The following is a 57,671-nucleotide window of genomic DNA, read 5'->3' on the forward strand; positions in this document are numbered from 1 at the left end:
CGTCGCGGTGCCGGGGGGGGGGATTTGTGTATCTGGGGGGTTACTTGTCAATAAACCTCGTCCAACCTTCCGTCCCGGGGGCTATCTGGGGCCCTGGGCTGGTCACCCCCCGCGTCGGAGGGTAGGGTCCCGGCTTCGCCCGGTCACGGCGTCGGCTGTGGCCGGTAGTCGCTCGCGGTTACGCAGCAGACCGGCGAAGTTTGGTCTCCGGATGGGGTAGACAGGCGCGGCGGTTGTCACCGCGTCGGCGCGGTTCGTGTCACCAGCCGCGCGCGAAGCAGATCCCTGTCACCGGCTCCGGCGCTGCCTCGGTCGCCTGAGCTCAAGCAGCAGCCCAGGCATCCCAGCCCTGGAGCGCGGTCTGTTCCTCGGTCAATCCGCGGGCCGGTGTGCCTGGTTCGCCTCGCGGAGGGCCTGCCAGGCGTCCGCCACAGGGCCGACGTGCCCGAGCTTGTCGGGGTTGTTCACCGTGCAGATCGTCTGGATCTGCCCATCGAGTACGTCAAGTGCCCAGGTGCTGAGGACTTGGCCATCTCGGTCGCGGAAGATCGAGCCCGGCTGGCCGTTCACCTGCTGCGGCTCGACAACGCCACCGCTCCTGATCACCAGCCGGACAAACGACGCCAGCGCCCGGAGGACGTTCTCGGCGCCAAGGATGACGGGCTTGAACTGCGGGGCCTTGCCGCCGCTGTCGCCGATCATGTGAACGTCGGCGGCCAGCAGCTCGGTCAGCCCGTCGACGTCTCCTTCGCGGAAGGCGTCGAAGAAGCGTTCGGCGAGTTTCTCGCGTTCCTTCCGGTCCGCCTCGAACCGGACCCGGCCCGCATCCATGTGACGGCGTGCCCGCACCGCGAGCTGGTGGCATGCCGCTTCCGACCGTCCCACGGCCGATGCGATCTCCGGGAAGCCGAAGGCGAACACCTCCCTCAGCACGAAGACCGCGCGCTCCAGCGGGGTGAGCCGCTCCAGCAGGAGCAGGGCCGCCATCGACACGGAGTCCGCCAGCTCCGCCGACCGCACCGGATCCTCGTACGGGTCGGTCAGCAGCGGTTCAGGGAGCCACGGTCCGACATATTCCTCCCGCCGGACACGGGCCGAGCGCAGCACGTCGATCGAGATCCGGGTGACCACGGTCGACAGGAACGCCCTGGCCGACACGGGCCGGGTGGAGGCGGCCTGGTAGCGCAGCCATGTCTCCTGGACCGCGTCCTCTGCCTCGCTCACACTGCCCAGGATCCGGTAGGCGATCGAGAACAGCAGCGGCCGCAACTCCTGGAACTCTTCTGTCTTCGTCACGCCGGATACTCCTTGTTTGTACGTACCTTGATCGGCCCTGGTGTACGGACCTGTTCCGGCTCCACTCGCACGTTCGACCGTCGAGCCCACACCCCCTGCAGATGCGTCCTTTCGCTGAAGCAGGACCGAACAAGGGGCCCCGCTTCCGATCGTGCGGAGGGGAAGCCGGACCGATACAGCGCAGCTGTCCGGGGCCACCATCACCAGGGCACTTGACCCTCCTCGCTGAAGAACCCTCCGGTCGGTCCGTCCGTGCCGAGCATGGCCAGGCGCACCACGGATGTGGCGCCCTGCGCGACCGTGAGGAACCCGGTGTGGTTGTTGCTGTCCGTGTCGACGAAGCCGGGGGCGACCGCGTTGACCAGGATGCCGTCCCTCCGTAGCTCATTGGCGTACTGCACGGTCAAGGCTGTCAGCGCGGTCTTGGACGGCGAATACGCGGCGGACGGCAGCAGTGCCGTGAAGGGGCCGCCCGGATCGCTGGTGAGAGTCAGCGACGCGGCGTGACTGCTGACGTTGACGACGCGGGGCGCTGGTGACCGCCGCAACAGCGGCAGCATGGCATTGGTCACTTGGATCACCCCGAAGACGTTGGTCTCGAACACCGCCCGGACCATGTCCAGGTCGACGGAGCTGGGGACCTGATCGTGGGCGTCTTCGGGCGACACCTGTCCGGAGCCGGTGATTCCGGCGTTGTTGATCAGTACGTCGAGATGACCGAAGCGCTCCTCGAGCTGCTTCGCGGCCTCTTGGACGGTGGCCTGGTCAGTGACGTCCAAGGTGACCGCGCGTGCATTGCCGCCGGCCGCGCGCACCGCCGCAGCGGCCTCCTCGCCGCGCAGCGGGTCTCTGGCCCCGATCACGACCGCCATGCCCAGCGCGGCGAGTTGCTCGGCAACGCCACGGCCGATCCCCTTGTTCGCCCCGGTGATCAGCGCGACCTCCTGGTGCGTGCTCTCCTCACTCATCATCTGCTCCTTGTTGTCGAGGCGGGTTCTTCTCAGAACCTGCATTCACAGCCTGAGACGAGACAGCCAGGCCATCTCTGACATGCGGGCACAAGGAGTTCTTCACCCAGGAGTGGTCCGGCCGAGGTCACGCAAGACCCGACTCCGCCGCGAGTGGTCACGCGCACCGAGGTGAGCGGGGTCCTCGGCCGGGTGCAGCTTGATCGTCGAGCAGAATCCGACCGGCCTCTTCACGTACCTCGTGCAACGCGGTGGCGAGCAGAGTGCGGTCGCCGGGCTCGACGTGGCCGCCAGGGGCAAGGACCAGACCGGTGGCCTTGGGGTATGTGCAGGACGCGCAGCTCCTGGTCGATGACGACCGCGCTGCACGTGATGTGCCCGGGCAGGGTGGCTCGGCTCGTGAGATCGGCTGCCGTCTCCTCCAGCAACGTCAACAGGCCCTGAGGCTGCGGGCGTTCCTCGGGATGGCGTGCGAGGTAGGTGTGGACGAGGTTGTTGACCTAGCTCAGGGCGGGCGGCACGGCGGGGGTCCTTCTGCGGGGGCTGGGGTCGGCCGGGCGAGCGCGGGCGGCCGTCACGTGCCGACCTCCTCGGTGACGGTGCGGGGCTGGTAGCCGGCGGCTTGGAGGGTGAACATGGCCGCGTAGGCGCCGCCTTGGGCCATGAGTTCGTCGTGGGTGCCGGATTCGGTGATACGGCCCTCGTCGAAGACATGGATCTGGTCGCAGTCGACGACGCTCGCCAGCCGGTGGGAGATCATGATGGTGATCTGGTCGTCGCGCAGCCGACCCCGGAGCACGGCCTCGTAGACGGCGTGTTCGGAGGGCGGGTCCATGCTGGCCGTGGGCTCGTCCAGGATCAGCAGCGGCGCCTTCTTGTACAGGCCCCGGCCCACGGCGAGTTTCGCCCACTGCCCGCCTGAGGGCTGGTGGCCTCCCTTGAACCGCTTCGACAGCAGTGTCTGCCACTGTTCAGGCAGGGCGGCGATGACCTGGTCGGCGCCGGACGCCCGCGCGGCGTCCATCGCCCGCTGAGGGTCGGCCCGGTCCAGGGTGCCGGTGGCGATGGTGATGTTGGACAGGGCGCTGAATGGGAAACGCACCGGTTCCTGGAGCACGCAGGCGACCTGCCGGTGCAGCGATGCCGCGTCCATCTCCCGCACGTCGACGCCGTCCCAGCACACGCTGCCCTGCCCCGTTTCGTACAGGCCGGCCAGGAGTTTGGCGAAGGTGCTCTTGCCGGAGCCGTTGAGACCGACGAACGCCGCCGTCTGCCCGGCATGCAGGGTCAGGGAGATTCCGTTCAGCGCCACTTCGCTCTTGCCCGGGTAGGTGAAATGCACGTCCCTGGCGGTGATCGTCTTCACCTGCTGGGGTGCCGACTGTCCGGTTTCGCGCTGGAGCAGTTTGCGGGAGTGCTCCTGCACGGCGAGGAGGTCGTCGACCCACAGGGCGTGCTCGTAGACGAGATGGGCGACGTCGACGAGCCGCGTCAGCGCGGACTGCCCGGCCTGGATCGCCAGAACGGCACCGGCCCCGGCCTGCAGAGGCAGCCATCCGGCGATCAGCATCGATCCCAGCACGGTGTAGGTGATGCCGGTGCCGATGCCGCCCACCGCCCGCCCGGCCAGGTTGATCAGCGCTGCGTGCACACCCAACCGCGTGTCCTCCTCCGCGATCTTCGTTGTCAGCCGATGGTGCTCGTCCAGCAGCGCGCCCTGGGCGGTGTCCACGCGCAGTTCCGGAGCCGCGTCCACGTCGATCAGCAGCCAGGAGAACACCCGCACCCGTCGCTGCAGCGCGTTCCACCGTTTGAAGGAGTGGAAGCGGGCCCGGGCGCTGCGGATGGCCGCCACGCCCACGGGAAACACGGACAGCAAGAGCAGCGGCAACAAGGCCGGGTGCAGGATGCTGAGAACTCCGGCGGTGCCGATGAGCGCGAGGGCGGCCGAGGCGAGAGAGATGACCTGCCCGACGATCTGGCGTGCGTAGAACAGGCCGCGGTCATTCGCCGGGTAGACCTCGTCATGCCACGTCGAGTCCTCGACGGCTTCCAGGCGGACGTGAGCGGTGAGCCGGAGGAACTCGCATTCGAGCGCGGTACGAATCTTGGGGGTGATCCGTGCCTGAGCGACCGCCACGGCGGTGTCCAGCAGCGTACGGGCGGCCAGGAACCCGACCACGACCAGGATCTGCGGGACGGCGGCGCGCACGCGGTCGGGGGTCGGGCCCTGGGAGAACAGGTGCTGCAGGACAGCGACCGAGGCGAGCAGACCGAACGCACTCATGGCGGCTGAGGTGAGCTGGCAGGCGATGACCACCGTGGTCGCCGCACGGTCGGCCTGCCAGGCGAGCCGCCCGATCAGCCGGGTGATCTTGGGCAGGCGGGCGAGGACCTGGTACACGGTGGCATTGGCAGAAGCGCCGTCGTGGACCGACCAGTACGTCTCCTCCAAATCGTCGGCCACATCACCGTCCTGCGGGCCGGCCGGCACCTCGGCCGGTGGCAGTGGAAGCGGGGCGGACCTCGGCGCCGGAACGTCGCTTCCCGCCTGGGCTCCATCCGTGGGCTCGCTCATGCCACCCACCTCGTATCCGGTTGTGCCCCGCGGCGAGCGAGGTCGCCGGCACACCGCACGGCAACGACGGAAAGACCAGTGGTGGGCTGCTGCTGTTCGAATCCGAGAGTCCGGCGCACAGGGGCGGGAACGGGATACACGGTGTCCTCCGTCTGGGGGTCGCAGTGGCACTGGTGCTCTAAAAAACGCGCCGGATTCGAAGGCGTCACGGCTATTTCGAGGCAATCCGCGAACTGACGTTCCGATACGGCCGGTTGCATGCGACGGACAGCTGGCGGCGGATTTCAAACTCGTTCGATCGGGGACGAGTCACTCCATTGGAGGCTTGCCGGCACGGGGGTCGGAGCTGGGTCCCTGCCCCAGATCAACTCTGGTGACGAGGGATGCGCGGCCTGCCGCCGTCCGAGTCCTCGGAGCGGCCCTCCGCGGCCAGACCCTCGCCCGGGTGCCGACTGAGGTCGGGAACCCAGCGCAAGGCCGGGGGAATCAAGCGAAATCCAGAGGAATCCCTCGGACGGGCTCCTCCGGATCTGCCCAGGAAAGCACGGCCGCTGGGGACCGATCCCGATCTGCGCCCTGCACGGTGTCCACCGCACCAGTGCGGGAGCAGGGTGACGGCGGTGCGTCTGCCCGGTGGCGGCGAACTGACGCTGTACGAACCTCGCCACCCCGTGGCCCACAGTCTGTGACACTCGAGCGGCCCAGCCCGGGTCCACCGGATGTGCTGACGGCACCGCCCCGTCATGGTGAACCAGATCGCCGGTGGCAGCCGTCGTGGTGCCTGGTTGCGAGGGGTGGTGAAATCATCCGCCGGGACACCCGCGTTCTCCGCGCGGGAACCCGGGCGGAGGCGGCCCGACTGGTGAGAAAGGTGACGACATGCTGGAGACGGTGGGGCTGACGGCCGACGAGAGCGAGGTGTACCGCCTTCTGGTCGCCACCGGGACGGCGTCCGCTCAGGACATCTCCGGCCGCTCGGACCTCGACGTCGTGACCGCGCGGCTGCTGCTGTGCGCGCTGGAGGACAAGGGCCTGGCGTCGGCGGTCGAGGACAGTCCCGAATGGTTCACGGCCGTGCCGCCGCAGATGGCCCTCATGCCCCGGCTCCAACGCCACTTCGACGCCCTGGAGCAGACCCGGGCCGCCGTCTACGAACTGGCGGAGACACATCGCCGCAGCGCATGGGCCCGGAGCACGGGCGAGGCCGTCGAGATCATCATCGGCGCGGCGGCACTGCGCCAGCATCTGCGCCAGCTCCAGCACGGCGCCGGCCGCGAGATGATGTGGTTCGTGAAGGCCCAGTACGTGGCCATGTCCCCGGAGAGCAATCAGGAGGAGTTCGACGCGCTGGACCGGGGCGTGCTCTACCGGGCCCTGTACGAGCAGGCGTACTTCGACGACCCCGACTCGGTGGACTACGTCGTCAAGGGCGTGTGCGCCGGAGAGGTCGCCCGGGCGGTGCCTCTGCTGCCGCTGCGGATGGCGATCGCCGACCGCTCGGTGGCCATCCTGCCGCTGGCCCCCTCGGGCACGTCCGGCAACCCCCGGGAACTCCGGGCCGCGGTGGTACGGGAGAGCAGCCTGCTGGACGCGCTCATCGCCCTGTTCGAACACCACTGGGAGATCGGTGCCCCGCTCCGGGTGACCGAGGAGGGCCAGATCGGCGGCGCCGGCACCACGGATGCCGCCTCGCCGGTCGGGGAGGACCGGCACCTGCTCTCCCTGATGGTCGCCGGCATGACGGACGAGGCGATAGCCGGGCAGTTGCGGGTCAGCAAGCGCACCGTCCAGCGACGCATCCAGGGCTTGATGAGCCTGGCGGGCGTCGCGACCCGTATGCAGCTGGGCTGGCACGCGGCGCGCCGCGACTGGCTCTGAGCACCGCGGACGCCGAAACGCACAGGTACAGGGCCCGCCGGACGTGTCCGGCGGGCCCTGACCCCGTTCGTCCGGCCGCTGCGGCCGGGCTGCGCCACTCGCGGAAGCAGTCACTCGAGGACGCGGCTGCTCCGCGAAGACGGCTACTTGAGCAGGTAGCCCTTGATGACGGTCTCCTTGAAGGAGTTGCCCGCCGCGTCCTCGACGTGGACGCGCAGGCTGACCGAGCCGCCCGCGGCGCGGCGCGGGTGCTCCACGGTCACGGTGCGCTCCATGCCGGAGCCCTTGACCCGCACCGACTGCCAGGTCTTCCCCTCGTCGAAGGAGACCTCGGTGGTGAAGACGCGGACGGGCGACACCGGGGCGCCGGGCGTCCGCTGGATCAGGACCGGGATGTCGAGCCCCCGGCCGGCCTCGGCCCGGTTCCACTCGTCCAGCTTCGGCGACATACGGACCGCGTACAGCGGCAGCGCCTTCCGGGTCGCCGTGGTCCCCGACCGGAACCGCCATTCCGCCCGCACACTCGTGGAGACGGAGCTGGGGGCCATGTCACGGTTGTGCTCGACCGTCAGACGGTAGTCGGCGGGGGTGGCGTCGGCCGGGACGTCGCTCATGCTCCAGTCCTGGGAGACCAGCTCGCCGTTGCGCCACAGCTTCACCTCGGGCAGGCCGGTCGTGGTGTCGGCCACCAGGTCGAGGTTGCCGTTCGCGGCCGACAGGAAGGGCCGGTACATCGTGTCGCCCTCGCGGAAGGCGGCCATCTGGGACGAGAGGCCCACGGCCTGAATAGCGCCGTTCCAGCGCTCCTCGACCCGGGAGCCGGCCCGGTAGCCGTGCAGGTCGCTCAGGTAACTCTGCCCGCGCGCGTCCGGGTCGAAGATGTTGTTCTGGTCGAAGGCCGCCTGCCAGCGCAGGCCGTCGGCCGCCGAGAAGTAGTCGACGCGCCGGGTCGGGACCGGAATTCCCTCCATCGCCCGGCCGCTGAAGCGGATGTTGTCGACGTACGTCCACACGATGCGGGTGGCCGTGGTTCCCGGCGTGGTGGCGGCGAACGTGGTGTTCACCCTGGCCAGCTCCGACTTGCGGGGGTGGTAGGCGGGATCCGCCGGAATGGCACCGTGCACCGGTCGCGTGAGGTAGTAGACCGAGGCGGGATTCCCGTCGGGGCCGGCCGGGTCGCCCCAGACGCTGGTGACGAGGTAGGTGAACTTCGAGTCCTTGTCCCGGGCCGTCGGCACCGCGTACACGCCATCGATGTGGTCGGTGCCGATCGCGTTGTACATGGTGACCGAGAGCAGCTGGTCGGCCATGCTGATCGTGCCGATCTCGGCCGACATGATGCGCGCGGAGCGGCTCGGTGCCGACACCGTGACGGGCTTCGCCTTCCGGGCGTCGATGGTCACCTGCCGGTCGGCGCTCATCACGACCTTCGGCACGCCGACGATGGTGCCCTCGGTGAAGGAGGCGTCGAAGTAGAAGCCGCTCACCGAGTAGGTGTCCTTCGGCAGCCGCACCACCGTGCTGCTCCTGCCGAGTGCCTCGACCTCGTACGCCTTGCCGTCGGCCGAGTTGACCAGCAGGTAGGCGTTGTCGGGGGCGGCGCCCGTGCGGCTCTTCATGCCGATGCGCAGGTCGTACGACGGCTGCTCGACGTCCATGCCGAACGGGACGCGCACCGACACCTGGTCGTCCGCGGTGCTCGCGGTCACCACACCGCTGTACGCGGTGTACGTCGTGGCGGCTTCCGGGGTCGCGGTGAGGGTGACGTCTGCCGTTCCGTGCGCGGGCACGGTGACCCTGTCGGCGCTGAGCCGGAACAGGCCGGCGGGGGCGGGCACGTCCTTCTTCCCGCTGCTCGGGTCGTCCTTCAGCTGCAGGGTGACCGGCGCGGCGCCCGGGTTGCGGTAGGTGAGGGTCTTGGTCACCGGGGGCCGATTGCCGTCCGTCCAGCGGATCAGCCCGAAGTCCAGTGCGGTGGTGTCGGCGGTGACGTCCTGGTCGACCGCCCGGGCGACGTCAACGCGTCCGGCGCCCTGGAAGTAGGCGCCGTGCTCCTTGGCGCCGGTCGCCGACTGCATCAGCTGGCGCTTGACCTGCTCCGCCGTCCAGTCGGGGTGCTCCTGGAACAGGAGGGCGGCGGCTCCGGTCACATGGGGCGTGGCCATGGACGTGCCGCTCATCGCGACATAGCCGTCGTCGGCGGTGGTGCCACCCGCCCTCGCGGCGACGACGTTGACGCCGGGGGCGATGATGTCCGGCTTGAGGCCGGAGTCGCCCACCCGCGGGCCGACCGAGCTGAAGACGGCGAGGTCGTCGTCCTCCTCGGCCGCGCCGACGGCCAGCGCCCGGTCGTCGGAGGCGGGCGAGGAGACCTTGCCGGGACCGCTGTTGCCGGCCGCGGCCACGACCAGCGTGCCGTAGTCGCGGGTCACGGTGTCGACCATGGCCTCGAGGGCGTCGGTCTCCGGTGTGTCCGTGTCGCCCAAGCTGAGGTTGATCACCTTGGCGCCGTGCTGGGCGGCCCAGGCCAGTCCCTCGACGATGTCGGAGTTGTCGCAGTTTCCGTCCGCGGTGCACACCTTGCCGGACAGGATCCGCACACCGGGTGCCACACCCTTGTACGTGCCGTCCGAGGCCGCGCCGGAACCGGCGACCGTGGAAGTCACGTGGGTTCCGTGGCCGTTCAGGTCGTCGGTGTTCGGCTCGGTGGTGAAGTTCGCGGACTCGGTGACGAGGCCCTTGAGGTCCGGGTGGTCGGGGTCGTAACCGGTGTCGAGCACGGCGACCTTGACGCCGGTGCCGGTGTAGCCCTTCTCCCAGGCGTGCGGGGCGCCGATGCGCGGCACCGTGCTGTCGAGCTGGATCCTTGAGTGACCGTCCAGCCAGACCCGGCGCACACCCGCCCCGAAGGAGGTGGCGTCCGCGCGGCCGGGGGCGATGCCCTTCCAGAACCCGGCCGCGTCCGCGCGGTGTTCGCCGAGGGTCGCGAAGGGGGTCCCGTCGATGGGGCGGACGGTGTCGGCACCGGCGGCGGTCAACTGTCGCCGGGCGGTGCCCGCGTCCCCGGCGTACTCGACGATCAGCGGCAGGCTCGACCGCTGCGCGTACTTGCCCCGGACCAGGGCGGAGACGTTGAACAGCGCCTTGTCGATGCGGCCCGTCGCGAGCAGCGGGAGCGTGTCGGCGGGTATGACCGTCCAGTCGCGACCGGCCTGGCGCTTGATGAACGCGACTCGTTCGCGGCCCTCGGCGGGCTCGACCGACACGCTCTCCTTGCCCGAGGTGTCCGTCTCCAGCGTGACGCGGTCGCCGGTGATCAGGGTGAGCTGATGCCGGGAGATGATCGGCGACCGGGCCGCTCCGGCCTGCGCGGCGGATTCCGTGCGCGCGGTGTGCGGGCCGAGGTCCTGAGCGGCGCCGGGGGCGGCGGTCAGACCGGCCACGAGCGCCACGAGGGCGGCGGCCGCCGCCGGATGCCGAAGCCGGGGAGGACGGATCCCGCGGCGCCACCTGTTGTTCATGTCTCTCATGGGAGGACAGCGTGGTGCCGTCAAGTGCCGAGGTCAGCAGTTTGCCCTGTCCACTGGGCGTCAAGTCACCTTTACGCCAACCCCCATACCCCGCAAAAAGGTCAGACGTGGCCAGCCTGGCGTCTATTGGATGAACCGCCCATGCTGCTCCCCCTGTGGTGTCAAGCCGGCGCGGAACCTGACCGAGCAGGCGGTGGCCACGGCCATCGACTCCGCCGGCCGACTGCCGCAACTGCCGTTGATCCGGAACGAGTTCGCCGCGATCGCCGACCGGGCGGCGAAGGACCAGATGACCTACCGGGGTTCCTCGCCGAGCTGCTGATGACCGGGTGCGACGACCGATTGCGACACCGCGCGGAACGGTGGATCAAGGCCGCCGGGTTCCCCCGGGGCACGGACCGAAGCGTCCGCCAAGGCTGGCTGACCGCGACGGAATCAGGGCCGACAGCCCACCCCCGCCCAGGCGACGGGCCGTCGGCCCGAGACGCTCCAGTAGGCTGCGCCGGCCATGGACACGCGCCCCGAACCCGAGGAGACCCGGCACAGCACAGACGCTTCCGGTCCGCCGATCCGGCAGCTCTTCCGGGACGTCATCGCCGATCGCTCAACGGCTTCGAGACGAGCACCGGGGCCGTCATCCGCTTCTTCGGCACCCACCTGCGCCGGGCCTGAGCCGCCGCCGACTCCGTACCCTGGCGGCATGCGCATGCGCCCCACCCTGAGCTGGACCCCCGCCGCGGATCTGCCGCCGGGCACCACCGACCTGCAACCGGTCGTCGACGCGCTGAGCACCGGCGGTGTGCTGGTGCTCAGCGGCGCGGGCATCTCCACGGAATCAGGCATCCCGGACTACCGGGGCAAGGACGGGAGCCTGAGCCGGCACACCCCGATGACCTACCAGGACTTCACCGGCAGTGCCCACGCGCGGCGCCGCTACTGGGCGCGCAGCCACCTCGGCTGGCGCACCTTCGGCCGCGCCCTCCCCAACGCTGGACACCGGGCCGTGGCCGCTTACGCACGGCACGCCCACGTCTCGGGTGTGATCACCCAGAACGTCGACGGCCTGCACCAGGCCGCCGGCAGCGAGGGCGTCGTGGAACTCCACGGCAGCCTCGACCGGGTCGTCTGTCTCTCCTGCGGCGCCTTCAGCCCGCGCCGCGAACTCGCCCGGCGGCTGGAGGCCGAGAACCCCGGCTTCGACCCGGTGGCCGCCGGGATCAACCCGGATGGGGACGCCGACCTCACCGACGCGCAGGTCGGGGATTTCCGCATCGTGCCCTGCGCCGACTGCGGCGGCGTACTCAAACCAGACGTGGTGTTCTTCGGCGAGGCGGTTCCGCCACAGCGCGTCGAGCACTGCCGCCGGCTGGTCCGTGAAGCGTCCTCGCTGCTGGTCCTGGGCTCGTCACTTACGGTGATGTCCGGGCTCCGGTTCGTCCGCCAGGCGCACCAGGAGGGAAAGCCGGTGTTGATCGTCAACCAGGACCCGACTCGGGGCGACCCGCACGCCCTCACCCGGGTCGCGCTCCCCCTGGGATCGGCCCTGACCACCGTGGCCCACCGGTTGGGCATCCCGGTCGGCGGCGGGTCTGCGGAGTGAGGCGCCCTCCGGCGAGTATCCGCAGCCGATACCGCGGGATCACCTCGAGGGCGGCGCCGGCACCGTTGACTTTGGTGAAGGAAGACATGGCACTTGGCAGCCGATCTGAACTGGCCGGGGGAAGCGTGCAGACCACGAGTACGCACGTGACTTCGTCAGCGGGAACGGGCTGTTGAAGGAAGCGTCGTACGAGCACACCGAGGACTGTCCGGCGCGCGTCATCCCTGTCCGACGACTGATCGACACGGGACAAGAGCGAGCCCTTGAGGAGATCGTTCGCGTCAACGGCACGCCGGGAGACGGGATGCAGCAGGTCACGCAACCGTCAGGCGAGACCTCCAGGTGAGCGGTCACAGCCGTTTCCCCTGATTGGGAGGGCAAAGATCAGCAGGCCACGACTGCCCTGTCCATTCCACACCAGTACGGGTGCTACAGCTTCCAGCTCCGCAGCTGGTCGGCGACGTCCTGGACGCTGATACGGGTGTCGCGGACCTTGCGGACCAGGTCGGACAGGGCGCCGTAGGGAGAGTCGATGCCTTCGCCGGCCTGCGCCATGTACTGGGCGGCGATGAACGCGGCGTACAGGCTGTTGCGGTGCGGGAGCGGCTCCAGGCGCACGATGGTGTGCAGCAGGGCCGCGGCGCGCCAGGCCGTGTCCGGGTCGGCTGTCGCGAGGGTGGGCATCCGGGTCTTGTGGCGGGCGACGGCGGCGACCAGCGCGGAGTAGTCCGCCACGGTCAGGTCGTCGTGGCCGAGCGCGTTCTCCTGGACGTCCAGCAGCCAGGAGACGTCGATGTAGAGGGGCGGCATCAGGCGGCAGCAGCCCCGTTGCCGCGTTCGGCGGGCGGCACTTCGTCGGGGAAGGCCTCGTCGAACTCGCCGCGCAGACGCTCGGCCCATTCGGTGGCGCCCGCGACGAACTGTTTGCGCTGCATCTCGCGGATTCCGAGGTCGTGCAGGTACTGCTTGAGGCTCTTGCCCTCTGCGGCGGCCGCAGCCCGCACACCTTCGAGTTCCTCTTCGGTGAAGGACACGTTCAGGGATGGCATACCCGTGATGGTACCTAGTTGGTGCCGGTCCGTGAAGCGGGATACCGGACCTGCCCTCCGGCACCAATTGCGGACGACCGGCCGCGGCTTCCACGGGCCACCATCATCACGGTGCGTGCGTCTCACAAAGATGGCCTTCGGCCTGCAGTTCAAACCACATGGTCTTGCCGGTGGCCGTCCGGATACTGCCCCAGACGTCCGCGAGCAGGTCGAGGAGCTCGATGCCCCGGCCGTTCTCCGCATCTGGGTCGGCGACGCCGCGTGCGGGGCTGGAGGACTCCGTGTCCTCGACCTCGCGCCAGCCGCGGGCCGGGCCGCCCTTAAGTCCGGCAGTGGTGGAAGGCAGCGTATGCGGACAGAATTGTGATCAGTAGGACCGCAATCTCACAGCTAAGCGCCGCAAGGCCGGTGTCCCGCCCACGGAAGGTGGAAGACATGCGGCACTACGATCTCGTCATCCTGGGAGCAGGCAGCGGCAACATGCTGCTGTCCGAGGAATTCGGTCGCCTGCGGACCGCCATCGTCGAACCGGACCGATTCGGCGGCACGTGTCTGAACCGGGGGTGCATACCGAGCAAGATGTTCGTCGTCGCCGCGGACGCCGCCGAGGGCGCGCGGGCGGCGCGGCGCCTCGGCGTCCACGCGAGCGTCTCGCACGTCGACTGGAAGTCCGTCCGGGACCGCGTGTTCGACCGCATCGATCCGCTGCACGAGAGTGCGGTGGAGTACCGCAGAGGCCAGGGCGTCGACGTGTTCACCGAGGCGGCCCGATTCGTCGCCCCGAAGGTGCTGGAGGTCGGGACGGAGCGGATCACCGCCGAGACGTTCGTCGTCGCGATCGGGTCGCGACCGGTGGTGCCGGACATCCCCGGCCTCGACACCGTCGCCTTCCACACCTCCGACACGATCATGCGGATCGACGCCCTGCCCGCGTCCATGCTGGTGCTCGGCGGCGGCTTCATCGCGGCCGAGTTCGGCCACGTGTTCGCGTCGTTCGGCGTGGACATCACGATCGTGCAGCGCGGTCCACGCCTGCTCATGGCGGAGGACGAGCAGGTGTCGCAGCGCTTCACCGAGCTCGCCTCACAGCGGCACCGTGTGATGCTCGGCGCCAAGGTCACCTCGCTCGGACCGAAGGGGGACGGCGTGGCGGCGCTGGTGGCGTGTCCGGACGGTGAGCACGCCGTCGAGGCCGACATGCTGCTGGTGTGCGTCGGCCGCAGACCCAACACCGACCGGCTGCGGGCCGTCGACGGCGGGCTGGAGCTGGACGAACACGGTCACATCGTCACCGACGACGCCTACCGCACGTCCGTGCCCGGGGTGTGGGCACTCGGCGACGTGGTGAACCACTTCCAGCTCAAGCACGTGGCGAACGCCGAGTCGCGGGTGGTGCGGCACAACATCCTCCATCCGCAGGACGTGCGGACGCTGCCGAACCGGGTGGCGCCGCACGCGGTGTTCACCAGCCCGCAGATCGCCAGTGTCGGTCTCACGGAACAGGAGGCGCGGCGGCGCGGCATCGAATGCCTGGTGAGTGTTCGCGACTACGCCCAGACCGCCTACGGATGGGCCCTGGAGGACACCACCAGTTTCGTCAAAGTCCTCGCGAGTCCGGCCGATCGCATGCTCCTGGGCGCGCACATCATCGGGCCCCAGGCCGCGACGCTCATCCAGCCCCTGATCCAGGCCATGTCCCTGGGACTGACGGTGGACCGGATCGGGCACGACGTCCTGTACATCCACCCGGCTCTGACAGAGGCCGTCGAGCAGGCGCTGCTGGACCTGTAGTCAGGCGTTGCGGACGGGATACACCGAGGGAAGGGGACGCCCAGCCCGCGGACGGTCTCTGTGCCGGGCCGGCGTGCCGCGGGCGGGCGGGAGCGGCACGCTCGTGCGAGGCAAGGCCACCGGCGGGACCCGCGGGTGGTCGCCGGGTGAGGTTGAAGGTGATGTGGCGTTCGGTGGTGCCCGCGGGGACGGTGCGGGCCCGGTGCCGAGACCCGCCGTCACCGGCGACGTGTCCCGAGAACCGCACGGCACGAGACCCGTACGTCCGGGACCCGCGCGGCCCTCGGCACGGTATGGCCGACGGCCTCGGCGACCGCTCGCGGAGCCGGACCGCCGGGACCGTGCGGCCCACGCAGGAGGGGTGCGCCGGGTCCGGCAGCGACAACGAGGACGATCAGGCAGCGACGTCGAGGACGACGCGGAACCGCGCCTTGCCGGAGAGCATCCGCTCGTAGGCGTCCATGGCCCGCTCGAAGGGCATCGTCTCGATGGCGGGCCGGATGCCGTGGGCCAGGGTGAAGGCGAGGTTGTCCTCGTTCTCGATCGATGAGCCGGTCAGGCTGCCGACGATGCTCCGGGTACCGAAGATCAGGTCGGCGGTGGCCACCGACAGCGGGTCGGGCGCGGCACCCACGACGACGAGCTTCCCACCGGGGGCCAGACCGCGCAGCAGCGGGTTCATGGACGCGCCGCTCGACGCCGTGGCGACGACGAGCGAGGCGCCGCCCAGGTCGGCCAGCGCCGCGCCGGGGTCGGTCTCCGAGCTGTCGATGTACTCCTGAGCGCCCAGCTCACGGGCGAGCGGCTCCTTGTCCTTGCCGCGAGCGACGGCGGCGACCCGGTATCCGAGGCTGCGCGCGTACTGGAGGGCGAGGTGTCCCAGCCCGCCGATGCCCTGCACTGCCACCAGACTGCCCGCCCGGACGGAGTCCTGCTGGAGCGCGGAGAAGGTGGTCAGTCCGGCGCACAGCAGCGGGGCGGCCTCGGCCGCGGGCATGCCGTCGGGGATGCGGACCAGTCCGCTGGCGCGCGCGTAGGTCACCTCGGCGTAGCCGCCGTCGACGTTCGTGCCGGTCTGCCCCTGGTCGAGGCAGTTGACGAAGTCGCCCCGGCGGCACGGCTCGCACTCCCCGCAGTGCCCGTTCAGGAAGCCGACCCCGACGCGGTCGCCGGGGTGCCAGGCGGTGACGCCGGGCCCTACGGCGTCGATCACGCCGACGATCTCATGGCCGGGCACGATCGGACTCGACGGGTCGGCGCGCAGGCCCTCCACGGCGAGGACGTCGGAGTGGCAGACCCCGCAGGTCTCCACTCGGAGGCGGACGTGCCCGGGCGCCGGGTCGGCCAGCTCGCGCTCGACCAGCCGCAGGTTGTGGACACCGGTGGCCTCGAAGGCTCGGTAGGTCGTGGACATGGAGGCTCCTTCGTATCGCCCGACCGGCAGGGACCGGCGGGGCTCAGTGTGACGACGTTCCATTCAATATGACCAGTCGTCTTAAGCGGCGTCAAGCCCAGCCACCCAAGGGTGCGCGGGCCCGCACAACCCGGGCTTGACAGCGACCAAGACGACCGGACATATTGAGAGGGAGGTGATCAGAATGGCACGCGCATCCAAGCGCGAGGAGATCGCGCAGGCGGCACTGGAGCAGTTCCGTACCAGGGGCTTCAACGCCACCGGCATCAGCGACATCACCTCGGCCGCCGGCGCACCGAAGGGTTCTTTCTACAACCACTTCGCCAGCAAGGAGGACTGCGCCCTGGAAGCGCTCAACCGCTATGCCGCCGGTCTGCGCTTCGACATGCTCGACACGGCCGAGCGTCCTCCGCTGGAACGGCTCCGGACGCACTTCGAGTTCATGGGCTCGGACACGGTGGGCAGCGGCTTCGTCCGCGGATGCCTGGTCGGCAATTTCGGCGCCGAGGTGGCCGACCACTCCGAGGAGATCCGCTCGGCGGTCCAGCGCGGCTTGCAGCAGTGGGCCTCGCTCATCGCGCGCGTGCTTGCCGAGGCCCAGGAATCGGGCGAGGTCAGCGCCTCGCTCGACGTGTCGGCGACCGCGCTCTTCGTCCTCAGCGCCTGGGAAGGTGCCCTGATCGCGGCCCGCGCCGACAAGTCCTCCGCCCCCATCGACGCGTTCTTCCACATGGTGTTCGACGTCGTGCTGCGCTGAGCCTGCCTGTCACCGTCGCGGCTGCTCTTCGAGAGGGTCGAGAGGGTTGTCATCCCTGGGGTGCGTGTTCGTCCCGGACGTGTCATGGCTGACCCTCCGGGAGTCTGCAGCCTGTCTCGGGCCGGCGGAAGAGTGAGTGTCGCCCCGACGCCTGTACTTTAGTTTGCGGGTTGACTCCCCCTCCCCCCCCCCCGGGCCGGGCGGGGCCCCTCTCCCTCCACGCACGGCAGATGGAACGCTGGTGCACCGGTCAATGTCCTCGAAGCCGCCGTCCCCCACGTACTCCGTCCGGATCAACGTCGGTGACAGGACTTCGAAGCGGACGTCCTGCACGGTCACGCCAGAGGGGGGTCCGGCCGGCTCCCGGTGTCCGCTGCCCCCACGCCCGGGTGACCAGGCAGAGTCCCAGTGCCGCTATGGCCACCGTCCCGACGACGGGGCGACCCAGCCGGCGGCGGGTTCTCGGCAAGGAAGGCTTCACAGGACTCTCCGTCTGCGGCCCAGCCACGTCTGGGCAACCACCACCACGGCCAGGAAGGCTCCGCTGACGACCTGCTGGTAGGCCGAGTCGAGCGACCCGATCTGGTTGATCACGTTCTGGATGACCTTCAGCAGCAGCACCCCGACGAGGGAACCGCTGATGAAGCCGAAACCTCCGCTGAGCAGCGTGCCGCCGATGACCACGGCCGAGATGGCCTCCAGTTCCATGCCGCTGCCGAGAATGGTCACGCCGGACAGCAGCCAGGCCGCGTTGAGTGCGCCGGCGAGCCCGGCGCACAGGCCCGAGAGCGTGTAGACGGAGATCTTCGTACGGGCCACCGGTGCGCCCATCAGGGCTCCCGCGTCCTCGTTGCCGCCGACCGCGTAGACGTACTGCCCGAATCTGGTCCGGCGCAGGACGACGGCGCCGAGCACGAACAGTGCCACGGTGATCCACACGGGCACTCCGACGCCACCCAAGGAGCCCTGTCCGAGGGTGGCGAAGAAGGAGTCCTTGTCGACGAGATACGTCTTCGAGCCCTCGTCGGTGATGGCCAGGAGGATGCCCCGGGCGCCCAGCATCGCCGCCAGGGTGACGATGAACGGCGCCAGCCGGACGCGCGCGATCAGTACTCCGTTGACCAGGCCGATCAGTCCGCAGACGGCGAGCGGCAGCAGCAGGGCCACCGCCGTGCCGTACTGCGAGCCCCAGGCGGCGAGGACGCCGCCGAGGGCGAACAGCGAGCCCACTGACAGGTCGATGCCGCCGGTGACGATCACGAACGTCATGCCGAGGGCGACCACGGCGAGGAACGCCGAGGACAGCGCCATGTTCTCCAGGTTGTCGCCCGTCAGGAAGGTGCCGAAGCTCAGCGATGCCACGGCCATGGCGATCACGAGGGTGACCAGGGCGCCGTGTTGCTGCGCGAGCCCGCTCAGCCGCTCGGAGCGGTTCGTGCGCTCGGGACCGGCGCCCTTGCGGCTCACGGTGTCGGTCGGCATTCCGGCCTCTTCGGTCTGCGTGGTCATCGCCTGCCTCGTTCCCGGGCCGCGTAGACGGCGAGGACGATCACCACGGCCTGGGCGATCTGGGTCCACGACGGCGGCAGATCGTGCTTGATGAGGGTGGTGGTGAGCAGCTGGATGAGCGCGGCACCCGCGACGGTTCCGCCGATACGCACCCGTCCGCCGCTGAGCGGGGTGCCGCCGACGACCACGGCGGTGATGGCGGACAGTTCCATCAAGGTGCCGAGGGAGGTGGGATCGCTCGCGGAGAGGCGGGCGGTGGCGAGCACGCCCGCGATCGCGGCGAGGGCGCCGGAGCAGACGTAGACCACGACCAGGACCCGGCGTACCGGGAGTCCGGCGAGCCGGGCCGCCGGGCGGCTGTCGCCGATCGCCAGGACCTGCCGCCCGAAGGTGGTGCGGCGCATCACGAACGCGACCAGCACCGCGAGCGCCGCGGCGATGAGGACCAGGTAGGGCATGCCCAGGACGGCGCCGGAGCCGAGTGCCGCCAGGCCGGGGTCGTGTACGTCCTTGAGCTGGGGCAGCAGGACCAGGGCCAGTCCGCGGCCGGCGACCATCAGGGCGAGGGTGGCGACGATGGGCTGGACGCCGACGAACGCGATCAGCGCGCCGTTCGCGACGCCGACCACGGCTCCCGCGATCACCGCGATCAGCGTGGCGATCCAGGGACCGTAGCCGAGGTAGAGCGAGAGCAGGGAGGTGGCCAGGGCCATCACCGAGCCCACCGACAGATCGACGCCCTCCGTGCCGATCGCCAGCGCCATGCCGAGCGCGACGATCACGACGGGGGCGACCTGGACGGCTTGGGTGCGGAAGTTCTCCGAGGAGGCGAAGTGGGGGGTGAAGGCGAAGTTGAACAGCAGGAGTACCAGGACGCCGGTGTACACGCCGTAGTCCTGGAGCAGGCGCAGCAGCCGGGTACGGTCCAGCGCGCCGCGCCCGAGGGTGAGTTCAGTCATCGCTTTCTCCAGCGGGTACGGCGGCGATGGCGCGCATCAGCTCGCCCTCGGTGACCGCGTCACCGGTCAACTCATGGACCACGACGCCGTCCTTGAGGACCACCACGCGGTCGCTGCCCTCGATCAGTTCCTCGGTGTCGGAGGAGATCAGCAGCACGGCGAGGCCGTCGTCGGCGAGTTCGTCGATGAGTGCCTGCACCTCGGCCTTGGCGCCGACGTCGATGCCGCGGGTCGGCTCGTCCAGGAGCAGGACCTTGGGGTGCAGGGCGAGCCAGCGGGCCAGCAGGACCTTCTGCTGGTTGCCGCCGGAGAGTTCGCCGACCTTCTGGTGCGCTCCCGCGGCCTTGATCCGGAGCCGTTTCATGAACGTCTCCACGATCCGGTCGACGCGGGCGTCGTCGACGAGGCCGAAGCGGGACAGCCCGGGCAGCGCGGCGAGCGCGATGTTCTCGCGGACCGACAGGCCCGGCAGGATGCCCTCGCTCTTGCGGTCCTCCGGCAGCAGGCTGATGCCGGCGCGGATGGCGGCGGCGGTGGAGCCCGCCCGTACCGGGACGCCGGCGACGACGACCCGGCCGGTGTCGGTGGGCAAGGCCCCGGCGATGGCCTTCGCGGTCTCGCTGCGGCCGGAGCCGAGCAGCCCGCCCAGGCCCACGACCTCGCCGGGCCGGACCGCCAGCGACACGTTGTGCAGACTGTGACGTACCGTCAACTCGATTGCGGTCAGCACTGGTTCGGCGTCTGTGTCGTGCGAGCCGGTGAACTTGGTCATGCCCTCCGCGCGCACCTCGCCGATCTCCCGGCCGAGCATCATGGCCACCAGCCGCAGCCGGTCGAGGTCGGCGAGCGGGCCGGTGTGCACGACGCGGCCGTCGCGCAGGACGGTGATCGTGTCGCAGAGTTCGTACAGCTCGTCCATGCGGTGGCTGACGTAGACGACCGCGACGCCGCGCTCGCGCAGCATGCGGATCACCTCGAACAGGGTCTGCACCTCGCGTGGTTCGAGGGAGGAGGTCGGCTCGTCCATGATGACGACGCGGGCCTCGACGGCGACGGCACGGGCGAGCGCGACCATCTGCTGGGTGCCGACGCCGAGTTCGCGCAGCGGCCGGTGTACGTCGACCCGGATGCCGAGTCCGCGCAGTGCCTCGTCGGCCTCGCGGTGCATGCGCCGGAAGTCGATCAGGCCCAGCCGCCCCAGCGGTTCGCGGCCGAGGAACAGGTTGCGGGCCACGCTCATCAGCGGGACGAGGTTGACCTCCTGGTAGATGGTGGAGATACCGGCCTGCTGGGCCTGCAGCGGTGTGGTGAAGCGGACCGGTTCTCCGTCGTACCTCACCTCGCCGTGGTCGGGCCGGTACACCCCGGTGAGCACCTTGATGAGCGTCGACTTGCCCGCGCCGTTCTCGCCGACGAGCGCGTGCACCTCCCCGGCGCGCGCGGTGAAGTCCACGTCGGACAGCGCGCGCACGCCGGGGAAGGTCTTGGACAGCTGGGTGACCGAGAGCACGTCAGTAGGCCTTGCCGAGGTCCGACCGGGCGTTGCTCTTGTCGTACGCGCTGTCCTTGATAACGATGTCCTGCCCGACCTTCTCGCCCTTGGTGAAGGTGTCGAGGGTCTGGAAGGCGAGCGGCCCGAAGCGCGGGTTGGACTCGATCACCGCGTAGATCCAGCCGTCCACGATGCTCTGTACGGCGTTGCGGGTCCCGTCGATGGTCACGATCTTGACGTCGCCGGCCTTCTTGCCCGCGCCCTTGAGGGCGTTGACGGCGCCAAGACCCATCTCGTCGTTCTCGGCGTAGATCCCGGTGATGCCGGGCTTGGACTGGATGAGGTTCTCGGTGACCGACTGGCCCTTCTCGCGGGCGAATTCGCCGGTCTGACGGAACACGACCTTCAGGCCGGGTGCCTTCTCCTTGATGCGGTCCTCGAAGCCCTTGGTGCGTTCGGTGGTCACGTTGTTGCCGGCCGCGCCGAGGAGGATGGCGATCTCGCCCTTGCCGCCGGTCGCTTCGATCATCCGGTCCGCGGCCCGTTGGCCCTGCTCGACGAAGTCGGAGCCGATGAAGCTCACATAGTCTTTGCAGGCCGCTGCGTTGATCTTGCGGTCGATGGTGACGATCGGGATGTGCCTGGCGCCCGCGGCGCGCAGCACCGGCTCCCAGCCGTCGGAGTTGAGCGGGGCGATGACCAGCAGGTTCGCGCCCTTGGCGATGAGGTCCTGGACGTCGCTGATCTGCTTGGAGAACTGCGACTGGGCGTTGGCGGTGAGCAGTTTGACGCCCTGCGCCTTGGCTTCGGCCTTGATGGAGGCGGTCTCCGCGATCCGGAAGGGGTTGGCCTCCTTCTCGGACTGGGAGAAGCCGACGGTGGCGCTTTTCAGGTCGAGTTTCTGTCCGCCGTAGGCGTCGATGGTGCAGGTCGGGCCGGAGGCGGTGCCGGGCGAGGCGACCACCTGGCCGGCGTCGTCCTGCTGCGAGGCGGAGGGCTTCGTGTCCGAGTCGTCCTCGGACTTGGTGCATCCGGTCGCGAGCGCGAGGCTCGCGACGAGGCCGGCGGCGAGAAGTGTTCGAGCGGAGGTGCGACGGGCAAGTGCGGTGGGCTTCATGAGTGTCCCCAAACGGCACGGCCCCGGAGCTGAGAGCGCTCTCGGGGAGGCTTGCTCTTGCGTCAACTCGGCGTGCTCGTCGTTCAGGGGAGGTTTTTACATCGTTGGAAGAGGCGTGTAAAGCCTTCCGTCCGAAATCTCGTCACCGTCGGCCCAGGGTGCTCTCCCGCTCGACGAGCTCGAACTTCGCGGTCAGTTCGCGCCCGCCGGGCTCCTCGCGGCCCGAAAGACTGCGCAGCAGCGAGGCGACGGCCATCCTCGCGATGGCCTGCTTGTCCGGCGACACCGTCGTCAGGGTGACGGCGCCGAAACGCCCCTCCGCGATGTCGTCGAAACCCACCACCGCCACGTCCCAGGGCACCCGCAGACCCCGCTCGTGCAGCACCCGCATCGCCCCGATCGCGATCAGGTCGTTGAAGGCGAAGACGGCGTCCGGACGCACGCCGGAATCCAGCAACTCGGCCATCGCACGCGCCCCGTCGTCCCGGTCCCAGCCGCCGACCGGCACCACCAGGCCGTCCGGCGCGGGCACCCCGGCCGCCGCCAACTCCGCGCGCCAGCCGTCCAGTCGCAGGTGGGCGGGCTGGTTCACGGAGTCGGTGCGCACGCCGAGGTAGGCGATCCGGGTCCGGCCCCGGCCCAGCAGATGACGCACCGCGCACCGGGCCGCCGCCACGTTGTCGATCGCGATGTGGTCGAAGGGCAGGCCGTACTCGCGCTCGCCGAGCAGCACCAGCGGTACGTCGCCGGACCGGCCCCGCAGATCCTCGGCCTCCAGGGTCAGTGGGCTGAGGATCAGCCCGTCGATCACACCGCCCCGGAATCCCTGGCTGACCAGGATCTCCTGTTCGCGCTCGCCGCGCGTGTGGTCGAGCAGGACGGTGAACTCGTGCTCCGTGGCCGCGTCGATCACGGCGCCGGCCAGCTCCGCGAAGTACGGGTTGCCGAGCTCGGGAACGGCGAGCGCGATGATCCCCGTCCGGCCCTTGCGCAGATGTCGCGCGGTCAGATTGGGCCGGTAGCCCAGCTCGTCGATCGCCGCCTGCACCCTGGCGCGCGTGGCCGGGGTGACGTGCGGATAGTTGTTCACCACGTTGGACACGGTCTTGATCGAAACGCCCGCGCGTTCCGCCACGTCCCTCAGGCTGACCCGCAAGGGATCTCCTCAGCATCGATAAAAGGCCTCGTACCCCGGGGATTGTCATGCCCCTGGACAGAGGCCGAGAGCCGTGCTCTCATGCCAACTGCCGTTCCTTCCAACGTTGTACAGACAGAAGCAACGAGCCGCCACCCTTCCTCACCCAAGGAGGATTCGTGCGCATCAAACCTCTCGGACAACGCCTCGCCCTGCTGCTCGCCGCGGCACTGGGCCTTGCCGGCCTCACCGCGGCACCCGCCGCCACCGCGGCCGACGATCCCGTCGAAGTCCACGGCCTCAAGGGCGAGTACTACACCCAGTCCGCCCCCGGCGCCTTCGACTTCCACGAGCTCAAAGCCACCGGGTTCGACCCGAACCTCGACTTCGACACCCTGGAGCCGCGTCTGAACTTCGCCACCGGTCAGTCGGACGACGTCAGCGTCCGCTGGACCGGGAAGATCGTCCCGGAGAAGACCGGCCCCACCACCTTCTCGATCATCGGCGACAACGGCTTCCGGCTGTGGGTCGACGGGAAGACGGTCATCGACCACTGGGTGGACGACTGGGACCGCGAACAGACGGGCCAGCCCGTCGAGTTGACGGCGGGCAAGGCCTACGACATCAAGGTCGAGTACTTCGAGCACTACGGTGGCTCCAACCTCCACCTGCGCTGGACCCCGCCCGGCGGCACCAAGACCGCCGTACCTCAGTCCGCGTTCCGCCTGCCCGACGGCTTCGACTACGACGGAGCCGTCTCCACCGACGTCCTGGCGAGCGGCCGTACCCTCGCCCTCGGGTTCGCGCAGCCGCTCAGCGCGCCGCCGGCCGGTCTCAGCGAGCACCTCGACGCCGTGATCGGGGGCGCCGCCTGGCCTCTGGGGGATGCCCGGCTGGACTCCACCGACCCCCGGAAGCTGCTGATCAGGCTGAAGGAGCCCGTCGTCGGCAACAAGACCGGCACCGCGTCCGGTGTCGCCGACGTGCGCTACGACGGTCAAGGCGGCCTGACCGGCACGGGTGGCAACGTTGTCAGCTCCTTCTGGAGCAGCGGTGCCAACAGGTCGACGTACGAGTTGCGCACCGAGTGGGCCGACAAGGTCGGGCCGGGCAACGCCCACCCGGAGTACCCGAGGCCCCAACTCACGCGTGACGCCTGGCAGAACCTCAACGGCACCTGGCAGTTCGCGGCGGCCACGGCGGGAGAACAGCCGCCGGTGGGCAGGAAGCTCGGCGAGAAGATCCTCGTCCCGTACCCCGTCGAGTCGCAGCTGTCCGGGCTCGAACGGCACGAGGACCGCATGTGGTACCGGCGTACCTTCACGGTCCCCGCCGGCTGGAAGATCGGCTCCGGCAAGAGGCTGCAGCTGAACTTCGGCGCGGTCGACTGGCGAGCGGAGGTGTATGTCAACGGCACCAAGGTGGCCGAACACCAGGGCGGGTACGACAAGTTCAGCGCCGACGTCACCGACGCCCTCAAGCCCGGCCGCACCCAGGAGCTGATCGTCGGCGTCTACGACCCCACCGACGCGGCCGACGGCGAGAACCCGCCGGTGGGCAAGCAGCGCCTGGATCCCAGCGGCATCTGGTACACGCCGACCTCCGGTATCTGGCAGACGGTGTGGATGGAACCGGTGGCCGCCGACCACGTCGACCAGCTCAAGCTCACCCCCAACGTCGACGCCGGCACTCTCACCGTCGAGCCGCAGGGCGTCCGCGACGGCCTGCCGGTCACGGCGACGGCCTACGAGGGCAAGCGCGAGGTGGCCACCGCCACCGGCCGCAGCGGCGAACCCCTGACCCTGCGCATCCGGAACCCGCGTCTGTGGTCCCCCGACGACCCGTTCCTCTACGACCTGAAGGTGAGCGTCGGGGCCGATCGTGTCGGCAGTTACTTCGGGATGCGGTCGGTCAAGGTCGAGAAGGTGAACGGTGTCCCGCGCACCCTCCTCAACGGCAAGCCGGTCTTCATGATGGCCACTCTGGACCAGGGCTTCTGGCCGGACGGCCTGTACACCGCCCCGACGGACGAGGCTCTCGCCTACGACCTGAAGATGCACAAGAACATGGGCTTCAACGCGGTGCGCAAGCACATCAAGGTCGAGCCCGACCGCTGGTTCTACTGGGCCGACCGGCTCGGTTTGATGGTGTGGCAGGACATGCCCGCGACGACGGCCGGAGTGAACCCGTCCGCCCAGGCGCGCGCCGAGTACGAGCGCGAGATGAAGCAGATGATCGACGAGCACTACAGCAGCCCGTCGGTCGTCATGTGGGTCACCTTCAACGAGGGCTGGGGCCAGTACGACATGGCCCGCATCGCCGACCAGGCCAAGTCCTGGGACCCGACCCGGCTGGTCAACTCCATGTCCGGGCTGAACCTCGGCGGCGACGGCGGCACCGGCGACATCATGGACGAGCACGGCTATCCCAGTCCGGCCCTGCCGCCCCATCCCGACGGTCAACGTGCCCTGGTCAGCGGTGAGTACGGCGGCCTCGGCCTTGCCGTACCGGGACACGCCTGGTCCGTGCAGCAGTCGTACGTCGACGTCGACCCGGCGGCCTACACCGACGACTATCTGGCCAAGCTCGCCGAGGTCCACGCGCTGGCCTGCAAGGGCGGCAACGGCGCGGTGTACACCCAGATCTCGGACGTCGAGGGTGAGCTCAACGGCCTGCTGACGTACGACCGCAGGGTCGTCAAGCCCGACGTCCAGCGGCTCAGGACGGCCCAACAGGCGCTGATCTCCGACGCGTCACGGGCCACCCCGGCCGGGTGCGCCTGACGGCCGCCCGGAGCCGGCGAACGCCTCCCCGCGCTGCGCCGAGTGACCTGCGCCGTCCGTGAAAGGGGTGCGGTCCGTCGTCGTCCGGACGACGGCGGACCGCACTCCCGCCACTGTCACCGGGTTCATCACCGCACTACTTCGGGCGGACTCCGTCCAGCAGGTTGTTCACGAGTCCGATGATGAAGTCGTCGGTGACGGGTTCGTCGGGGATGAGCAGTCGGTGGTAGACGGCGCCCCAGAGCTGGTCGACGAGGATCTGCACGTCGATGTCGGTGCGGATCTGGCCGAGCTCCTGGGCTCGGTGGAGGCGTTCTCCCGCCAGCCGGCGCCGCTGCGACGAGTACAGCTTCCGGTAGGCGGTGGCCAGGTCCTGGTCCGTCTGTGACTCGCCGATGAGCTCGGCCAGAATGCGACCGCCCGGGGTCTGGGTCATGACCTGGGCGAAGGCGCGGAGCTGGGCGAGCAGGTCGGCGCGGATGTCCCCGGTGTCGGGGAAGGCGAGCGTGTCCTGGACGGCGTGGAAGTAGCCGTCCAGGGCGAGCGCGCCTCTGGAGGGCCACCATTTGTAGAGGGTGGTCTTGCTGACGCCCGATGCCCGGGCTACACGTTCGAAGGTGAGGTCGCCGACGCCTTCGCTGAGCAGCAGTTCCCCGACGGTGCGCAGAACGTCTGCCCGGACCTCGTCCGCGGGCCGGCGCCCCCGTCCGCGAGCGTTGCCCTCCCCGGCAGCGGGTCGGTTCGCATCGTTCGCCATGTGTGCTCCTGCTCGGTTGCCGGGGTCGTGTCGTGTCGGTTTCCAGGTGGGCGCTGCCCGCGTCGAGTCTGCGCGTGTCATGTCGCGCGCGGTGTCACGGAGCGATCCGCAGGCTCGCGATCAGCCCGTCGCGCAGGCGGAAGGTCATGGGGCCGGTGCCGTTGTGGCCGTTGCCGGTCACGGTCAGGGTGGCGACAAAGGTGTCGGATGACGGGCCGGGCTCGATCGCGTCCAGCGCGAAGTGTGCCTGTACGCCGATGTTGTCGGTCCGGTCCCAGGCGCGCACGCCGTCGCGGCCGTGGTACTCGCGACCCCAGTCGTCGAGCTCGGCGTCGTGGGTGAACGCGGCGGCGAACGCCTCGGCGTCGCCTTGGTTGGTCGCCTCGACGAAGGTCTGGACGGCGGCGGGGATCTCGATGATGCTCATGGTAGGTGCCTCCTCCGTGAGTGGGGCGGGGACGCAAGGCTGCCTGACGTCCCTCCTGCCGTCCCGGGCCAGGGGTTTCAGCTCTGAACGGTGAGCAGGTCGGCAAGCCCGATGCGGGTGAGGAAGCCGCGGCGGATACGGTCGGCGGTCTCGGAGACCTCTTCGGATCCGTCGTCGGCAGGGTCGATGTGCACGCGGTAGGGGCGCCGTCCGGCGGGCAGGGCGACGATGCGGGCGATCTCGTCGGAGACGAGCGACGCGGACGCGTCCTCGGGGGCGAGGGCGGCGAGTTTCTTCGCCACCTGGTCCATCAGGCCGGGATACCGGCTCTCGTACTCCGCCTCGACGGTGGTGTCGTCGGGGTGGCCGGAGTGAGCGAAGTGGTTGGTGCCGCTGGTGAACGAACCGGGGACGACGATCGAGGTCTCCACGCCCCAGCGCGCGAGTTCGCCGGCGTAGGACACCGCGAGGGAATCCATGGCGGCCTTGGCTGCGAAGTAGGGGGCGAGGTAGGGCGGAGTGCCGCCTTTGACGCTGGTGCTGGACACCCAGAGCACCAGTCCTTGCCGGCGCCGGCGCATGCCCGGCAGCACGGCGCGGTTGACGCGCTGGGTGGAGAGGACGTTCACGTTGTAGAGCTCGGCGAGCTGGTCGGGGGTGAAGGCCTCGGCCGGCCCGGTCACCATGTGCCCGGCGTTGTGGACCAGCACGTCGAGGTGCCCGTGCTCGGCTTCGATCCGTGCGACGGCGGTGTCGACCGAGAGCTGGGAATTCACGTCGAGCTCGATGGACCGCAGGTCGACGTGGTGCTCGTCGGCGTAGAGGGCGGCGGCCTGGACCTGGGGCGCGTTGCGGCCGGTGGTCCGGCGCATGCCGGCGTAGACGGTGTGGCCGGCGTCCGCCAGTGCACGGGCGGTGAGTGCTCCGAAACCGCTGGAGGCGCCGGTGATGACGACGACGTTGCCGGTGGTGGACATGGACGTGGTTCCTTTCCGCAGTGACGGTGGAGGGGCAGGGTGGTGCGTGTGTGGCAGGGGTCAGGCGAGTCCGCCGTTGGCGTAGAGGACCTGTCCGTTGACCCAGCGCGCGGGGCCGGCCAGGAACGAGACGACCTCGGCGATGTCCTCGGGCCGGCCCAGCCGTTCGAGCGGGGTCGCCTTGGCGAAGTTGGCGATGGTGGCGTCGTCCTTGCCGTCCAGGAACAGCGGTGTGGCGGTGGGGCCGGGCGCGACGGCGTTGACGGTGATGTCCCGGCCGCGCAGCTCACGGGCCAGGACGAGGGTCAGGCCCTCGACCGCGGCCTTGCTGGCGACGTAGGCGCCATAGCCCGGCAGCTGGGTGCGGACCACCGAGGTCGAGAAGTTGACGATCGCGCCACCCGGGCGGACCCTGCGTGCCGCCTGCTGGGAGACGACGAAGGTGCCGCGGATGTTCGTGCGGTGCATCCGGTCCAGGTCGGCGAGGTCGAACGTCGCGATCGGTGCCAGGGTCATGATGCCGGCGGTGTTCACGACCACGTCGATGCCGCCGAAGGCCGACTCGACCGCGTCGAACGCCGCGCTCATCGCACTCTCGTCGGCGACATCGCCGCCCACTGCCAGGGCCCTGCCGCCGGCGGCGGTGATCGCGGCCACGGTGTCCTCGGCCCTGGTCTTGTTCCCCGCGTACTGCACTGCGACCGCGAAACCGTCCTTGGCGAGCCGCTCGGCCGCGATGCGGCCGATGCCGCCCGAGCCTCCGGTGACCAGTGCGACACGGTCGGTGGTGGGGGTGCTCATGGGGGTCTCCTTTTCAGGTGCGTCCATATGAACGACACGTTCATATAACCATGAAATGAACGTGCCGTCCATATCTGAGGGCGAGTCCTTCCAGGGCCACTGGCGCACGGCGGCGCGCCACCCGAACCCACCAAGGACATGAGGGTGTGTCGGATGTCGTACAGGCTTTTCCACCAGGTGTCCGCCACTTCACGCAGGGGTCTTCGCGTCGGTCTGGGATGGCGGGGCGGGGCGGGCAGGACGGGTGGCGCCGCAGAAGTCGAGTCGTACGTCGGGAGAGGCATGTCTGTCAGAGCCGAGACGTTCGGGTGCGCGGTACGGGGTGTGCGCCCGAGGGCGGGACGGGGTTTCGTGCTGGGGACCGTACTGGCCCTGGTCGCGTTCGTTCCGCCGGCCGACGCGAGCACGCGGGCCGGGGACCCCGCCGCGGATGCCGTCGCGTGGACCACCCGGTACGTGGCGCCCGGGGTCGAGGTCCGTACCGGGGTGCTCAGTGACCCGCGGGCCGCCGGCGTGTGGACGGTCACCGTCCAGGCTCCGGCCGTCAACCGCCTCACGGGTGCCGCCACCTGGGCCCCGCTGGGTGACCGCGGCTGGGCCGACACCACCGCCGGGCAGGTGCGGGCCGCCGGGTTCGCGCCGCGCCTCGAGCGGGTGACATGGGACCAGTACGCCGACACGCCGCACGGCACGATGGGGTGGCAGGTCAGGGTCGGCCGGTACGCCACGCAGGCCGAGGCGGCGACGCTGGGCTCGGCGATGTCGGCCGCCGGTTTCCGTACCTCCGTGGAGTGGACGGGCTACGACGGACGCCGTCGCGCCGACGGGGAACGCATCCACGTAGCGGTCGTCGATCCGGCCCGGCTGCGCGGCACGATCGAGGTGAGCGACGGCGGCGATGCCGCCGACCGCGAGAAGACCTCGACGGTGGCCGCCCGTCTGGGCTCCCTGGTCGGTGTCAACGGCGGATTCTTCGTCACCTCCGACGCGGACGGCGTCCAGGGCACCTCGGCCGGACTGTCCGCGGTGCGCGGCGAGTTGCAGTCCATGGCGGCCGGTTCCCGTGCCGCGCTGCTCCTCGCCGACGGTGGACGGCACGTCCGGGTCGCGGACCTGTCCACCACCGTGACGGTCCGTGCCGGCTCCGCCGTCCGCGCGGTGGAGGGCATCAACCGGACCCCGGGCAAGGTGCGCAACTGCGGCCGCCCCGGCGCCGTGCCCACCGAACTCCCCCGCCAGGACATCACCTGCTCGCTCCCGGACGACCTGGTGAAGTTCACCTCCGAGTTCGGGGCACCACTGCCGACCGGCGCCGGCGTCCAGGTGGTCCTCGACCGGCATGATGTCGTCGTCTCCCGTGGTGACCGGGGCGGCTCCGTGCCCGCCGGCGGCTCGGTCCTCCAGGGCACCGGGGCCGCAGCCGCCTGGCTCACCGAGCACGCCGGAACGGGCAGCCGGCTGGAGCTGCGGGAGACGGTCCGGGACGCCTCGGGCAGGCAGGTCCGGCTCGGTCCCGACGACAGCGTCGTCAGCGCGGCCCCGACGCTGGTCGAGGACGGCCGGGTCCACATCGACGCAGCCGCCGAGGGCACACTCGACCCGCTCGACCTCTCCTTCGGGTTCGCCTGGTCCAACGTGCGCCAGCCGCGCACCCTGGCCGGGATCGACGGTCGCGGGCGGCTGCTCCTCGTGACCGTCGACGGCCGGCAGCCCGGTGTCAGCGAGGGCTTCACGCTCGCCGAGGCCGCCCGGTTCATGCGCTCACTCGGCGCGGTACAGGCACTCAACCTGGACGGCGGAGGCTCCACCGCCATGGCCGTCGACGGCAGCCTCGTCAACGTCACGTCCGACGCCACCGGCGAGCGCGCCGTAGGCGACACGGTCCAGGTCCTGCCGCGCGCCGGACGGGACTGACCGCCCGGCGCGCGGCGCCGTCGAGGCGCCGTGTCACCGCTCCGCCGCCCTGCGACCCGCCCGGCGGCGGAGCTGCGCGCATCAGGGGCTGACCCAGGCGTGGGCCGGTTCTGTCCGTACAGAGCCCACGACGCAGCAGGGCGAGCAACGCGTCCACGGCCCAGCCGTACTCGGCAGCGTCGTCCTCGAGGCCGGTACCGGCCCCGAGGGTTTCGAGCGCCTTCTCCCTGCGATGGTGTGACTACCTCGCCCGTCGTGCCTCACCAAGGTGCCGGGGCCGGCGGCGGGGCCACCGGGGGACGGTCGTCGCAGGTGATGGTGTTCGGCAGTTCCCAGGACGCCAGCCAGGGACCGGTCGTGCCACCTCCGTCGTTGCCGCCGAGGTCGTTCACCGTGAACTCGGACCCGGACGCGGGGAAGTTGAAGGATCCGCAGTTGTTGATGCCGACCGCGCCGACGTTACGGGCGTCCACGTTCTCGAAGGACGCCGATCCGGCGGAGCGGGCGCTGAGCACGGACGTACCGGTGCCGTCCACGCGGATGTCCTTGAAACGGATGCCTCGGATCGCGTACTTGTCCTTCACCGGGAAGTCGGAGACCAGCATGATCGCGTTGTAGGTGTTGTCGAGGAAATGGTCGCCGGTGACCTGGATGTCGGCGTCGATGTCCCGCTCCAGGGCGTAGAACCAGATGGCTCCCAGGCCGATCTTCCAGTTGAGCTCGAACGGCCCTGAACGGACCGTGGTGTTGTCCGTGATCTTCAGATGTCCGGTGAACGGCTCCGCGCCGAACCGGGAGCCGACCTGGATGGCGCTGCCCTCTTTGATGGGGTCGGCTATGAGGTTGCCGGTGACCGTGTTGTCGGTGCCGCCGTACAGGGCGATGCCGTTGGCGAGGACCGGGGTCTGCACGGTGTTGTGGGCGAAGACGTTGCGCGCGTCGCCCGTCTTCTCCGACCACATGGCCAGACCGTCGTCGCCGGTGTTGCGGACGAAGGTGTCGGAGACACTCGAATCGGTCACGCCGGTATGGAAGTTGAGGCCGTCGGCGATCTGGTCGGCGATAACGGTGCGGGTGACACGCAGACGGGTCATCGGGCCGTCGAACCACATGCCGACCTTGGTGTGGTGGAGGTAGAGGCCGTCGATCGTCGAATCGCTGAGCGCCCCGCCGAGGGCGTTGACCTGGTCGGTGTCGATGCGTTCGCGTACGTCGCCCTCGACGGTGAAGCCCGACAGGTGGACGTCGTGGCTGCCGCCGTCCGCGGCGTCCTTGCCGTAGAAGCCCACCCCGGTGTGGACCGAGCCGTCGGGAGCGGGGGTGTCGAGGGTGACCTGGTGCCCCTTGACGATCGTGTACCAGCTGCCGGCCCCGACGATCGTCACGTCGTCGACGGTGATGTGACGGTTCACCTGGTACGTGCCCGGCGGCAGGTACACCTTGAGGTGCCGCTTCTTGGCGTAGGCGATGGCCCTGTCGAAGGCGTCGCCCGCGTCACGCCGACCGGTGGGATCGGCCCCGAACGCGATGACGTTCGCGGCGTGCTTCTCGACGTGCGGCGCGCCGACGAGTTGCGTGTCGAGCAGGTCGATCACGGTCCAGGCCGCGGCGCTGTTCTTGGGCGCGGTGAGGCGGACGGTGTCGCCGGCCGCGTACCGCTTGCCGAGCAGCAGTCTCTGTTCGTCGTAGAAGTGGCTCGGCCTGAACGGCTTGTCGATGGTGGGCGTCGGGCTGGTGGCGGCCGGAACGCAACCGCATTCGGTGATCCACCAGTCGGGGTGCAGCAGGTCGCCCTGGGGGTCGTTGCTGAACGGGTACTGGTTGTAGAGCCAGGAGTACTGCGAGGTGAGGGTCATCGTGGTGCGGCGGCCGCCGCCCACGGAGACATCGAGGGGCGCGGTGATGCCGCCGCCTTCGGGAGCGTCGGGGATGCTGTACCGCACGGTGAGAGCGTTGGCCGCGCGCGGCAGGGTGAACTCGACGTACTGGCCCGGCTTCAGGCGCACCGCCGTGCGGCCGGATGCCTCCGAGGGCAGTGTGTAGGCGGTGCGGTCGGGGCCGATGACGGTGCCGTTCGTCGCCGCGTTCTCCGCCTCCTGTTCGACGAAGTCCACCGTGGCGCCCCGCCCCGCGACGAGGGCGGGATCGAGCCCGGCCCGGGTCACCACCGGGGTGCCCTCACGGCCACCGTGCCCCGACGCCGCCGGGGACGGCGCGCCGAGCCCGAGCACGAGTCCGGCGGCGGCCGCGGTCAGCGCCACGAGGGTCCGAGCCGGTCTTCGCGCACGGTCCCTCAGTCGCTCCGCAGCCACGTCGTTGGTGTACCGCGCCATCGGATTCTCGTTTCTCTAGGAGCGGAGGTCACCGAGGGCAGCTCGGTGCACGGCAGCACGGCGGGAACGGGCCGTGCCGCTGCGTACCGGGACATTAGGGCGCGGCGGGACGCCCGGACAAGACGTCGAACACCCTCTTCCATCCATCAGTACAGATCCTGCAAGCAATTGCCGATTCCTTGCATTCAGATCTCGCCCCGTGGAGTGCACCGCACTCACCCCACCAGTGTTGTTCGGCGGAGGCAGCGGCTTTGCTCCGCCGCTCGACGGCTTTGTCGGCGAGGGGGACCAAGCGCGGTAGCACTACTGATCGTTATCCCGAGGCGGCGCATGATCTCGTGCAGACCCTCTAGGCGTACCGACTAGTCGGTACTAGCCTCTGGCCACGCTCTCGGAGCCGGGCCGCCGCGCACCCTCGTCGCACCGACGCGAACACCCGGTTCCGGGTATCCCTGGGAGGAGCCGTATGTCCGCCGCCACGACACCGTCCGACGCCGACAGACCCGCGCCCGATGTGCCCTCCGCGGACGCCCGCGGCCCACTGGCCTGGCTGTACCGCCGCGAACTGACGGACTACCCGCCCACCGGTCGCCGTATGGTCTACCTCGCGATCGTGGTCGTCACCACTGTCGTCCTGTACTACATGCTGTACATCCAGTACGCGGTGGCGACGTCGATCATCACGCACTTCGGCATGACGTACCGCTACTTCATCTGGGTCTCGGTGATCGGCAACGCGGTCGGGGCCTTCGCCTCGCTCGTGGCGGGTCTGGCGGACCGGTGGGGCCGGGCGAATCTGGTGGTCTACGGGCTGCTGATCGCCGCACTGCTGGTCTTCTTCGGGTTGCCGAACGCGGCGAACAAGACCACGTATCTGGTGCTCTTCGCGCTCGTCAGCTTCATCGAGGGCATCGTGCTGGTCGCCACCCCCGCGCTGATCAGGGACTTCTCCCCGCAACTCGGCCGGGCCACCGCGATGGGGTACTGGACGATGGGCCCGGTCATCGGCTCCCTGGTGGTCACCACCGTCACCAGCAACACCCTCGACAGCGCCACCTGGCAGGACGAACTACGCTATTCGGCGATCGCCGGGTTCGTCGTCTTCATCGTCGCGGTCTTCGCGCTGCGCGAGCTGTCACCGGCGCTGCGCGACCAGATCATGGTGACGCTGCGGGACCGGGCGCTGGTCGAGGCACGCGCCAAGGGGCTGAACACCGAGGCGCTACGCCGCGGCGAGTGGCGGCAGATGATGCGCCTGGACGTGCTGGGCTCGGCCTTCGCCATCGCCGTGTTCCTGCTGCTGTACTACGCGGCGGTCGGCAACTTCGTCGTCTACTTCGCGACCGTCTTCGGATACAGCGAGCAGCGCACCAACGCGCTGGCCAACTGGTACTGGGGGGCGAACGCCATCGCCCTGGTCCTGGTCGGCCTGCTCTCGGACCGGCTGAAGGTGCGCAAGCCCTTCATGATCGTCGGTGCGGTCGGCTCCGTCGTGGTGACCGCGGTCTTCGCCACCCGCGCCACCCACCTGACGACCGACTACTACACCTTCGCCTGGTTGTTCATCGGCATCGGCGTCTTCAGCGGCATCGCCTACGCGCCCTGGATGGCGAGCTTCACCGAGACGGTGGAGAAGCACAACCCGGCGGCGACCGCGGCGGGGCTGGCGGTGTGGGGCTGGACGGTGCGCATCGTGGTCGCCGTGTCCGCGGCCTTCATCCCGGTACTGGTCACCTCCGTGACCCCGCTCGTGGAACACGGCGCCGAGGTCAAGGTCGCCTCGGCGCAGGCGGCGCCCGCGCTGGCCATCGTCAACGCGCACCCGAAGCTCTTCGCCGAGCTCGACAAGTACACCCCGGCCACCGTGCCGCCCGCGCTGAACGCCCGCGCCGTCGAGGAGGTCGGCGCGGAGAACCTCGCCGTCGTGCAGAAGGCGGCGCCGCAGCTGAAGCTGCTGCAGGAGTACGGCGCCGAGGTGCAGAAGGCGACCAAGGACGGGCCCGGCGAATGGCGCACCTGGTGGTGGATCTGCGTCGGCGGCCAGGTGCTCTTCCTGCCCTTCGTCTTCGTGATGGCGGGTCGCTGGAGCCCGAAGAAGGCACGTATGGACGCCGAGGCACACCAAGTTGCCGTCAACCGCGAGCTGGCCGCCCTCGCCGCCGCCAGGGGGTGATCAGACGCGGAGCCGCCCCGTCCGCGGACGGGGCGGCCGGATGCGGGGTGGGGTGAGCGCTGGTGAACCGGCCCGGCGACTGGGCGGGCCGGCCAGGCGGGCGGATGTGGAATGTGCGGAGCTGGGCGCCCCCGGCCTGGCGCGGCTCGGCGGCAACGGGCTCCGGTACCCGGTGCTTGCCGCGGTCCGGGCCTGCCCGTTGGTGGCGTGCGTCCAGTCCAGCAGCACCTTCGGCTCGGCAAGAAGTTGCTGACCGGTCCTCCTGACACTGGACGCGGTCTGCGCAGCTCCCCCGTCGGCCGGCTCAACCAGGTGCCGCGCCTCCGGCAACGCCGGTCATGAGTTCCGCGAAGGCCTGCGCGGCGGTCGGGGAGGTGAAGAGGCGGTCGAGGCGGGCGCGGGCCAGTTGGCGCAGGAAAGGGCCGCAGTCGGTGTCGTCGCCGGCGTCGTGGACCGTGCGGGTCAGCCAGTGGGAGAACTCCTGGTCGCTCCAGACACGTTGCAGGCACCGTTCGGAGTAGGTGCGCAGGCCGGTGTCGTCGTGGTCGCGGACGTGGTCGCGGACGGCGCGGGCGAAGAGATCGGCGTCGTACAGGGCGAGGTTCATGCCCTTTCCGCCCATGGGGGACACGATGTGGGCGGCGTCCCCGACGAGGTACAGGCGGCCGTACTGCATGGGGTCGTGGACGAGGCTGCGCAGCCGGAAGGTCTCGCGGTCGGTGATCGGGCCCGCGGTCAGGGCGGGGTCGACGAGCCGGGTGCGCAGCGCCTCCCAGACCCGGGTTTCGGGCCAGGACCCGGGGTGGTCGTCGGGCGGGCACTGGAGGTAGTAGCGGCTGCTGTGCGGTCCGCGGGGGAAGTGCGCGGCGAAGCCCTGCGGGCTGACGGCGAGCAGGGGGTGGGCGGGGGGCGGGGCGTCGGCGAGGACGGTGAGCCATCCGATGCCGTGGTCGAGGGTGTGGGCGGTGAGGTGGCCGTCGGGGACGGCGGTGCGGGTGACGCCGTGCTCGCCGTCGCAGCCGGCGACGAAGGCGCAGGTGATCGTGTGCACGGTGCCGTCGGCGGAGCGGTAACGGACGGTGGGGCGGTCGCCTGTCAGGTCGTGCAGGGTGATGTCGGACGTCTCGTAGCGCATGTCGCCGCCGTCGGCGAGGTGGGTGGCGATGAGTTTTTGGACCAGGACCTGCTGGGGGCACAGACGCGCCCCGGGGCCCTCGGAGCCGTCGTTGTCGTTGACGAGGTGGCTCTCGCCGTCCACCCGGAACTCCAGGATGCCGTCGTGTGGTGGGCCGCCCAGCACCAGGTCGGCGAGCCCCCAGGACGTGAACATCCGCACCGCGCGGCTCTCCACGATGCCGGCCCGCTGCCGCTGCGCCACGTACTGGCGGCTGCGGCGCTCCAGGACGATGCTGTCGATGCCGGATCTGCGCAGCAGATTGGCGACGGTCAGCCCGGCCGGGCCCGCACCGATCACCACGACGGTCGTGGATTCCGGGATTTCGTCCAACTGCCGCTCACCCTGGGCCACTTGGCACCTCCGGGAGCAGCCTAGCGCTGACCGGGGCTGGGGTGAGACGGCGCGCGTGGCAACCGTCTCCGGCCTCGATGACATCCTGCGCGTCGGAGCCCTGGCCGCGGATGTCCGGGCTCCGGCCGCGTTCCTGACGGTCCGGCGGGAAACGCCGCTGGAGAAGGCCGCGGTCCGGGAGGAGCCGGCGGCGTGGCCGGGCCGGCACCTCGCCGGCCGGGGCGTCTGTGCTGTGCTGTGCCGGCTCAGGACTTGTCGGCGGGTCCGGCGATGTCGGCTTCCTCGGGGAGGATCACCATGTCGATCTCCTTGCGGCCGAGGAGCGGGCCCAGGGCCAGGCCGCGCTCCGGCGGCCAGAACTCGGGCTTCTCACCGGGTACGGGGTCGTCCCCGCCTTCCAGCCACAGCCCCTCGCCTCCGCCGGGCGTGAAGAAGGACACCATGTGCGCCTGTTCGCCGGTGCGGTTGCGGAACCGGTGCCGCGTGCCCCTCGGCACGAAGACGAAGTCTCCGGCGTTCGCCACGAAGATCTGATCGCCGTTCAGGAATTCCAGCGCACCCGAGATGACGTAGAAGGACTCGTCGGCGGCCCGGTGCACATGCGCGATCGGTCCGCCGCCCGGGGGCACCCAGCAGACGGTGAGGCCCACTGCGCCGTCGGTGGACTCAGCCGGCGCCATGGTCTCGTAGACGTCGCCGGACATCCACTTGACCACGCCCTTCCCGGCGGGGACGTGCAGGACGCGCGGACGGTAGTAGTCCGCCGTCTCGGTGCCGTCGGTCGACGGTATAGAACTCATGTCGTTTCCTTCGAGGTGTGGGACGTCGTCGTGCCAGGCGGGTCGCCGCCTGGAGAACCGGGGTACGGCGCGGGTCAGCGCACTCCGAAGTGGCGTGCCTGCTGGGTGGCGGACCGGACGCCGTCGGTGAAGGGTTCGCCGTGGCCGGGCAGCAGCAGGTCCGCCGGCAGCTGGTCGAGACGGTCGAGGGCGGCGAGCGCGGCCTTGCTGTCGTGGGTGAAGCAGCGGCTCACGATCGAGGGTCCGGTGTGACCCGACAACCCGTCCGCGGTGACCAGGGCGTCGCCGGTGAAGAGGAGCCCACGGTCGGCGAAGTAGTAGGCGGCGCTGCCGGGGGTGTGACCGGACAGCACGACGGCCTGCGGGGCACCGGGGACGTCCGCCAGCACCTGGTCGCCGTGGAAGACGCGCGTGTTCTGGACGGCGGGAGCGGTGAAGGCCCCCGAGCGGGCCAACTGGAGAGGCATGGCGAATGCGGCCGGCCTGCGCAGGAGGTACGGGAGCATCGAACGCTCGGGCTTGGCATGGCGATTCACGCTGCGCGGACCGTCGTGCAGGATCGCGGCGTCCCGATCGTGGATCCAGATGTCGGCTCCGGCCTCCTGGAGGGTGTGGGCCAGACCGGTGTGATCGAGGTGGCCGTGGGTCAGGAGCACGGCACGGATGTCGGCGACGGAACGGCCGAGGCCGGCCAGCAACCCGCGCAGCTGATCCAGGTGCGCGGGCACACCCGCGTCGATCAGGGTGAGACCGTCGGGGCCCTCGATCAGGTAGAAGTTGATGCCGTGATCGCCGAGGCGGTGGACGCCGGGCGCCACCTGCGCGGACGCGGGACGGGACATATGGACCTCCAGCAACCTGCCAGAATTCAATACAGTCGACTGTATCAAATTGGAGGGTGCGCCGATGCCAGGCGAGACACCACGCCGGCCCTACAACTCCGAGCGCCGGCAGGAAGCCGCTCGCCGCAATCGCGCCGCGGTGTTGGCGGCCTGCGGTGAGCTGCTCTTCCGGGACGGCTACCACGCCACGACCGTGCGTGCCGTGGCCGAGGGGGCGGGTGTCTCACCGGAGACCGTGTACAAGACGTTCGGCGGCAAGCCGGGCCTGGTGAAGGCCCTGTGGGACAGCACGCTGGCCGGCGACGACGAGCCGGTGCCCATGGCGGACCGTCCCGAGGTGCGGGCGATCCTGCGGACCAGCGAGCCGGACGCCAAGCTACGGCTCTATGCCGCGTTCGTGCGCGGCATCCATGAGCGGATCGCCGCGCTGTTCGCCCTGCTGACCCAGGCGGGGCCGGACGTCGGGGAGGTGCTGGAGACAGCCGAACGGGAACGGCTCACCGGCGTCACCTCGTTCGTCACCCACCTCGACGAGACCGGTGCGCTGGATCCGGCAGCGGATCCGGCGCACCTGGCGGACGGCCTCTGGGCGCTGGCCGGGCCGCAGTTGTACACGCAGCTCACAGTGGGGCGGGGCTGGTCGGCCGACACGTACGAGGAGTGGCTGGCCGACACGCTCATCGCCACGTTGCTGCGGCCTTCCGGCCCGAAGCGGTAGACCTTCGGCGGGGCGGCGGAGCAGGAAGGGGCGTCGCGCCTACGCGGCCAGGGTCTCGCCCCCGCGGCCGGAGCGGTAACCCTGCAACAGGCCGTCTGCCGTATGCAGGGCCTGCTCCGCGTCGGTCGCTCCGGTCATCACGCACAGTGTGTACGTGGCATCCTCCAGCAGGCGGCCGGTACGGCCGGTGGGGCGCACGTCGTGCTCGATGCGCGCGTCGGCGAACCGGGCCAGTGCGGCACGCAGTTCCTTCTCCGCCGGAAGAATCATGACGGTTCCCACTCCCCCAAGCTCGGCTCGCGGACACGTCGGCGCCACCGCGAGGCACAGGTTGCACAGGTGGCGTCCTGCGCCACACTTCGACGCGGGACCGCGCCGAGTGAACCTCCGTCTGCCCCGCAACTGAACGTCCATACCTGGACGGTTGAATCGGCCCGCCGCGACGGGGGGACGGTGTCACGGACCGGTCTCCTGTCCGAGGTGCCGGAGGACGATGTCCCGGCCCGCGCGGGCGGCCCTCTCTTCCGTGTGGGCGAGACTTCGCCGCCGACCCCGAACAGGCCCCGGCGGAGGAACACGGCGAGGCCGTAGGCGGCGGCCGCAACGCGCGCGCCGTCTTCGCCCCGGGCGGCATGGAACTGGCTGCCCGATCGCCCAATGGCGCGACTACCGACGCCGTGGTGGCGTGGCGTCACGCATGTCATGTTCACATCTTGACGGACTTGGTATAGACCTTTAGCTTTCCCGGTGTCAGGTCTTCCTCACGTGCGTCCTGTCGGTGTCCGCCACACCTACGTGCCACATCGGAAAGGCTTCCTCACCCCCCATGGCTGCTCGCCCGTCCTTCCTCGCCACCGCGTTACGCGGTACTCCTCTCATGGCCCTGCTGGCCTTGCTGCTCAGCCCGTTGACCGCGGCACCGGCGGCCGCGGCGACCGGCACGGTCACGGGACTCGCCGGCAAGTGCCTCGACGTCGCCGGCGCCGCCTCTGCCGACGGCACCCCGGTGCAGCTCTACGACTGCAACGGCACCAGCGCCCAGCAGTGGACCCCAGGCGCCGACAACACCCTGCGCGCCCTGGGCAAATGCCTCGACGTCACCGGCAACTCCACCGCCGACGGCGCGAAGGTCCAGCTGTGGACCTGCACCGGCGCCGCCAACCAGCAATGGACCGTCACCGCCGCTCACGACATCGTCAACCCCGCGGCGGACAAGTGCCTCGACGTCACCGACCGCTCCTCCGCGAACGGGGCGCGGATCCAGATCTGGACCTGCACCGGCGCCGACAACCAGAAGTGGAACACTCCCGCGGAACAGAGCGGCGAACAGTGCTGGGCCACGCACTACGGCCCCCAGCCGCCCGGCGCCCTGACCGCCAGCGGTGAGGTCTTCGACAACAACGCCGACACGGCCGCCACCTCCCTCTCCCGCCAGCCCCAACTGCCCTTCGGTACGCGCGTCCAGGTCACCAACGTCGCCAACGGCCGGTCCCTGACCGTACGGGTCAACGACCGTGGCACGTTCGCCCAGACTCCGCAGGAGCCCAAGTGCCTTGATCTGACCGACGGCGCGTTCAGCCGGCTCGGCGGCGTCCTCGACCCCGATGCCGGACACATCGTCGTGACCCAGCAGGTCCTCGGCTGAGACGTCTGCCTCCGCAGGCGGGTCACGCACTCCCACCCCCTCGTTTCACGTCAGGAGCAGCTCTCCATGCGTCTTTCTCTCCTCATGTCCCGCCTCCGCGGGCGCAGCGTCCTCGGCCGGCTGACACTGGGCGTCGTCCTCGCCGCCGTCCTGTCCGCCCTGTTCACCGTCGCCCCGGCCCAGGCGGCGACCGGCCAGATCACCGGGCTGGCCGGCAAGTGCGTCGACGTGGCCGGCGCGAGCAGTGCCAACGGCACCGCCGTTCAGCTCTACGACTGCAACGGCACCGGTGCCCAGAGCTGGTCCAACAGCGGCGACGGCACTCTGCGCGCGCTCGGCAAGTGTCTGGACGTGACCAGTGGCGGCACCGCGGACGGCACGACGGTCCAGCTCTACGACTGCAACGGCTCCGCCGCCCAGCAGTGGGCCGTCAGCTCGGCCAACGACATCGTCAACCCGCAGGCCAACAAGTGCCTGGACGTGACCGGCAACAACTCGGCCAACGCCACCCGGCTGCAGATCTGGACCTGCTCAGGCGGCGCGAACCAGAAGTGGAGCGCCCCCGCGAGCGGCGGTGGCGGCGGCAATCCCTCGGGCTTCGTGGTGAGTGAGGCCCAGTTCAACCAGATGTTCCCGAGCCGGAACTCGTTCTACAGCTACAGCGGCCTGACCGCTGCCCTGTCGGCCTACCCGGGCTTCGCGAACACCGGCTCCGACACCGTCAAGAAGCAGGAAGCCGCCGCCTTCCTCGCCAACGTCAGTCATGAGACCGGCGGGCTGGTGTACGTGGTCGAGCAGAACACCGCCAACTACCCGACGTACTGCGACTGGAGCCAGTCCTACGGCTGCCCGGCCGGACAGGCCGCCTACTACGGGCGCGGTCCCATCCAGCTGTCCTGGAACTTCAACTACAAGGCCGCCGGCGACGCCCTGGGCATCGATCTCCTCAACAATCCCTGGCTGGTGCAGAACGACTCGGCCGTGGCCTGGAAGACAGGCCTGTGGTACTGGAACACCCAGTCCGGCCCGGGCACGATGACCCCGCACAACGCCATGGTCAACGGCGCCGGCTTCGGCCAGACGATCCGCTCGATCAACGGCTCCCTCGAGTGCGACGGCCGCAACCCGGCCCAGGTCCAGAGCCGCGTCGACGCCTACAACCGCATCACCTCCATCCTCGGGGTCAGCCCCGGCGGCAACCTGTACTGCTGATCACCTCGGAGCTTCCCCGCACGGCGGACCGGTGGAATCCCCCACCGGTCCGCCGCTGCTCCCGCGGCCGGTTGTCCCTCGACGGCGTTCGAAACCCAGTCGCACGATTCCCGCCCGACCTTCGGGTCCGGCCGGCGGACGGGTGCCACCTGCCGGACCCCGGTCGGGGCGGCGTCATCGGGGGCCGTCGAGCAGCACGACGTGGACCAGGTACGGAAGTACCTCGTTGACGCGGGGATCCTGGTCCAGCAGTACCGCGACCGGCGTGAGGCCCTGGGCTCGCAGGGCGTCGAGTGGCCGGGACCAGTGCACGGGGGCCGACGGCCCGGCTCCCGGCGACGGGAGTTCCTGGTCCGGGCCGATCGCGGGCAAGGGGCGTGGGCCGCGGTCCGCGGCGGCGGTCAGGGCACGCAGGGCGCGTGCGGTGGCACGGCGGACTGCCTCGGCGCGGGTCGCACCGGTGGCGACGACTGTGTCCGGGCGCGGGTCCACCCGCATCGCGCAGCCGGGCAGGGAGAGCAGCCCGGACAGGTCGTGGGCGACAGGTTCGCCCGCCGCGTAGAGCTGTCGTGACGGGCCCGTGGCGCCCCTCGCGCAGTCGTCGCCGGAACACCGGCCGTCGCACAGGCCCGCGGGGCACAGGCGCGGCACACGTGTGCCGGGCTCGGCGAGGCGCCGGGCCAGCAGCGCCTCGCAGTGCGCGGTCATCCCGGCCTCCAGGGCACCCACCCACGTGAGGCCCGCCGCCACTCCCACCGCGGGGTGCCCCGGTGGGTCGGCCGTGACGGCAAGCCGCTCGGCGGGGACCCGGCGCAGGACGCCGGTGTCCAGGTCCAGCCCCCACACGGTGGACCGAGGGGGGACCGCGCCGAGGCAGGACCGGCCGGCCAGGTGTCCCGCGAGCGCGGCCAGCAGTGAGTTCAGGTCCTCTTCGTCGCCGCCGGTCCGGGCCCGGTCCCCGGTGACGGCAGACGGCAGCAGGGCCGCCGCCCGGTCGATCAGTTCCCCTGCGTCCGCCGCCGCCCCGGCCGCCCGGGACACGAAGGCGGCCCGTGCCTCCTCCTCGGTGGGAGGGTGGGTGAACTCCTCGGTAGTCATGCCTGGTCGTTCCTCTCCGGGCTCCCCCGTCGGAGACCCTCATCGGTCGATGAAACCGGGGGGCGATCTACAGCGGATGGACGCTCGATCCCGCCATCGGTCCGGTACCTGGGTGTCCGCCGCATGTCAGCCGAGTACGGGACGGTCGCGGATCTCGAGCGTGCAGCACTTCACGCTGCCGCCGCCCTTGAGCAGTTCGGACAGGTCGAGGCCGATGGGTTCGAACCCGCGTTCGCGCAGGCGCCGTGCCACACCGGCGGCCGACTCGGGCAGGATGACGTGGCGGCCGTCGCTGACCGCGTTGAGGCCGAAGTGCTCGGCGTCGGCCTCGTCGACCAGGATCGCGTCGGGGTACAGACTCCGCAGGACGGCCAGGCTCTGCGGGGCGAAGGCGCCCGGGTAGTACATGATCTCGTCGTGGTCGAGGACGGTCAGGGCCGTGTCGAGGTGGTAGAAACGCGGGTCCACCAGCTCCAGGCCGACGACCTGGCGGCCGAGGAACTCCTCGGCCTCCGCGTGGCTTTCGGGGGTGCTGCGGAAGCCCGTGCCGGCGAGCAGCCGGTCGCCGACGAGCAGGAAGTCGCCCTCGCCCTCGTTGACGTGGACCGGGTCGTGCACCCGGTAGCCGCGGTCGCGGAACCACTCCAAGTAGGCCGGTCCCTCGGCCGCCCGCTCGGCGTCGCGGAACCTGGCCCCGAGGACCCTGCCGTCCACCACCGTGGCGCCGTTCGCCGCGTACACCATGTCGGGGTAGCCAGGCAGCGGGTCGATGAGCTCGACGTGGTGGCCGAGACGGCGGTGCAGGTCGAGGAGCTGTTCCCACTGGGTGACGGCGAGTTCGGTGTCCACCGGCTTGGCGGGGTCCATCCAGGGGTTGATCGAGTACGTCACCTCGAAGTGGGTCGGGCGGCACATCAGGTAGTGCCGGGGGCGGGCGGAGCGCTGGATGCGGAGTTCCATGGCGGTCATCAGTCCTTACGACATCCGGGGAAGGTTGCGGAGGGTGCGAAGGGGGCTCGCGAGCAGGACGAGGGCGGCGGTCAGCAGCACGGCGGACATGATCCAGATGGTGGGTCTGCTGCCCACGGCGCCGCCCAGCCAGCCGCCGAGCAGGGCGCCGACGGGGATCGCCCCGTAGTTGACGGTCGACGCGCTCGCCCGGACCCGGCCGAGCAGGTGGGAGGGGCAGTACGTCTGGTAGAAGCCGGCCACGATGACGTTGCCCGCGACCACGCCGCACACCGCGACGCCCCAGGCCAGGGCGCTCACCATGAGCGGCAACTGCCGTCCCGCGAAGGGCAGCAGGAAGATGAAGGGCGCCACGACCAGCATGCACAGCAGCAGTCCGCGGGCGGTGCCGTACCACCGGGCGATCCGGCCGGCGACGGCCGCCCCGGCCAGACCGCCGACGCTCACCACCGCGAACACGGTGCCGACGGCGCCCGGTTGGAGACCGACGTCCCGGACGAGGAAGACGGTCTGTACGGCCTGGATGCCGTTGAGGGCCAGGTTGGCGAGGGCGCCGAAGCCCGCCAGCGTCCTCAGGTACGGGTCGCGGGCCACGAACCGGACGCCTTCGGCGATCTCCCGCCGGAGCGCTCTGCGCTGCGACGGCTCCGGCGGGTTCTCGCGTACGTCGATCCCGCCGAGGCAGAGCGCGGAGACCAGGTAGGTCGCCGCGTCGAGGAACACCCCGGTGACCGCGCCGAAGGCCTGGGTGACCAGGCCCGCTACGCCGGGTCCCGCGACGTCCGCCGCCGATTCGGCGCCGTGCAGCTTCGCGTTCGCCTCCAGCATGTCGTCGTCGGCCACGAGCGCGGGCAGCAGCGCTGTGTAGGCGGTGCTGAAGAACACCTTCGCCGCGCCGGAGAGCAGGGCGACGAGCACGACCTGGGCGAGGGTGAGCACGCCCAGCCAGGCGGCCACGGGGACGCTCCCGAACAGGAGCATCAGCGCCAGGTCGCTGACCAGCATGGTCCTGCGGCGCGGCCAGCGGTCCACCCAGGCGCCGGCCGGGAGCCCGATGAGCAGCCACGGTGTCCAGGCCGCCGCGGTGAGCACGCCCATCATGAAGGGGGAGGCGTGCAGCGTGACCACCGCCACCAGGGACAGCGACACATGGCCGACCGCGGTGCCCAGGCCGCTTGTGGTCTCGCCGAGCCACAGCCTGCGGAAGTTCGGTTCGGACCACAGGCCCAGGCGGCCGCGGGCGGGCCGCTCGTTCTCCCGCTCGGGGGACGCGGGATCGGCGTACGCGCGGCTCATCGGTGCTCTCCAGGCTGTGCGGTGCGGAGTTTCTTGGCGACCGCTTCCGCGATCAGGGCGATCGGACCGGGCTGCGACATCGCGCCGTGCTCGCAGGCGAGCAGGTCATGCTCGATCAGGCCGGAGATGTACGGCCGCCAGGCGCTCTCGTACGGCCAGTCGGAGGGCTTGTCGAGCGCAGCGCCGATGAACAGGGCGTCGCCCTGGTAGACACCGGGCACGTGCGCGGCCAGCAGCCTGTCGTGGTCGGCGAAGACCCGGGGCAGGGCGTCGGCGGCGTCTCCGAGCATGGCCCGCAGGGCTTCCGGTACGCCGTCCTCGCCGTCCGCCTGGCCGTCGGTGGCGTAGCCGAGTGAGGCCAGCAGTGCCGCCAGCGGGTCCGTCCGTTCCTCGGGGCCCGCGGCGTCGCCGGGGTCGGGGGTCGGGGTCGGCGGGTAGCCGTCCAGCAGGATCAGGGAGCCGGTCTCTTCGCCGTCCGCCCGGAGCCGTACGGCCATCTCGTGGGCGACGACGGCGCCGAAGGACCAGCCGAGCAGGTGGTAGGGGCCGCGGGGCTGGACGGACCGGATGTGCCGCAGATAGGTCGCGGCCAGCGCGCCGACGCTGTCGGGGGTGGCGCCCTGAAGGCCGGGGGCTTGGAGGCCGTAGACCGGGTGGGTGGCGTCGATGTGGCGCAGCAGGCCGGAGTAGACCCAGCTGATGCCGGCTCCGGGGTGCACGCAGAACAGGGGGGCCGCGGTGCCGCCGGTCCGCAGCGGCAGCAGGGTCGCGAGGGAGTCCTGCGGCCCGCGCTCGGTGTCGAGATGGCGGGTGAGACCGGCCGGGGTGGGGTGTTCGAACAGGGCGCGGATGCCGATGTCCTCCCCCAGTACGGCGCGGATCCGGCTCAGCAACCGGGTCGCCAGCAGCGAGTGGCCGCCCAGGGCGAAGAAGTCGTCGTCCACCGAGACCGAATCCAGCCCCAGCACCTCGGCGAACAGACCGCACAGGGTCTCCTCGCGCGGGCTGGCGGGCGCCCGTCCGGCTGTCGCTCCCGCGAAGCGCGGTGCGGGCAGCGCCGCGCGGTCCAGCTTGCCGTTGACGTTCAGGGGCAGCGTCTCCAGCACCGTGACCACCGCCGGGACCATGTACCCGGGCAGCACGCCCGCCGTGAACTCCCGTACGGCGGTGCCGTCCGCCTCGCCGGTCACATAGCCGGCCAGCCGCCCCTCGTGGGCGACGACCACGGCCTGCGTCACTCCGGGGCAGCGGGCCAGCACCGCCTCCACCTCGCCCAGTTCGATGCGGAAGCCGCGGATCTTGACCTGGTGGTCCGTGCGTCCCAGGTACTCCACCTCGCCGTCCGGGCGGCGGCGCACCAGGTCGCCGGTGCGGTACATCCGCTCCCCCGCCCGCTCCCCCGCCGCGAACGGATCGGCCACGAACCGCTCGGCGGTCAGGCCCGGTCGGTTCAGATAGCCGCGTGCGATGCCCGCGCCGGCGAGGTACAGCTCGCCTGCCACACCGACCGGGACCGGGCGCAGACCCACGTCCAGCACATGGACGCGGGTGTTCGTCAACGCTGCCCCGATCAGCGGGGTTTCGTGCTCGGCCAGCCGAGCGTGGAGGGCGTCGACGCTGTACTCGGTCGGGCCGTAGAGGTTGTGGCCGGTCACTCCGGGGGTCTCGCGCACGGCGGTCCACAGGGCCGGTCCGGCGGCCTCGCCGCCGAGCATCAGGACCGGGAGCCGACGCCGCTCCAGCAGGCCCTCCTCAAGGAGTTGCTCGGCGTAGGTGGGGGTGACGTCCATGGCGTCGATCCCGGTTTCGGCCACGTAGCGGACCACGGCGGCGGCGTCGCGTCGGCAGTCGTCGTCCAGCAGGTGCAGTTCGTGCCCGGCCACCATCCACAGGATTCCCTCCCAGGAGGTGTCGAAGGACAGCGAGGCGGTCAGTGCGAACTTGAACCGCCGTCCCGGGTGGGCGCGTTCGGCCTCCGCGATGGTGGTCGCCCGGTGGAAGGCGTACAGGTTGGCGACGCCTCGGTGCTCGATCACCACGCCCTTGGGCCGGCCGGTCGAGCCGGAGGTGTAGATGAGGTAGGCCGCGTTGCGGGCACCGGCCCGGTGGGTCACGAGAGCCGGCCGGGTCACGGCGCGGTCCTCGTCCAGCGACAGCCGGGGCAGGTCGTCCAGGATCCGCGGGAGGGGCCAGGCCGCGTGGGTCAGGGCGAGCAGCGGGGCGGTGTCGCGGAGCATGTGGGTGAGCCGGTCGGCCGGGTAATCGGCGTCCAGCGGCAGGTAGGCGCCGCCCGCCTTGAGTACGGCCAGGATCGCGACGACCGAGTCGGCCGAGCGGTCCAGGGCGAGGGCGACGACCTGTTCGGGTCCGACGCCTGCGGCGACCAGCCGCCGGGCCAGTGCATCGGCACGAGCGTCCAGTTCCCGGAAGGTCAGCGAGGAGTCACGGCTGACCAGGGCCACGGCGTCGGGGGTCCGGGCGGCCTGCGCCGCGAAGACCTCGGGCAGCAGAGCGGGAGACTCGGACAGGGCGGTGTCGTTCCAACGCTCCAGCTCCGTACAATCGTTCGCCGTCAGGATGTCCAGGCCGCCGATGGCGCGGCCGGGGTCCTCGGCGACCTGGCTCAGGACGCTGGTGAGGGCGGTGGTGAGCCGCTCGGCGGTGTCCCGGTCGAACAGGTCGGTGGCGTATTCGAGCGCGCCGCCCAGTCCGGTCGTGGTGCCGTCGGGGCCGTGCCGTTCGGTGACGTTGAGGCACAGGTCGAAGGGGGAGGTCGTGAAGTCGGTGGTCTCGTGCTCGGCGTGCACTCCGGGGAAGGCGATGTCCGCCTCGGTGGTGTTGTCGTAGGCCAGCATCACCTGGAACAGCGGGTTGCGGGCCGGGGAGCGGACCGGGTTGAGCTCCTCCACCAGCCGTTCGAAGGGCACGTCCTGGTGGGCGTAGGCGGCGAGGTCGGCGGTGCGGACGCGGGTCAGGAGCTCGGTGAAGCTCGGGCGGCCCGACAGGTCGGTGCGGAGCACGAGGGTGTTGACGAAGAAGCCGACCAGGTCGTCCAGGGTGCCGTCCGCCCGGCCGGCGACGGGGGTGCCGATAGGGATGTCGTCACCGGCGCCGAAGCGGTGCAGGAGGGTGGCGAACGCGGCCTGGAGGACCATGAACAGGGTGGTGCCGTGGGTGCGTGCCAGCTCGGTGAGCCGGGTGTGGAGGGCGGGGTCGAGTTCGAAGCGGACGGTGTCGCCGCGGTGGCCGGGTACCGCCGGGCGGGGCCGGTCGACGGGCAGGCTCAGTTCGTCGGGCAGTCCGGCGAGGGCGTTCTTCCAGTAGCCGAGCTGCCGGGCCAGGAGACTGTCGGGGTCGTGCTCGGTGCCGAGCAGTTCCCGCTGCCAGAGCGCGTAGTCCGCGTACTGCACCGGCAGCGGCCGCCAGTTCGGGGCGGTGTCCGCGCGGCGGGCCCGGTAGGCGGTGGTGAGGTCGTCGAACAGCGGGCGCAGGGAGGCGCCGTCGGCGGCGATGTGGTGGACGACCAGGACGAAGATCTGTTCGTCGGGTCCGTCGGGGATCAGGTGGGCGTGCACGGGAACGTCCGTGGCGAGGTCGAAGACACGGCCCGCGGCGACGGCGACGGGCATGTTCGCGACGGTCAGGAGCGGGGCGGGCGGCTCGTCGAGGACGTGCTGGTAGGGGACGCCGCCGACGGTGCGGTAGACGGTGCGCAGGGCCTCGTGGCGGGCGACGACGTCCCGCAGAGCAGCTTCCAGGGCGGCGGTGTCCAGGGCGCCGCGCAGCCGCAGGGCGAGGGAGACGTTGTAGGTGGCGCTCGGTCCCTCGGCCTGGCCGATGAACCAGAGCCGCTGCTGGGCGAAGGAGAGCGGCAGCCGCTCCGGCCGGACGGCCGGACGGGGCGCCGGGCGGGCCGGAGCACCTGCGGTGCCGTCGGGGAGACGGTCGGCGAGGCCCGCGGGCGTCGGTGCCTGGAACAGCTCCGCCAGCGGGATCTCGGCTCCCAGGACCGTGCGGATGCGGCTGACCAGCCGGGTGGCCGTCAGGGAGTGGCCGCCGAGGGCGAAGAAGTCGTCGTCGACGCCCACCGAGGCCAGACCGAGCAGTTCGGCGAACAGGCCGCACAGGATCTCCTCGCGGGGTGTGCGAGGGGCGCGTCCGCCGGTCGGTCCGCCCAGGTCGGGGGCGGGCAGGGCGGCACGGTCCAGTTTGTCGTTGGCGGTCTGCGGGAGCCGGTCGAGGACCATCACGAGCGGGACCATGTAGCCGGGCAGGGTGTCGGTGGCGTACCGGTGCAGCGCGGCGGCCAGGTCGGGCCGTTCGCCCGCGGGGGTGCAGTAGGCCACCAGCCGCTTCTCGCCGTCATCCTCGCGGACGACAACGGCGACCTGGCCGACGCCCTCATGCCGCGCGAGTACGGCCTCGATCTCGCCGGGTTCGATGCGGAAGCCGCGGATCTTGACCTGGTGGTCGGTACGGCCGAGGAACTCGATGGTGCCGTCCGCGCGGTGGCGCACCAGGTCGCCGGTGCGGTACATCCGCTCCCCCGTCGCGAACGGGCAGGCCACGAACCGTTCGGCGGTCAGGGCGGGCCGGTCCGCGTAGCCGCGGGCGAGGCCCGCGCCCGCCACGTACAGCTCGCCGTGGACGCCCGGCGGTACCGGGCGCAGGCCGCCGTCCAGGACGTAGGCCCGCATGTTGTCGAGAGGGGTGCCGATCGGCACCCGTGCTCCGGTGAGGTCGTCCTCGGTTATTCGGCGGAAAGTTGCGAAGGTGGTGGTCTCGGTGGGGCCGTACCCGTTGCCCAGGACCAGGCCGGGGCACGCGTCGAGCACCCGTCGCAGCATGGCCGGTGCGGCGGCGTCGCCGCCGGTGGTGACCGCGCGCAGTCCGGCGAGGGACCGCGGGCTCTCCTCCGCCACGACGTCGAACAGGCCCTTCGTGAGCCATGCCGCGGTCACCGCGTGGCGTTCGATGGTGTCGCGCAGGACGGCAGGGTCGAGATGGCCTGGCGGGGCAACGACCACGGTGCCGCCGGACAGCAGGGGCGCCCACATTTCGTAGGTGGCGGCGTCAAAGGCGTGCGGTGAGTGCAGCAGGACGCGGCGGTGGTTCTCGCCGTGCCAACGGTGGTCGGTGGCGAGGGCGACGACGTCGCGGTGGCGGACCGCGACGCCCTTGGGCAGCCCGGTGGAGCCGGAGGTGTACATCACGTACGCGAGTTGGTCGGGGTGCACCCCCGGTGCCTCGAATCCGGGCACGGGCTCGCCCTCGGGCCGCATCACCAGGGCGTCCGGGACGAAGCCGAGGTCGTCGCGGTCGGTCAGCAGCACCGGGGCTCCGGCCTGGGCCAGCACCCACTCCAGCCGGTCCGCCGGCAGGGAGGCGTGCAACGGCACGTACGCCCCGCCCGCCAGCACGATCGCCAGCGTCGCGACCACGACCTCGGCCGAGCGCTCCAGCAGCATCGCCACGGGCGTCTCAGGTCCCACGTCCAGCGCGGCGAGCCGGGCCGCGAGGCTCTCCGCGCGGGCCTGCAACTGCGCGTAGGTGTAGGTGACTTCGTCCGACACCACGGCGACGGCGTGCGGGGTGCGCGCGACCTGCCGGGCGAACGCCTCCGTCAGCGTCCCGTCGCCCGGCACCGGGCGTGCGGTGTCGTTCCACTCCCCCAAAATCCTGGCCCGTTCCTCCTCGCCCAGCAAGTCGTGCCGGCCGACCGGTGCGCCCGGGTCGGTGACGGCCGCCCTGAGCAGCCGCTCCCAGCGGGCGGCGAACGCCGTGACCGTCCCGGTGTCGAAGAGGTCGGCCGCGAACTCGATGGAGCCGGTGATCCCGGCCGGGGTGCCGTCCGGGGCGTGGTTCTCCTCCATTCCGATGTTGAGGTCGAACTTCGCGACCCTGATCCCCAGCGGTTCGGGCGTGAAGTCCAGGCCGTCCGGGCCCCCTTGGCCATGGGCGGCGTTCTCGTTGCTCTGGAGAACGGCCATCACCTGGAACAGCGGGTGCCGGGCCGTCGAGCGGACCGGGTTGAGCTCCTCCACCAGCCGTTCGAAGGGGACGTCCTGGTGGGAGTGGGCCTCCAGGTGGGTCTCCCGGACCCGGGCGAGGAGTTCGGTGAAGGACGGGTCACCGGAGACGTCGGTGCGCAGCACCAGCGTGTTGACGAAGAAGCCGACCAGGTCGTCGAGCGCCTCCTCCGAGCGGCCCGCCACGACCGAACCGACCGGCACGTCGGTGCCGCCGCCCAGCCGGGAGATCAACGCGGCCAGGGCCGCTTGGAGCACCATGAACAGGGTCACCCGGTGCGTGCGCGCCAGGTCGAGGAGGCCGGCGTGCAGGTCCGCGTCGAACCGCAGGGGCAGCGCGTCGGCGCCGGCGCCGAGGGTGCGGGGCCGGGGCCGGTCGGTGGGCAGGGTCAGTTCCTCGGGCAGTCCGGCCAGCTCGGCCCGCCAGTAGTCCAGTTGACGTGCCATCAGGCTGTCCGGGTCGCGGTCGCTGCCGAGCAGCTCGCGCTGCCACAACGCGTAGTCGGCGTACTGGACGGGCAGCGGCTCCCAGCCGGGGGCGCGGCCCGCGCGCCTGGCCGTGTGGGCGGTGGCCAGGTCGCGCAGGAACGGCCCCTTCGACCAGCCGTCACCGGCGATGTGGTGCAGCACGGTCAGCAGCACGTACTCGTCCGGCGCGAGCACGAACACCCTTACCCGGATGGGGAGTTCGCCGCGCAGGTCGAAGGGTTCGGCCGCTGTCGCGTCGCGCCGGGCGGGATAGCCGTCGGGGTCGGCCGTGCAGTCGACCACCGTGAAGGAGAGATCCGCCGCCGCCTGCTCGGCGGGCACCACCTGTTGCACGGGAACGCCGGCCACGGCCGGGAAGACCGTGCGCAGCGCCTCGTGCCGGGTGATGACGTCCACGACCGCGGCGCGCAGGGCCGCCGGGTCCGGTGCGCCGCGCAGGCGGACCGCGAACGGCAGGTTGTAGAGCGGGCCAGGCCCTTCGATCTGGTCGGTCAGCCACAGACGCTGCTGCGCGAAGGAAACCGGGATCACGGATCTGTCCTTACGTCACGGGCCACGGGGGCCTGGTCAGGCGGTGGGCAGGGGCGCGGCGCGGAAGGCCGCGGGCGGCACGCTGGGCCGGCAGTCCAGGACGTCGACGGGCGATCCCATGGCGACGGCGATCTTCCGGTCGCCGCCGAACGGGTCGCGGCCATGGGCGGCGAGGATGTTGTCGACGAGCATCACGTCGCCCCGCTGCCAGCGTTCGCGGACGGTGGCCGCCTCGTAGACGGCGTTGAGGGTCTCCACGTCGTCCCGGGTGAGGGGTGCTCCGTCGCCGACTCCGGTGTTGAAGGGCAGGCCGTCGGGGCCGAACTCGTCGGTCAGGGCCTCGCGGATCATCGGGTCCAGCGACCATTCGTTCCAGAACGCGAGGTGGTTGAACCAGACCTCCTCTCCGGTCTCCGGGTGGGTGATCGTGCCCGGACGCAGCTGCCGGGTCCGCAGCCGGACGTCCTCTCGCCACTCCCAGGACACGAGGTTCTCCGCGCAGTACTCCTCGACCTTCTCCGGGTCGTCGGTCGCGAAGGCCGTGCGCCAGTCCAGGGACACGTATTCCGAGTAGTTCCGGGTGAGCGTCCAGCCGGTGGCGCGCACCCGGTCCACGAGGGCGGCGGGCAGGTTCGCCAGGACCTTGCGGCAGTCGACGACGGGGGTGGCGCCGCCCTCGGCGGGGGCGGTCAGGCAGGCGAAGAGGAGCTTGCCGGGGAAGGTGAGCGTGTAGCTGTTCTCGTTGTGCATGCGGATCGACTGGTGGGGCGGCAGGTCGGTCGAGGAGAAGACCCCGTGGCCGAAGTCGCTGCGCGGGGTGGCCTTCTCCCGGTAGGGGGTGGGTTCCGGCAGCAGCACGTCGCGGACCCTGGCGACGTCCTCGCTGCCGGCGACCGGCAGGCCCCGGAGGAAGATCGCGCCGTGCTCGGCGAGGGCCGCCCGCAGCTGCGGGCTGTTGTCCTGGAGCCATTCGACGGCCGCGTCCATGTCGTGGACGCCGGTCACGCGGGTCAGGGCCGGGCGGCCGGGAGCGGTCTCCCAGTGCGGTGTGGTCGGTGCGGTCGACACGGCGGGGCCTCCTAGCGGCCGAGGGCGGCGAGCAGGCTCGCCGGGCGGATGTCGGTCCAGTTCTCCTCGATCCAGGCGAGGCAGGCCTGCCGGTCGGCCTCGCCGAAGGCGACGGTCCAGCCGGCCGGGACGTCGATCCACGCGGGCCAGAGGGAGTGCTGGTTCTCGTCGTTGACCAGCACCTTGTAGGTGCCGTTCTCGTCTTCGAAGGGATTCGTCATGATGGTTTTTCCTCCGTCGTGAGCGGGGCGGGAATCACGGAAACCGGGGATGTCGGATTGCCGTCCGGGTTTTTCGAAGTTATCGGCGCGCGATAGGGCCGACAGGCAGGAATTCCGGCAGGAGAGCGGAAGTTCAGCGGGCGAGAAGGCGCACCGGGAAGTGGTCCAGGCCGAAGTTGATGATCGAGCGGTTGTACTGCACCGGCCCGGCCGGCTCGATCCGCTCGACGCGTTCCAGCAGGGCCGTGAAGAGCGCGGTGAGCTCCGTGTTGGCCAGCGGGGCGCCGATGCAGTAGTGCGCGCCGAGACCGAGCGCCACGTGCCGGTTGGGGCTGCGGTCGAGCACGATGTCGTGCGGGCGGTCGAAGGCGGCCGGGTCGTGATTGGCGGCCCACGTCCATACGACGACCCGCTCGCCCCGCCGGATGTCGTGGCCGCCCAGCACGGTGTCCTTGGTGGCGGTGCGCAGGGTGTGCAGCCCGACCGAGGTCCAGCGCAGCAGCTCGTCGAGGGCCGGCCCCATGGCGGCCTCGCCGCTCTGCAGCCGGTGCCACAGCTCCGGGTGCCGTACCAGCGCGAGCAGCCCCATCACGGCGGTGTGGCGGACGGTCTGGACTCCGCCGACAACGATGTTGTCCAGGTTGAGGACCACGTCCTCGACGGGCAGCAGCCGTCCGGCGATCCGATAGGTGGCCATCATGCTGATCAGGTCGTCACGAGGGTCAGCCCGCCGCTTCATGACCTGGTGCATGAGATACGGGATGAGCCGCTGATGACCGGCCCTCCGCTCCTGCGCGGTGCGGCCGAGGAAGGCGTCGTCGCAGACCTGTACGACCATCTCGCGGTCCTGATCCGGGACGTCGAGCAGGTCGCACATCACGGTCAGGGGCAGCGGGGAGACGACGTCGACGAGGTCGACCTCGCCCCGCTCCACGGCGGCGGCGACGATCCGGCGGGACAGCTCGGTGATGCCGGGGGCGGCGCCGCGGGCTCCGCCGGGCGAGAGGAACGGAGTGGCGGGGGCGCGGAGTTCACGGTGCCGGGGCGGGTCGGTCAGGGCCATCATGCGGCCCGCGCCGACGGGTGTGTTCCCGGCTCCGGCGCCGAGCAGCGAGCCGCCCTCCGAACTGTAGGTGGCCGCGTCCTTGAGGACCTCGACGGCCAGGTCGTAGGAGAGCACCGACCAGACCGGCCCGTCGTCGGCGGTCTCGGTGCGCTGGACGGGGCCCGCCTCCCGCAGCCGGTCGACGACGGCGGGCAGATCGGGGCGGGTCCACAGGCCGGCGTCGCTCAGGTCGACGGCGGTGGCCGGCACCGGGCCGGGGGTCAGTGGACGAGGGGCTGTGCTCGTGGCCATCGGGGCTCCCTGGTGGTCGGATCGGGCTGGTGCCCGACGATCGAGGTCAGCAGGCCCACCGGTCCGGGCCGTTGTACGGTCGCCAGCAGATGGCCGCCGGGGACCACCGTCAGGTCGAAGGCGCCCGCGGTGTGTTCCGCCCAGCCCGCGAGCAGGGCGGCGTCGAGCATCGGGTCGGCGTCGCCCGCGACGGCGTGGAGTGCGGTGTCGAGCAGCGGTCCTGGCCGGTACCGGTAGGTGTCGCGCACCGTGAGGTCGCTACGGATGGCCCGCAGCGCCAGCTCGCGCAACTCCGGCTCCGACTCGACGAGTTCGCCCATGCCGCAGGTGCGCAGCAGATCCTCGGCCCCGTGCTGCGGCGGGGTCGGGGCGGCCCAGGTGCCGGGCGGGGACGCCGAGGCGGCGATCACCACCTCCGGGCGGTGACCGGCGGGCAGGGCGCGTGCCACCTCGTAGGCCAGCAGGGAGCCGAAGCTCTGTCCGTAGAACCCGAAGCGGCCGCTCAGGTGCGGGAGCAGGGCGTCTGCCACGGTCCGCACCAGCAGGTCGAAGGTGGCGGGCATCGGGTGGCGGCTGCGCCCGCCCCGGGCCGGCATGCGCAGCGCCCACACCTCGGCGGCCGGGGCGAGCGCCTGGGCCAGCGGGGCGAAGGCGGTGGCGTCACCGCCGGCGTGCGGGAAGCAGAACAGCCGGTAGGGCCGGTGGTCCTGGGGTGCGGGCACCAGCAGCCAGTCCCCCTCGATCCGTGGCCGTGGGGGGATCACCGGGCACCCGCCGCGCCGCCGACGAGAGCAGGCCGCCGGGCAGCCGGGGCCTGGCCTGCCGTGCGCACGGCCTCGGTGAAGTCGGCGAGGTCGCGGGCGTCGAGCAGGTGGCGCAGCTGGAGTTCGATGCTCAGGGTGCGGCGCAGGATGTGGATGACCCGCAGTGCGGCAAGGGAGTGGCCGCCGAGGGTGAGGAAGTCGTCGTCGGGGCGGATGTCGTCCCGGCCGAGGACGGTCCGCCAGACGTCGGCGACCTGTTGCGCCAGGCCGGTCGCCGACGGGTCGGTCGGCTGCGGCCGGGGCGCGGCGGCGGGCGCCGGGGCGGGCAGCGCGGCGTGGTCGAGCTTGCCGTTGGGGGTGAGTGGCAGCGCGTCGAGGACGACGACCGCGGCCGGGACCATGTGGGCGGGGAGCAGGGTGCGGGCGTGGGCCAGGATGTCGTCGGCGCCGAGGTCCGGGGTGCCGGACGTGGTGACGTAGGCGATGAGCCGCTGGTCGCCGGGGGCGGCCTCGTGGACCTTGACGGCGGCCTCGCGGATCCGCGGATGGCGGGTCAGGGCGCCCTCGATCTCGCCCGGTTCGATGCGGAAGCCGCGCAGTTTGACCTGGCGGTCGGCGCGGCCGGCGAACTCCAGGGTGCCGTCCGGGCCGCGGCGGGCCAGGTCGCCGGTGCGGTACATCCGCGCACCGGGCGCGAAGGGACTGGCGACGAAGCGTTCGGCGGTCAGGCCCGGCCGGCCGACGTATCCGTGGGCTACGGCGGGACCGGCGATGTACAGCTCCCCGGTGGCATCGGGGGCCACCGGCCGCAGCGTCCGGTCCAGCAGGTGCAGGGTCACGGCGGGCAGGGCGTCGCCGATGTGCGGGAGGGGTCCGCCGATCCGGGCGGCGGTGGAGTCGACGGTGCACTCGGTGGGGCCGTACAGGTTGAGGGCGTCGGTTCCGCCGGCGGTGATCTCGTCCCAGGTCGCCCGGGGCACGGGTTCGCCGCCCATGAACAGCCGTACCGGGCGGGCGGCCAGCGGCTCGCGCAGCAGCTCCCAGTGCGAGGGGGTGAGGTCCAGGTCGGTGACGCCGTGCTCGTCGAGCAGGGCGGCCAGCCGGGCCGGGTCGGTGCGGGTCGTGTCGTCGACCACGACGACGGTGTCGCCCCGGCAGACCCGCGCCCACTGCTGGACGGAGGCGTCGAAGGACACGCTCGCGCTCCAGCCGACCACGCCAGGCTCGGACCGGTAGATGCCGCGTTCCTCCAGGCCGGCAAGGAGGGAGGCGACGCCGCCGCGGGTGGCCTCGACGCCCTTGGGGCGCCCGGTGGAGCCGGAGGTGTAGATGACGTAGGCCGCGTCCAGCGCGGTGACCGGGGTGTCGGGGCCGAGGTCACCCGTCGCGTCGGGGCCGAGGGCCGGGACACCGTCGGGCAGCGGGACGGCGCCCGGCTCGGCTGTGATCAGCAGGGCCAGGCCCGAGTCCTCGGCCATGAAGGCGAGCCGCTCCCGCGGGTAGGCGGGGTCGAGCGGTACGTAGGCCGCTCCCGCCCGCCACACGGCGAGCAGCGCCACCGGCAGGTCGGTGGTACGGCGCAGATGGATGCCCACCCGGTCGCCGCGGCCGATGCCGTGGGCGCGGAGGGCGCCTGCCAGCTCCGCGGTGCGGCGGGCGAGTTCGGCGTAGCCGAGCCGGCCGTCGGTGGCCACGACCGCGGTGCGCCCGGGGGTGGCGTCGGCGGCGGCCAGGAACCGGGTCAGCGGGTCGACCGGACGGGGGCCGTGGGTGTCGGTCATGGAGCTTGTCTCGCTCTCTTCTCGGTCTGTGCGGGGGGTCACAGGGCCGCGTCCATCGCGTGGAGGGCCGTCTCGTAGGCGTCGA

General features: G+C 71.0%; 42 protein-coding genes and 3 pseudogenes (1 of these 45 running past the window's edge). 12 read left to right on the forward strand and 33 right to left on the reverse strand.

Annotated elements, in window-relative coordinates:
* Positions 1 to 372 precede the first annotated feature (372 nt).
* From ACFWXC_RS34970 to ACFWXC_RS34985, 4 genes are all read right to left on the reverse strand, one after another.
* Entirely contained in the window at positions 373 to 1,296 is a 924-nt protein-coding gene (locus ACFWXC_RS34970; protein ID WP_384485027.1) for an RNA polymerase sigma-70 factor, read from the reverse strand.
* A gap of 200 nt (positions 1,297 to 1,496) precedes the next feature.
* A complete protein-coding gene (locus ACFWXC_RS34975; RefSeq protein WP_384485029.1) occupies positions 1,497 to 2,264 on the reverse strand; it encodes an SDR family NAD(P)-dependent oxidoreductase in 768 nt (255 codons plus the stop codon).
* A gap of 157 nt (positions 2,265 to 2,421) precedes the next feature.
* Positions 2,422 to 2,670, reverse strand: coding sequence for an NUDIX domain-containing protein (locus ACFWXC_RS34980; RefSeq protein WP_384485171.1), 249 nt, complete (start codon positions 2,668 to 2,670; stop codon positions 2,422 to 2,424).
* A gap of 168 nt (positions 2,671 to 2,838) precedes the next feature.
* On the reverse strand, positions 2,839 to 4,842 hold the full coding sequence (locus ACFWXC_RS34985) for an ABC transporter ATP-binding protein (RefSeq protein WP_384485031.1): 2,004 nt from the start codon (positions 4,840 to 4,842) through the stop codon (positions 2,839 to 2,841).
* Positions 4,843 to 5,721: 879 nt separating this feature from the next.
* Between ACFWXC_RS34985 and ACFWXC_RS34990 the strand changes: the two genes are divergently transcribed.
* Positions 5,722 to 6,720, forward strand: a complete 999-nt coding sequence (locus ACFWXC_RS34990; RefSeq protein ID WP_384485033.1) for a helix-turn-helix domain-containing protein — start codon at positions 5,722 to 5,724, stop codon at positions 6,718 to 6,720.
* Positions 6,721 to 6,863: 143 nt separating this feature from the next.
* On the opposite strand, the gene ACFWXC_RS34995 is transcribed toward ACFWXC_RS34990, so the two are convergent.
* Positions 6,864 to 10,241, reverse strand: a complete 3,378-nt coding sequence (locus ACFWXC_RS34995; RefSeq protein WP_384485035.1) for a S8 family serine peptidase — start codon at positions 10,239 to 10,241, stop codon at positions 6,864 to 6,866.
* A 202-nt stretch (positions 10,242 to 10,443) separates the two neighbouring features.
* Between ACFWXC_RS34995 and ACFWXC_RS35000 the strand changes: the two genes are divergently transcribed.
* The gene (locus tag ACFWXC_RS35000) at positions 10,444 to 10,572 is read left to right on the forward strand and encodes a hypothetical protein (protein ID WP_384485037.1); all 129 of its coding nucleotides are present in this window, start codon (positions 10,444 to 10,446) and stop codon (positions 10,570 to 10,572) included.
* Between the two features lie 378 nt (positions 10,573 to 10,950).
* Positions 10,951 to 11,850, forward strand: a complete 900-nt coding sequence (locus tag ACFWXC_RS35005) for an NAD-dependent protein deacetylase (RefSeq protein ID WP_384485039.1) — start codon at positions 10,951 to 10,953, stop codon at positions 11,848 to 11,850.
* A gap of 429 nt (positions 11,851 to 12,279) precedes the next feature.
* Here ACFWXC_RS35005 and ACFWXC_RS35010 read toward each other — a convergent pair whose 3' ends face one another.
* The 3 genes and pseudogenes from ACFWXC_RS35010 to ACFWXC_RS35020 form a co-directional block, all read right to left on the reverse strand.
* A complete protein-coding gene (locus ACFWXC_RS35010; RefSeq protein ID WP_384485041.1) occupies positions 12,280 to 12,660 on the reverse strand; it encodes a toxin Doc in 381 nt (126 codons plus the stop codon).
* Positions 12,660 to 12,899, reverse strand: a complete 240-nt coding sequence (locus ACFWXC_RS35015) for a hypothetical protein (protein ID WP_217553694.1) — start codon at positions 12,897 to 12,899, stop codon at positions 12,660 to 12,662. The genes ACFWXC_RS35010 and ACFWXC_RS35015 overlap by 1 nt, the downstream gene beginning before the upstream one ends.
* Positions 12,900 to 13,005: 106 nt before the next feature.
* Positions 13,006 to 13,194: pseudogene (locus ACFWXC_RS35020) on the reverse strand (ATP-binding protein); the annotation flags it as partial.
* Positions 13,195 to 13,334: 140 nt separating this feature from the next.
* Here ACFWXC_RS35020 and ACFWXC_RS35025 point away from each other — a divergent pair.
* A complete protein-coding gene (locus ACFWXC_RS35025; protein ID WP_384485043.1) occupies positions 13,335 to 14,690 on the forward strand; it encodes a mycothione reductase in 1,356 nt (451 codons plus the stop codon).
* Between the two features lie 394 nt (positions 14,691 to 15,084).
* Here ACFWXC_RS35025 and ACFWXC_RS35030 read toward each other — a convergent pair whose 3' ends face one another.
* Positions 15,085 to 16,104: an alcohol dehydrogenase catalytic domain-containing protein gene (locus ACFWXC_RS35030; RefSeq protein ID WP_384485045.1), complete on the reverse strand. Its 1,020-nt coding sequence runs from the start codon at positions 16,102 to 16,104 to the stop codon at positions 15,085 to 15,087.
* A gap of 184 nt (positions 16,105 to 16,288) precedes the next feature.
* On the opposite strand from ACFWXC_RS35030, the gene ACFWXC_RS35035 reads away from it, so the two are divergent.
* Positions 16,289 to 16,861, forward strand: a complete 573-nt coding sequence (locus ACFWXC_RS35035; RefSeq protein WP_384485047.1) for a TetR family transcriptional regulator C-terminal domain-containing protein — start codon at positions 16,289 to 16,291, stop codon at positions 16,859 to 16,861.
* A 477-nt stretch (positions 16,862 to 17,338) separates the two neighbouring features.
* Here the strand turns inward: ACFWXC_RS35035 and ACFWXC_RS35040 are convergent, their stop codons facing one another.
* The 5 genes from ACFWXC_RS35040 to ACFWXC_RS35060 form a co-directional block, all read right to left on the reverse strand.
* A complete protein-coding gene (locus tag ACFWXC_RS35040) occupies positions 17,339 to 18,370 on the reverse strand; it encodes an ABC transporter permease (protein ID WP_384485049.1) in 1,032 nt (343 codons plus the stop codon).
* On the reverse strand, positions 18,367 to 19,329 hold the full coding sequence (locus tag ACFWXC_RS35045) for an ABC transporter permease (protein WP_384485051.1): 963 nt from the start codon (positions 19,327 to 19,329) through the stop codon (positions 18,367 to 18,369). The genes ACFWXC_RS35040 and ACFWXC_RS35045 overlap by 4 nt, the downstream gene beginning before the upstream one ends.
* Complete coding sequence (locus ACFWXC_RS35050; RefSeq protein ID WP_384485053.1) at positions 19,322 to 20,839, reverse strand: sugar ABC transporter ATP-binding protein; 1,518 nt, start codon at positions 20,837 to 20,839, stop codon at positions 19,322 to 19,324. Before ACFWXC_RS35050 ends, ACFWXC_RS35045 begins: the two co-directional genes overlap by 8 nt.
* A 1-nt stretch (position 20,840) precedes the next feature.
* The gene (locus ACFWXC_RS35055; RefSeq protein ID WP_384485055.1) at positions 20,841 to 21,938 is read right to left on the reverse strand and encodes an ABC transporter substrate-binding protein; all 1,098 of its coding nucleotides are present in this window, start codon (positions 21,936 to 21,938) and stop codon (positions 20,841 to 20,843) included.
* 142 nt (positions 21,939 to 22,080) lie between these two features.
* A complete protein-coding gene (locus ACFWXC_RS35060) occupies positions 22,081 to 23,094 on the reverse strand; it encodes a LacI family DNA-binding transcriptional regulator (RefSeq protein ID WP_384485057.1) in 1,014 nt (337 codons plus the stop codon).
* Between the two features lie 158 nt (positions 23,095 to 23,252).
* Here ACFWXC_RS35060 and ACFWXC_RS35065 point away from each other — a divergent pair, with 158 nt between their 5' ends.
* A complete protein-coding gene (locus ACFWXC_RS35065) occupies positions 23,253 to 25,856 on the forward strand; it encodes a PA14 domain-containing protein (RefSeq protein ID WP_384485059.1) in 2,604 nt (867 codons plus the stop codon).
* 136 nt (positions 25,857 to 25,992) lie between these two features.
* Here ACFWXC_RS35065 and ACFWXC_RS35070 read toward each other — a convergent pair whose 3' ends face one another.
* The 4 genes from ACFWXC_RS35070 to ACFWXC_RS35085 all read right to left on the reverse strand — a co-directional run bounded on the left by ACFWXC_RS35070 (position 25,993) and on the right by ACFWXC_RS35085 (position 28,818).
* Positions 25,993 to 26,613: a TetR/AcrR family transcriptional regulator C-terminal ligand-binding domain-containing protein gene (locus ACFWXC_RS35070; RefSeq protein WP_384485061.1), complete on the reverse strand. Its 621-nt coding sequence runs from the start codon at positions 26,611 to 26,613 to the stop codon at positions 25,993 to 25,995.
* A gap of 94 nt (positions 26,614 to 26,707) precedes the next feature.
* Complete coding sequence (locus ACFWXC_RS35075; protein ID WP_384485063.1) at positions 26,708 to 27,040, reverse strand: nuclear transport factor 2 family protein; 333 nt, start codon at positions 27,038 to 27,040, stop codon at positions 26,708 to 26,710.
* A 77-nt stretch (positions 27,041 to 27,117) separates the two neighbouring features.
* The gene (locus tag ACFWXC_RS35080) at positions 27,118 to 28,017 is read right to left on the reverse strand and encodes an SDR family oxidoreductase (protein WP_384485065.1); all 900 of its coding nucleotides are present in this window, start codon (positions 28,015 to 28,017) and stop codon (positions 27,118 to 27,120) included.
* A 60-nt stretch (positions 28,018 to 28,077) separates the two neighbouring features.
* A complete protein-coding gene (locus ACFWXC_RS35085) occupies positions 28,078 to 28,818 on the reverse strand; it encodes an SDR family oxidoreductase (protein WP_384485068.1) in 741 nt (246 codons plus the stop codon).
* Positions 28,819 to 29,100: 282 nt separating this feature from the next.
* Here ACFWXC_RS35085 and ACFWXC_RS35090 point away from each other — a divergent pair, with 282 nt between their 5' ends.
* Positions 29,101 to 30,732 (forward strand): phosphodiester glycosidase family protein, encoded by a 1,632-nt coding sequence (locus ACFWXC_RS35090; RefSeq protein WP_384485070.1) that lies wholly within the window; start codon positions 29,101 to 29,103, stop codon positions 30,730 to 30,732.
* A 260-nt stretch (positions 30,733 to 30,992) separates the two neighbouring features.
* On the opposite strand, the gene ACFWXC_RS35095 is transcribed toward ACFWXC_RS35090, so the two are convergent.
* Positions 30,993 to 33,065 (reverse strand): glycosyl hydrolase family 28-related protein, encoded by a 2,073-nt coding sequence (locus ACFWXC_RS35095; RefSeq protein ID WP_384485072.1) that lies wholly within the window; start codon positions 33,063 to 33,065, stop codon positions 30,993 to 30,995.
* 466 nt (positions 33,066 to 33,531) lie between these two features.
* Between ACFWXC_RS35095 and ACFWXC_RS35100 the strand changes: the two genes are divergently transcribed.
* Positions 33,532 to 35,238: an MFS transporter gene (locus ACFWXC_RS35100; protein WP_384485074.1), complete on the forward strand. Its 1,707-nt coding sequence runs from the start codon at positions 33,532 to 33,534 to the stop codon at positions 35,236 to 35,238.
* Between the two features lie 304 nt (positions 35,239 to 35,542).
* Here the strand turns inward: ACFWXC_RS35100 and ACFWXC_RS35105 are convergent, their stop codons facing one another.
* The 3 genes from ACFWXC_RS35105 to ACFWXC_RS35115 all read right to left on the reverse strand — a co-directional run bounded on the left by ACFWXC_RS35105 (position 35,543) and on the right by ACFWXC_RS35115 (position 38,408).
* Complete coding sequence (locus tag ACFWXC_RS35105; RefSeq protein WP_384485076.1) at positions 35,543 to 36,745, reverse strand: 4-hydroxybenzoate 3-monooxygenase; 1,203 nt, start codon at positions 36,743 to 36,745, stop codon at positions 35,543 to 35,545.
* 266 nt (positions 36,746 to 37,011) lie between these two features.
* A complete protein-coding gene (locus ACFWXC_RS35110) occupies positions 37,012 to 37,566 on the reverse strand; it encodes a cupin domain-containing protein (protein WP_384485078.1) in 555 nt (184 codons plus the stop codon).
* A 74-nt stretch (positions 37,567 to 37,640) separates the two neighbouring features.
* Positions 37,641 to 38,408 carry an MBL fold metallo-hydrolase gene (locus ACFWXC_RS35115; protein ID WP_384485080.1) on the reverse strand — a complete coding sequence of 256 codons (768 nt, stop codon included), beginning with the start codon at positions 38,406 to 38,408 and terminating at the stop codon, positions 37,641 to 37,643.
* 64 nt (positions 38,409 to 38,472) lie between these two features.
* Between ACFWXC_RS35115 and ACFWXC_RS35120 the strand changes: the two genes are divergently transcribed.
* Positions 38,473 to 39,126, forward strand: a complete 654-nt coding sequence (locus ACFWXC_RS35120) for a TetR/AcrR family transcriptional regulator (RefSeq protein WP_384485082.1) — start codon at positions 38,473 to 38,475, stop codon at positions 39,124 to 39,126.
* A gap of 39 nt (positions 39,127 to 39,165) precedes the next feature.
* Here the strand turns inward: ACFWXC_RS35120 and ACFWXC_RS35125 are convergent, their stop codons facing one another.
* On the reverse strand, positions 39,166 to 39,396 hold the full coding sequence (locus ACFWXC_RS35125; protein WP_384485084.1) for a DUF5133 domain-containing protein: 231 nt from the start codon (positions 39,394 to 39,396) through the stop codon (positions 39,166 to 39,168).
* 556 nt (positions 39,397 to 39,952) lie between these two features.
* Here ACFWXC_RS35125 and ACFWXC_RS35130 point away from each other — a divergent pair.
* The 3 genes and pseudogenes from ACFWXC_RS35130 to ACFWXC_RS35140 all read left to right on the forward strand — a co-directional run.
* Positions 39,953 to 40,450 (forward strand): annotated as a pseudogene (locus tag ACFWXC_RS35130) (lectin); the annotation flags it as partial.
* A gap of 99 nt (positions 40,451 to 40,549) precedes the next feature.
* Positions 40,550 to 40,771: pseudogene (locus ACFWXC_RS35135) on the forward strand (RlpA-like double-psi beta-barrel domain-containing protein); the annotation flags it as partial.
* 84 nt (positions 40,772 to 40,855) lie between these two features.
* A complete protein-coding gene (locus ACFWXC_RS35140; protein ID WP_384485173.1) occupies positions 40,856 to 41,983 on the forward strand; it encodes a glycoside hydrolase family 19 protein in 1,128 nt (375 codons plus the stop codon).
* 174 nt (positions 41,984 to 42,157) lie between these two features.
* On the opposite strand, the gene ACFWXC_RS35145 is transcribed toward ACFWXC_RS35140, so the two are convergent.
* From ACFWXC_RS35145 to ACFWXC_RS35190, 10 genes are all read right to left on the reverse strand, one after another.
* Positions 42,158 to 43,081, reverse strand: coding sequence for a hypothetical protein (locus ACFWXC_RS35145; RefSeq protein ID WP_384485086.1), 924 nt, complete (start codon positions 43,079 to 43,081; stop codon positions 42,158 to 42,160).
* A gap of 126 nt (positions 43,082 to 43,207) precedes the next feature.
* On the reverse strand, positions 43,208 to 44,050 hold the full coding sequence (gene ddaH, locus ACFWXC_RS35150) for a dimethylargininase (protein WP_384485088.1): 843 nt from the start codon (positions 44,048 to 44,050) through the stop codon (positions 43,208 to 43,210).
* Between the two features lie 6 nt (positions 44,051 to 44,056).
* A complete protein-coding gene (locus ACFWXC_RS35155) occupies positions 44,057 to 45,346 on the reverse strand; it encodes an MFS transporter (protein ID WP_384485090.1) in 1,290 nt (429 codons plus the stop codon).
* A complete protein-coding gene (locus ACFWXC_RS35160; RefSeq protein WP_384485092.1) occupies positions 45,343 to 52,395 on the reverse strand; it encodes an amino acid adenylation domain-containing protein in 7,053 nt (2,350 codons plus the stop codon). Before ACFWXC_RS35160 ends, ACFWXC_RS35155 begins: the two co-directional genes overlap by 4 nt.
* Positions 52,396 to 52,431: 36 nt before the next feature.
* On the reverse strand, positions 52,432 to 53,463 hold the full coding sequence (locus ACFWXC_RS35165; protein ID WP_384485094.1) for a TauD/TfdA family dioxygenase: 1,032 nt from the start codon (positions 53,461 to 53,463) through the stop codon (positions 52,432 to 52,434).
* Between the two features lie 11 nt (positions 53,464 to 53,474).
* Positions 53,475 to 53,684 carry an MbtH family protein gene (locus ACFWXC_RS35170; RefSeq protein WP_361300713.1) on the reverse strand — a complete coding sequence of 70 codons (210 nt, stop codon included), beginning with the start codon at positions 53,682 to 53,684 and terminating at the stop codon, positions 53,475 to 53,477.
* Positions 53,685 to 53,817: 133 nt separating this feature from the next.
* Complete coding sequence (locus tag ACFWXC_RS35175) at positions 53,818 to 55,041, reverse strand: cytochrome P450 (protein ID WP_384485097.1); 1,224 nt, start codon at positions 55,039 to 55,041, stop codon at positions 53,818 to 53,820.
* A complete protein-coding gene (locus ACFWXC_RS35180) occupies positions 55,011 to 55,805 on the reverse strand; it encodes a thioesterase II family protein (protein ID WP_384485099.1) in 795 nt (264 codons plus the stop codon). Before ACFWXC_RS35180 ends, ACFWXC_RS35175 begins: the two co-directional genes overlap by 31 nt.
* The gene (locus tag ACFWXC_RS35185; protein WP_384485101.1) at positions 55,802 to 57,586 is read right to left on the reverse strand and encodes a non-ribosomal peptide synthetase; all 1,785 of its coding nucleotides are present in this window, start codon (positions 57,584 to 57,586) and stop codon (positions 55,802 to 55,804) included. Before ACFWXC_RS35185 ends, ACFWXC_RS35180 begins: the two co-directional genes overlap by 4 nt.
* A gap of 38 nt (positions 57,587 to 57,624) precedes the next feature.
* Positions 57,625 to 57,671, reverse strand: the end of a protein-coding gene (locus tag ACFWXC_RS35190; RefSeq protein WP_384485103.1) for an amino acid adenylation domain-containing protein. 4,453 nt of this gene lie beyond the right edge of the window; the window shows 47 of its 4,500 coding nt (coding positions 4,454–4,500); the start codon falls outside the window, past its right edge; it ends in the stop codon at positions 57,625 to 57,627.

The organism is Streptomyces sp. NPDC058683 (assembly GCF_042716195.1).
Lineage (GTDB): Bacteria > Actinomycetota > Actinomycetes > Streptomycetales > Streptomycetaceae > Streptomyces.

Excerpts from the sequence above, each read along its gene's own strand:
- ACFWXC_RS34975 (WP_384485029.1), bottom strand. The coding sequence starts at position 2,264 with ATGAGTGAGGAGAGCACGCACCAGGAGGTCGCGCTGATCACCGGGGCG.
- ACFWXC_RS34985 (WP_384485031.1), bottom strand. The coding sequence starts at position 4,842 with ATGAGCGAGCCCACGGATGGAGCCCAGGCGGGAAGCGACGTTCCGGCG.
- ACFWXC_RS34990 (WP_384485033.1), top strand. The coding sequence starts at position 5,722 with ATGCTGGAGACGGTGGGGCTGACGGCCGACGAGAGCGAGGTGTACCGC.
- ACFWXC_RS34995 (WP_384485035.1), bottom strand. The coding sequence starts at position 10,241 with ATGAACAACAGGTGGCGCCGCGGGATCCGTCCTCCCCGGCTTCGGCAT.
- ACFWXC_RS35005 (WP_384485039.1), top strand. The coding sequence starts at position 10,951 with ATGCGCATGCGCCCCACCCTGAGCTGGACCCCCGCCGCGGATCTGCCG.
- ACFWXC_RS35010 (WP_384485041.1), bottom strand. The coding sequence starts at position 12,660 with ATGCCGCCCCTCTACATCGACGTCTCCTGGCTGCTGGACGTCCAGGAG.
- ACFWXC_RS35015 (WP_217553694.1), bottom strand. The coding sequence starts at position 12,899 with ATGCCATCCCTGAACGTGTCCTTCACCGAAGAGGAACTCGAAGGTGTG.
- ACFWXC_RS35025 (WP_384485043.1), top strand. The coding sequence starts at position 13,335 with ATGCGGCACTACGATCTCGTCATCCTGGGAGCAGGCAGCGGCAACATG.
- ACFWXC_RS35030 (WP_384485045.1), bottom strand. The coding sequence starts at position 16,104 with ATGTCCACGACCTACCGAGCCTTCGAGGCCACCGGTGTCCACAACCTG.
- ACFWXC_RS35035 (WP_384485047.1), top strand. The coding sequence starts at position 16,289 with ATGGCACGCGCATCCAAGCGCGAGGAGATCGCGCAGGCGGCACTGGAG.
- ACFWXC_RS35040 (WP_384485049.1), bottom strand. The coding sequence starts at position 18,370 with ATGACCACGCAGACCGAAGAGGCCGGAATGCCGACCGACACCGTGAGC.
- ACFWXC_RS35045 (WP_384485051.1), bottom strand. The coding sequence starts at position 19,329 with ATGACTGAACTCACCCTCGGGCGCGGCGCGCTGGACCGTACCCGGCTG.
- ACFWXC_RS35055 (WP_384485055.1), bottom strand. The coding sequence starts at position 21,938 with ATGAAGCCCACCGCACTTGCCCGTCGCACCTCCGCTCGAACACTTCTC.
- ACFWXC_RS35070 (WP_384485061.1), bottom strand. The coding sequence starts at position 26,613 with ATGGCGAACGATGCGAACCGACCCGCTGCCGGGGAGGGCAACGCTCGC.
- ACFWXC_RS35075 (WP_384485063.1), bottom strand. The coding sequence starts at position 27,040 with ATGAGCATCATCGAGATCCCCGCCGCCGTCCAGACCTTCGTCGAGGCG.
- ACFWXC_RS35080 (WP_384485065.1), bottom strand. The coding sequence starts at position 28,017 with ATGTCCACCACCGGCAACGTCGTCGTCATCACCGGCGCCTCCAGCGGT.
- ACFWXC_RS35085 (WP_384485068.1), bottom strand. The coding sequence starts at position 28,818 with ATGAGCACCCCCACCACCGACCGTGTCGCACTGGTCACCGGAGGCTCG.
- ACFWXC_RS35090 (WP_384485070.1), top strand. The coding sequence starts at position 29,101 with ATGTCTGTCAGAGCCGAGACGTTCGGGTGCGCGGTACGGGGTGTGCGC.
- ACFWXC_RS35095 (WP_384485072.1), bottom strand. The coding sequence starts at position 33,065 with ATGGCGCGGTACACCAACGACGTGGCTGCGGAGCGACTGAGGGACCGT.
- ACFWXC_RS35100 (WP_384485074.1), top strand. The coding sequence starts at position 33,532 with ATGTCCGCCGCCACGACACCGTCCGACGCCGACAGACCCGCGCCCGAT.
- ACFWXC_RS35110 (WP_384485078.1), bottom strand. The coding sequence starts at position 37,566 with ATGAGTTCTATACCGTCGACCGACGGCACCGAGACGGCGGACTACTAC.
- ACFWXC_RS35115 (WP_384485080.1), bottom strand. The coding sequence starts at position 38,408 with ATGTCCCGTCCCGCGTCCGCGCAGGTGGCGCCCGGCGTCCACCGCCTC.
- ACFWXC_RS35120 (WP_384485082.1), top strand. The coding sequence starts at position 38,473 with ATGCCAGGCGAGACACCACGCCGGCCCTACAACTCCGAGCGCCGGCAG.
- ACFWXC_RS35125 (WP_384485084.1), bottom strand. The coding sequence starts at position 39,396 with ATGATTCTTCCGGCGGAGAAGGAACTGCGTGCCGCACTGGCCCGGTTC.
- ACFWXC_RS35140 (WP_384485173.1), top strand. The coding sequence starts at position 40,856 with ATGTCCCGCCTCCGCGGGCGCAGCGTCCTCGGCCGGCTGACACTGGGC.
- ACFWXC_RS35145 (WP_384485086.1), bottom strand. The coding sequence starts at position 43,081 with ATGACTACCGAGGAGTTCACCCACCCTCCCACCGAGGAGGAGGCACGG.
- ddaH (WP_384485088.1), bottom strand. The coding sequence starts at position 44,050 with ATGACCGCCATGGAACTCCGCATCCAGCGCTCCGCCCGCCCCCGGCAC.
- ACFWXC_RS35155 (WP_384485090.1), bottom strand. The coding sequence starts at position 45,346 with ATGAGCCGCGCGTACGCCGATCCCGCGTCCCCCGAGCGGGAGAACGAG.
- ACFWXC_RS35170 (WP_361300713.1), bottom strand. The coding sequence starts at position 53,684 with ATGACGAATCCCTTCGAAGACGAGAACGGCACCTACAAGGTGCTGGTC.
- ACFWXC_RS35175 (WP_384485097.1), bottom strand. The coding sequence starts at position 55,041 with ATGGCCACGAGCACAGCCCCTCGTCCACTGACCCCCGGCCCGGTGCCG.
- ACFWXC_RS35185 (WP_384485101.1), bottom strand. The coding sequence starts at position 57,586 with ATGACCGACACCCACGGCCCCCGTCCGGTCGACCCGCTGACCCGGTTC.